We start from the raw sequence: 56,469 nt of genomic DNA, 5'->3' as shown, positions 1-56,469 counted from the left end.
GCTGGTGATCGCGCCGGTGAGGAAGCCGCGGCCGAGCGGGCTGTAGGCGACCAGGCCGATGCCGAGCTCGCGGAACAGCGGGAGCAGTTCGTCCTCGATGTCCCGGGTGAACAGGGAGTACTCGTACTGTCCGGCCGTGATCGGGTGGACGGCGTGGGCGCGGCGCACCACGTCGGGGGCGGCCTCGGAGATGCCGAGGTGGCTCACCTTGCCGGCGGCGACCAGTTCGGCCATGGCCCCCCAGGTGTCCTCGATCGGCACCGAGGGGTCGACGCGGTGCTGGTAGTACAGGTCGATGTGGTCGACGCCGAGCCGCTGGAGCGAGGCGTCGCAGGCCTTGCGCAGGTAGTCGGGGTGGCCGTTGACGCCGACGCGCGTGCCGTCGGGCCGGCGCTCGACGCCGAACTTGGTGGCGAGGACGACCTGGTCCCTGCGCCCGGCGATCGCGGCGCCGACCAGGCGCTCGTTGGTGAACGGGCCGTAGATGTCGGCGGTGTCAAGGAAGGTGACGCCGAGGTCCAGCGCCCGGTGGAGGGTCGCGGTGGACTCGCCGTCGTCGCCCTGCCCGTAGAACTCGCTCATTCCCATGCAGCCGAGTCCGAGAGCGGAGACGGTCAGGTCCCGGCCGAGGGTGCGCTGTTTCATGGCTGGTCCTCCTCGATGCTCTGGCGGTGGCGCCGGCCTCGGGGGTTGCCGGCGCCTCCCATAGTCGTTCCTGGACCACGCTCCAGGTCAAATCCCGTCCCTGTGACTTACTTTGTAAAGCGGGATGGCCGGGTCAATGAACCGAGAAGCCACCGTCGACGCAGATCGTCTGGCCGGTGATGTACTCGGCGGCGTCGCTCGCCAGCAGCACCGCGATGCCGGCGAAGTCGGACGGCTCGCCGTTGCGGCCCACCATAGAACGCGCGGCCAGGGCCTCCACCCGGCCGGGGATCGCCTGGGCGGGCTCGGTGAGAGGAGTGAGCACGAACCCGGGCACGACGGTGTTGCTGCGCACCCCGTGGGGTGACCACGCCTCGGCCTGCGAGCGGGTGAGCCCGGTGACGGCGGCCTTGCTGACCCCGTAGGCGCCGCTGTCGCCGAAGGCGCTGATCGACTGCTGGGAGCCGACGTTGATGATGCGCCCCCAGCCGCGCGCGGCCATGCGGGGGCCGAAGTGCTGGCCCAGGATGTAGGGGGCGGTGATGTTGAGGCGCATCGTCGCCTCGTAGTCCTCGGGGGTGAGCTCGTGCATGGGCCGGCGGATGTTGTTGGCGGCGACGTTGACCAGGATGTCGATCTCGCCGAAGAAGCCGGCGGCCTGGTCGCACACCCGGCGCACCTGGCCGGGGTCGCCGAGGTCGGCGGAAAGGACGGCGACCGGGACGCCGTGGCAGCGCAGGCGTTCGGCGGCGGCCTCCAGCTCGGGCCTGCGGCGGGCGACGATGACGACGGCGGCACCCGCGCGGCCGATCGCCTCGGCCATGGCCAGCCCGATGCCGGAGCTGCCGCCGGTGACCAGGGCCGTGCGGCCGGCCAGGGAGAACAGGGTTTGGAGGTGCCCGCCGGGCGCCGGGCGGGTGGTGTCGTCCCCAGTGTGCATGGGGCCCGAAGCTACCAGTGGCGGGCGGGCCGGCTCAGCAGGGGCCGTACAACTCGGCGGCGGCCGCCCGGAGCTTGGTCATCACCTCGTCCAGGCTGCGCAGCGTGGCGGTGTCCAGCCGGTCGAGCAGGCGCCGGTAGCCGGCCAGGCCGGCGTCGACGAGCTCCTCGGTCATGCGCCGTCCGGCGTCGGTGAGCTCGACGCGGCGGATGCGGCGGTCGGCGGGGTCCTCGCGGCGGGTGACCAGGCCCTGGGCGACGAGCCGGTCGACGATGCCGGTGACGGTGCCAAGACCGGTGCCGAGGGCGGCGGCGAGTTCCTGCCCGGAGGCCGAGCCGCTGCCGGACAGGATCAGGGCGACCTTGAGCTGCTGCATGGTGAGGTTGAGGGCCAGCAGCGGCAGCGAGCGGTCGTGGGAGAAGGCGCGTCCCAGGGCGTGCTGCGCCTCGCCGATCCGAGCGATCAGCTCTTCTCTGTCGTCCACTTTCACCTTCCGCGCGGGCCCGGTCAGGTTACCAGGAGTTCATGGCAGTGCTAAATATTCGTTCTACGCGAAGTGTTAGCATTGCCGGAAACTTTTGGCTTCTTCTCCCGCAACCGGAAGGTCCACGCCCATGACCGCTCTGGCCAGGCTCAGCCTCGCCAACCGCAGCCTCGTCATCCTGGTGGCGGTCGTGATCAGCGCGTTCGGTGCCTTCGCGATCCCCTCACTGAAGCAACAGCTGCTGCCCTCGCTGTCGTTCCCCGGGGCGTTCGTGGTGGCGCCGTACGCCGGCGCGGCTCCCGACATCGTCGAGGAGCAGGTCACCAAGCCGATCGAGAGCGGTTTCCAGGGCATCGCCGGCGTCACCGAGGTGACCTCCACCTCCCGTGAGGGGATGGCGCAGATCCAGGTGTCGTTCGAGTACGGCACCGACATCGAGGCGGCGGTGGCCAAGCTGCAGCAGGCGGTCGGCCGGCTGAGCGGGCGCCTGCCGGCCGGGGTGGAGCCGACCGTCGTGGCGGGCAACACCGACGACATCCCGGTGATGGTGCTCGCGGTGGGCGACGGCGGCGACCAGCGCGCCATGGCCGACAAGCTGGACCGCATCGCGGTGCCCGAGCTGCGGGGCCTCACCGGCGTGCGGGAGGTGTCGGTGACGGGGACGCGCGAGCGGACGGTCGTCATCACTCCCAACCTGCTCAGCATGGCGTTGCACGGGGTGTCTCCGCTGTCGATCCCCGAGGTGCTGCGGGCCAACGGCACGCCCATCCCGGCCGGCAGCCTCACCGAGGACGGCAAGACGCTCACCGTGCAGATCGGGCGGCGCATCTCCTCGGTGGAGGATCTGCGCGAGCTGTACCTGACCCCGCAGACGCCGGCGGCGCAGGCCCAGACCCCGGCCGCCGGGCAGGGCGGACCCGGCGGCGCCGGTGCCGCGGGCGGCGCCGGGGGACAGGCGGGCCCCGCCGGAGGACAGCGCGCCGGGACGAGCGGACCGGCGGGCACGGCGGGCGCCGCGGCGGCGCCCAAGCCCAAGCCGGTCAAGCTCGGCGAGGTGGCCACCGTCGAGGAGAAGCCGGCCGACGCCACCACCATCACCCGCACCAACGGCACGCCGAGCCTCGGCATGTCGCTGACCATGACCCCCGACGGCAACGCCGTGCGCATCTCCCACGACGTGCGCGCCAAGCTCCCCGGGCTCACCCGGGCGCTGGGCGACGCCGCCGCGATCACCGTGGTGTTCGACCAGGCCCCCTACGTGGAGCGCTCGATCGAGGACCTGTCCACCGAGGGCCTGCTCGGCCTGATCTTCGCGGTGCTGGTCATCCTGCTGTTCCTGCTGTCGCTGCGCTCGACGCTGGTCACCGCGGTGTCCATCCCGATGTCGGTGGTCATCGCGCTGATCGCGCTGTGGGCGGGGGACTACTCGCTGAACCTGCTCACCCTCGGCGCGCTGACCATCGCGATCGGCCGGGTGGTGGACGACTCGATCGTGGTGCTGGAGAACATCAAACGGCACCTGGGCTACGGCGAGCCCAAACGCGAGGCGGTGCTGGCCGCGGTGCGCGAGGTGAGCGGCGCGGTGACGGCCTCCACCCTGACCACGGTGGCGGTGTTCCTGCCGATCGCCTTCGTCGGCGGCATGATCGGCCAGCTTTTCGCCCCGTTCGCGATCACGGTGACGGTGGCGCTGCTGGCCTCGCTGCTGGTGTCGCTGACCGTCATCCCCGTCCTGGCGTACTGGTTCCTCAAGACGCCGCGCCTGTCGCCGCAGGAGGCGCTGCGGGTGCGGGCGGCGGCCGAGGCCAAGGAGCTGCGCAGCCCGCTGCAGCGCATGTACCTGCCGGTGCTGCGCTTCGCCACCCGCCACCGCCTGGTCACGCTCGTCGCCGGCCTGCTGGTGTTCGCCGGGACGCTGGGGCTGGCGCCGGGGCTGAAGACCAACTTCATCGACTCCTCGGGCAACGACACCGTCAACCTGACCCAGAAGATGCCGGCCGGCACCGACCTGGCCACCACCGACGCGGCGGCCAAGAAGGTCGAACGGGTGCTGTCCTCCATCGGCGAGGTCGCCTCCTACCAGGTCAACGTGGGGTCGGGCGGCACCTTCGCCGGCGGGGTGGGCGGCTCGGCCGACCGGGCGTCCTACTCGGTGACCGTCGCCGAGGGCGGCGACGCCGCCGCGCTGGAGAAGACGCTGCGCGACCGGCTGGCGGGGCTGAGCGGCGTGGGGGAGGTGACCGTCGGCGGACAGGGCGGCGGGTTCGCCTCCGACCGCGCCGAGGTGATCCTGCAGGGCCCCGACCTGGCGGCGCTGCGCTCGGGCGCCGACGCGGTGGCCTCGGCGATGCGCGGCATCGACGGGCTGCGCGATGTGTCCTCCAACCTGGAGGACAGCGCGCCGCGGGTGGAGGTCAAGGTCGACCGGCGCAAGGCGGCGGCCGCGGGCCTCACCGAGGCGGGCATCGGGCAGAGCGTCGCGCAGGCGTTCCGCGGCGCCACCATCGGCCGGCTCACCTTGGACGGCCGCACCAGCGACGTCATCCTGCGCGCCGGCACCGGGGCGCCCGACGATCTGGCCGCGGTGCGGGGGCTCCGCCTGCCCACGGCCGCGGGGATGGTGAAGCTGTCCAGCGTGGCGCAGGTGCGCCAGGTCGCCGGGCCGACGCAGATCACGCGCAAGGACGGCGACCGCACCGCTTCGGTGTCGGCCGCGGCCGAGGCCAGCGACCTGGGCGCCGTCACCGCCAAGATCACCGATCGGATGCGGTCGCTGACCCTGCCCGCCGGGGTCGCCTACAGCATCGGCGGGGTGAGCGCGGACCAGAACGAGGCGTTCTCCCAGCTCGGCCTGGCGATGCTGGCCGCCATCGCCATCGTCTTCATGATCATGGTGGCGACCTTCCGCAGCTTCGCCCAGCCGCTGATCCTGCTGGTGTCCATCCCGTTCGCGGCGACCGGCGCCATCGGCCTGCTGCGCCTCACCGGCACCCCGCTCGGCGTGCCGGCGCTGATCGGCATGCTCATGCTGATCGGCATCGTGGTGACCAACGCGATCGTGCTGATCGACCTGATCAACCAGTACCGCGAGCAGGGGCTGGGCGTGGTGGAGGCGGTCGTGGAGGGCGGCCGGCGGCGACTGCGGCCGATCCTGATGACCGCGATCGCCACGATCTGCGCGCTGACCCCGATGGCGGTGGGCCTGACCGGGTCGGGAGGGTTCATCTCCCAGCCCCTGGCCATCGTCGTGATCGGCGGCCTGGTGTCCTCCACCCTCCTCACCCTGGTCCTGGTGCCGACGCTGTACACGATCGTCGAGCGCACCAAGGAGCGTTTCTCGCGTCGCGGCGGCCGAGGCGCCCACGGCGCGCCCGAGGTCAAGGTCTACGACGCCGAGGCGCTGGCCGGCCGCTGACGGACGGTCCCGGCCCGGGCGGCCGTACACCCACTGCGGCCGTCCCCTGTGGCCGGTCGTGGTGGCCGGTCGTGGCGGGCGCGCCGGCCGAGGTGGACCTCACACTCCTACCGGGGACGCCGCGGCGTGGACCGAGGGGCCTACCGCAGGAGTGAGTCCGTCCACTCGGTCACCTGCCGGGCGATCGCGGGCAGCAGGGTGATGTGGTCGGCGCCGGGCACCGGCAGGAAGGTGACGTCGGTCCCGGCGGCGGACAGCTGCCGCACGGTCAGCTCGGTGAGGGCGAGCGGCACCCCGGCGTCGGCGGTGCCGTGCGCGATGTACACCGGCTTCGGGTAGCGGGCCGCGATGACCTCGTCGTCGGCGAGGGCGCGGGCCATCACCTCCGCCAGCGCCGCGGGGTCCTTGACCACCTCGCCGTTGGTGCGCCCGGCGGCGGCCCCGAGCATCTCCTGGACGCACGCCCGCCCGGCCAGGCGCACCAGCTCCAGCCCGGCGGGGGTGAACCAGTCGGAGGGCCGGAAACCGGGCTCGGTGAGCGCGAGGGTGTGCCCGGTGTAGGGCACGGTGAAGGGGAGTCGCGCGGCCGGGTCGCGGAAGGCCGGGCTCGCCAGTTGGACGCCCCACTGGGTGATCGGGGCCAGGGCGATGGTGCCGGCGTGCCGCAGCGTGGGCGCGTACCGGTGGGCCAGCGCCGCGGCGAACAGCGCGGCGTGCCCGCCCAGCGAGTACCCGGCCGCGACCCACGACCGGGAGACCGGGGCGATGTTCCGGGCGGCCCGCACGATGTCGATCATGTTGTACGCCTCGAACGCGCCGTCGACTCCGGGGCTTCGCGCCGGGGTGCCCAGGCCCTCGCCATCGGTGACCGCGACGGCGTACCCGGCGGCGACCAGCGCCTCCTGCACCGCCCGTTCCCACGGGCTCGGCCCGGTGCGGGACGGCGCGCACGCGTCGCCCAGGCCGTCGAAGCCGTGCCCGAAGGACACCACCGGCCAGCCGCCGGGCGGGGGGCGGCCCGGCGGCAGGGACAGGGTGCCGCCGACGACCGCGGGCCCGCCGTTCCAGGAGGTGGACAGGTACCGCAGCGACCACGACGGCCCGGCGCCGGCGAGCCGCGATGGCTCGGGCAGCGGCTCCAGCCGCACCGGGGTGCCCCGCCACTCCCCGCCGCCCTCCCGCGCCTCGGCCGCGTGCGCGGGTGCGGGTGTGGCTCCGGCGAGCAGCACGAGGGCCGAGGCGAGCGCGGTCAGTGTGCGGAGGATCGGCACGGCGGCTCCAGAGGTCGTACGGACCGGCTGGAGGTAGTCTCCCAAGCGGCGCGGGGGCGTCAAGGCGGGCGCCGCGTCCGGGGGTCGCGGCGGGCGAACCCACCGGACGCTGTCCGGCGGGACGGGCCGAATGCTGAAACTTCCATGGCCAGGGCCCCTCTGCTCGCCCGGCGCCACCTACGGCGTCGGCCCCGGGTCCCGGTGTGGCGCGGGCGGCTGGAGCGTGGGCGCCGCGTGCGGGGTGGGCCGGGCCATGCCATGGCAGGTTGCGCCGTTGTCGCATGTTCCGGGGTTCGGAGTGCCGGCGCGGTACCCGATCGTCGCCTGCTCAAGGGGCGTTTCGGGCGTCGCGGCGGCCGGGTGGCGCCCCGGGATGTGAGGGGTCCGCGGCGAGCGGGGCCTCGCCCGCCGGTGGCCGTCCCCGGGCCCTCTACACTGGGGCGACGTGACCAAGCCGCGTATTCCCAATGTCCTGGCCGCCCGCTACGCCTCGCCCGACCTGGCCCGCCTGTGGTCGCCCGAGCACAAAGTGGTGGCCGAGCGCCGCCTGTGGCTGGCCGTGCTGCGCGCCCAGGCCGAGCTCGGCGTCCCGGTGCCGGCGGGGGTGGCCGAGGACTACGAGGCGGTGGCCGGGAAGGTCGACCTGGACTCCATCGCCGAACGCGAGCGGCTGACCCGCCATGACGTCAAGGCCCGCATCGAGGAGTTCAACGCCCTGGCAGGGCACGAGCACGTGCACAAGGGCATGACCTCCCGCGACCTGACCGAGAACGTCGAGCAGCTGCAGATCCGCGACAGCCTGCTGCTGGTGCGCGACCGCTGCGTGGCGCTGCTGGCCCGCCTGGCCGAGCTGGCCGCCCAGCACTCCGGCCTGGTGATGGCCGGCCGCTCCCACAATGTGGCCGCGCAGGCCACCACGCTGGGCAAGCGGTTCGCCACGGCGGCCGACGAGCTGCTGGTGGCCCTGGCCCGGCTGGAGGAGCTCATCGCCCGCTACCCGCTGCGCGGCATCAAGGGCCCGGTCGGCACCGCGCAGGACATGCTGGACCTGCTGGGCGGGGACGCGGCCAAGCTGGCGGCCCTTGAGGAGCGGGTGGCCGGGCATCTGGGGTTCACCGCCGGGTTCACCAGCGTCGGCCAGGTCTATCCGCGCTCGCTGGACTACGAGGTGCTGACGGCGCTGGTGCAGCTGGCGGCGGCGCCCTCCAGCCTGGCCAAGACGATCCGGCTGATGGCCGGGCACGAGCTGGTCACCGAGGGGTTCAAGAAGGGCCAGGTGGGGTCCAGCGCCATGCCGCACAAGATGAACACCCGCTCGTGCGAGCGGGTCAACGGGCTGACCGTCGTGCTGCGCGGGTACGCCTCGATGGCGGGGGAGCTGGCCGGCGACCAGTGGAACGAGGGCGACGTCTCGTGCTCGGTGGTGCGCCGGGTGGCGCTGCCCGACGCGTTCTTCGCCTTCGACGGGCTGGTGGAGACCATGCTGACCGTGCTGGCGGAGTTCGGCGCGTTCCCGGCGGTGATCGGCGCCGAGCTGGAGCGCTACCTGCCGTTCCTGGCGACGACCAAGATGCTGATGGCCGCGGTGCGGGCCGGGGTGGGCCGCGAGAGCGCCCACGAGGTCATCAAGGAGCACGCGGTGGCCGCGGCGCTGGCGATGCGTGAGACCGGCTCGGCCAACCCGCTGCTCGACCGGCTCGCCGCCGACGAGCGGTTCCCGCTGGACCGCGCCGCGCTGGAGGCCCTGCTGGCCGATCCGGCGCCGTTCACCGGCGCCGCGGCGGCCCAGGTCGCGCAGGTGGTGGAGCGGGTCGCCGAGGTCACCGCCCGCCACCCGGAGGCCGCCGCCTACCGCCCCGGCGCCATCCTGTAACAGGCGAACACGGCTCCGCCCGCCCCTGGCCGTACCAGATGACTTACTTTGTAAAGCCGTCTGGCGTGAACAAAAACCACACCACCAACATCACACCCTTCTCACCGGTCGAAAGGGCCCCGCCGCGTGTCGCTCGCCGTGGGCTCCGCGCGGCGGCCGGTAAGGGGCGGATAACCGGTACCGGCGGTGGCGGAGCGTCTGCTAGGAACGCAGGCGTGATCACTGGAGAACGCGTGCGGATGCGCGCCCTGGAACCGTCGGACGCCGAGACGCTGTGGCGCTGGCACAACGACCCCGAGGTCATGCGATGGATGAGCGACGGCTACCCGCCCTCGCTGGCTCACCTGACCAAGGAGCTGAGCGAGCGCGCGGCCGACACCTTCGGGGACCTCACGCTGATCATCGAGACCCTGGAGGGGCGGACGATCGGCATCGTGGCGCTGCGGGAGGCCGAGCCGGAGGTCGGTGACGCCAGGCTGGACATCTATCTGGGGGAGAAGGACACCTGGGGCAAGGGGTATGCGACCGAGGCGATGCGGCTGATCTGCCGGTACGGGTTCGGGCAGATGCGGCTGCACCGGATCACGCTGACGGCGGTCGCGCAGAACACCGCCGCGCGCCGGGTCTACGAGAAGGTGGGGTTCGTGGAGGAGGGGCGGATGCGCGAGGCGTTCCGGCGGGACGGGGTGTGGCACGACAAGGTCGTGATGGGTCTGCTGGAGGGTGAGTTGCGCTGAGGGGCGTGCCGGGGGCGGCGGGTGCTGCGATGATCGTGGCCGACCGCGTGCCGCCGGCGCCCGCCGCCGGTGGCGTTCCGACTTCACGACGAGGGTGCTGCCATGACCGAGGAGCAGAGGTTAGGGCCGATCGACACCACGACGCCGCATTCGGCGAGGGTGTGGAACTACTGGCTGGGCGGCAAGGACAACTACCCCATCGACCGGCAGGTGGGTGACCAGGTTCGTCAGGTGTATCCGGGCATCGTGGAGGTCGCCCGGCATTCGCGGGCGTTTCTGGGCCGGGCGGTGCGTCATCTGGCCGGTGAGGCGGGCATCGCGCAGTTCCTGGACATCGGGACGGGGTTGCCGACGGTGGACAACACCCACGAGGTGGCCCAGCGGGTGAACCCGGCCAGCCGCGTCGTCTACGTCGACAACGACCCGCTGGTGCTGGTGCACGCGCGGGCTCTGCTCGCCGGCACGCCGGAGGGCGTGTGCGATTACGTGAACGCCGATGTCCGCGATCCGGATCGGATCTTGGCCGAGGCGGCTCGCACGCTGGACTTCACCCGGCCGATCGGGTTGATGATGCTGGGCATCTTGGGCAACGTGTGGGACGACGCGGAGGCGAGCGCCGTCCGCGACCGGCTGGTGGCGGCGCTGCCGCCGGGCAGTTATCTGGTCCTGGAGGACGGCACCGACGCGGTGGACCCCGAGGCGGCGGCCCAGGCGGAGAAGACCCGCGCCGAGGCGGGGGATCCGTACAAGCTGCGCACGCCGCGGCAGATCGCGGCGTTCTTCGAGGGGTTGCGGCTGCTGGAGCCGGGGGTGGTGTCGGTGTCGAGGTGGCGGCCGGAGCCCAGCGCGTGGGGGTTGCCGGAGGAGGTCACCGCGTTCTGCGGGGTCGCGGTCAAGCCGTAGGCGGCCGCTCGGCGTGCTCCAGCGGCTGCGGGGCCGCGTGGGAGGCAGGTCGCACGCGATCACACGGCTGAGGACGGGGCCGAGGAGTGCGGAGACGGGCCGGGGGCCGGGGGCCGCGTCATGGGCGAGCCGGCCGATCAGCCGCGTCCGGCCGTCCGGCCGGTTTCACGTGCGCGTCACCGGCGGGCTGGGCCACGGCCGGTCGATGGCCGCGAGGCAGGGGGGTGATGCGGGCGAGTTCGGCGGGCGGGGGTCCGGTGTGGACGACGCCCAGGCGGGAGGTGGCGCGGGTCAGCGCCACGTACAGGTCGTTGCGGCCCCGCGCCGATCCGGTCGCGATGGCGGCCGGGTCGGCGATGAGCACGGCGTCGAACTCCAGCCCTTTGGCCTGCCGGGCGCTGAGCACGACCGCCGGGCGGGTGAGGTCGGGACGGGGGCCGTAGCAGACGGCGGGTACCGTCTGGGCGATCGCGGCGCCCAGTTCGGCGATGCGCTGCGGGGGGACGATCACCGCCAGGCGTCCGCCCGCGGTCGTCTCTGCGGCGGCGAGTTCGGCCAGCACCTGGGGCAGTTCGGCCGGGGTGGTGCCCATCCGCCAGGGTGGCACGCCGGTGCTGCGTACCGACCGGGGTGGGGGTGTGGCGGGGCCGATGGCGGCCAGCAGGTCCTCGGTGGCCGCCATGATCTCGGCGGGGGTGCGGTAGTTGACCGATAGCCGTGCCAGGCGGAACCGGTGGCCGACGTGCGGGGCGAGGACCTGCTCCCAGCTTGAGGCGCCGGCCGGGTCGCCGGTCTGGGCCAGGTCGCCGACCACGGTCATCGATCGTCCGGGGCAGCGTCGCATCACCGTCCGCCAGGCCATCGGGGACAGTTCCTGCGCCTCGTCCACGATGAGGTGGCCGAAGGCCCAGGTGCGGTCGGCGCGTGCGCGTTCGGCGAGCGTGGAGGTCGTGGCGTGGCGGTGGCGCTCGGCCAGCGCGCCGGCGTCGATCAGGTCGGCGGCGCTCAGCCCGTGGTCCCCGCTGTCATCGCCACCGTCCCCGCCGTTGCCGCTGTTCCTGGCGGGGCGGTCGGCGCCGCCGGCGGTGATGTCGAGCACGCCTTGGGCGTAGGCGACCTGCCGGGCGTGTTCGCGGGCCGCCCGGGCCCGCGTGGCCTGGTCGTCTTCGCCGAGCAGGTCGGCCGCCTCGTCCAGGAGCGGCACATCGGCGGGGCTCCAGCCGCCGCCGGGGGCCCGGGCGAGTAGGGAGCGTTCGGCGGCGGTGAGGCCGGGGGCGGCGCGGCGCAGCCGGTCGGGGTCGGCGTACAGCCGGGCCAGCAGCCGCTGGGGGGTCAGCGCGGGCCACAGGGCCTGCACCGCGGCCTGGACGCCGGGGTCCTGGCGCAGTTCCCGTTCCAGGGCCGGCGCGTCGCGGGGGCCGAGCAGGTCTCCGGGGCCGGCGGGGCCGGCGGTGGGGTCGGCGGTGGGGTCGAAGACGCCGTCCATGGCCGCGAGGTCGGCGTCGATGGCGGCGCCGACGCCGGACTCGGCCAGCACGTCGGCGATGTCGGCTTCCAGGCGGTCGGCCAGGCGGCGGGTGGTCTCGGCCAGTTCGCGGGCCAGGTGGGCGGTGATCTCGCGGGCCAGGACCCGCCGGGCCTGGTTGTGCGGCAGGCCGGTGGCGCGGGCGCGTTCGGCGGCCCGCCCGCAGGTCGCGCCGTCCAGGTGCAGCGGTTCGCCTGCGGCCTCGACGGTGAGGCCTTCGGCGGGCGGGGTCTGGTGCTCGCGCACGGCGGCGGCCACCACGGCGGCCATCTCGGCTCTGCCTTTCAGCGCGGCCACGGCGGGGTCCTCCACGCGGTCGGCGCTCACGCCGGGGAACAGGTCCGCCACGGTGGCCGGCACCGCGCCGGTCTCGCCGAGGCCGGGCAGCACCTGCTCGATGTAGGTGAGGAAGGCGGCGCTGGGGCCGATGACGAGCACGCCGCCTGCGGCCAGGCGGGGCTGGGTGTAGAGCAGGTAGGCGGCGCGGTGCAGGGCGACGGCGGTCTTGCCGGTGCCCGGGCCGCCCTGGACGACCAGCACGCCGCGGTGGGGGGCGCGGATGACGGCGTCCTGTTCGGCTTGCAGGGTGGCCACGATGTCGTGCATGTGGCCGGTCCGTTCGGCGCCGAGGGCGGCCAGCAGCGCGGCCTGGCCCACCACGGGCAGGTCTTGGCCGTCGGCGGGCGGCCGGCCGAGGATCTCGTCGTCCAGGCCGACCACTTGCCGGTCGCGGGTGGCGATGTGGCGGCGTCGCCGCACTCCGTGGGGGGCGGTGGCGGTGGCGGTGTAGAAGGGGCGTGCGGCCGGGGCGCGCCAGTCGATCAGCGGCGGCCCGGTCCGGCCGGTGTCGTCGGTGTCGCCGGTGTCGTCGTGCTCCTGGCGCAGTCCGATGCGGCCGATGTAGCGGTGCTCGCCGTCGTCGAGGTCCAGCCGGCCGAAGCACAGGCCGTTCTCGGCGGCCTCCAGCCGGGCCAGCCGCCCGGCGTGGCGCTGGACGGCGGCGTCGCGTTCGGCGTTGGCCTGGGGGGTGCCGCCGCCCTCTCGTAACGCCGCGGCCAGGCGCGCCGCCGCCTGGCCGCGCAGCGCGTCGAGTCGTTCGTACAGTGTGCGCAGGTGGCGCTGTTCGCCGTCGATCTGCGCGCGCATGCTGTCGTCGTCGTGGGTCACCGGGTCCGCCCTGTTCGTCCGCTGTCCCTGGGGCGTGCCTGTGATGGGCCGCCGGGGGTCAGCCCAGGGTGCGGGACGAGAGGCGCCGAAGACCAGTCTTGTTCTTGCGCGCCGCATCAGCCGCCCGACGTTTCCGCAGCTCATGGCCTGGTAGTCGGAGAGCCCGCCCCAGCCGGACGGCGCTTCGGCCGGGCCGCCGGCATACGACGCGGGAGGCCTGGCGGCGTCGTTGGCGGCGTCCCGGGGGCGGGGAGAGGACGGTGGACGTGCGTGCCTGGAGATCGGTCGGTCAGGCGGGGGAGGGGGCGTCCGTGCTCTGACCGGGCGGCACGGTGGTGGTGTGCGGGGATGTGACCGTGGCGGTCGCGGGAGACGATGTGCCGCGGTGACTCCACAGCAGCGCTCCTGTGGCCGACATGGTGCCTGCGAGCAGCCAGGGAACCGGGCCGGGCGGCAGGACACCGATGAGCAGGCCGGTGAGGACGCCGGCCAGTTGCAAGGCCAGAGACTGGACCGACAGGGCGGTCGCGCGGCCCGCACGGGTGACACGGCGGTGCAGCAGGTCATTTTCGCTCGGTGCGGCGCAACCGCGCCCCAGGTACACCAGGGCGTAGCCGGTGACCGCGAGGATCGTCGCGGGCGCGGCGGTGGATGCCGCGGTGACGCCGAGCAGGAGCAGTCCGCAGGCGCTGGTCCCAAGACCTGCCAGGACGGCGCGTTCGCCGCCGCCGGTGAGGCGCGCGGCGAGCGGTGCGAGGTGGCTGCCGAGGCCCGAGCACAGAAAACCGGCGCAGGCGAGCGAGGCGAAGACCACCGCACCCGACTCCGACGCGCCGGTCAGGGCCGCGACACGTCCCGGCGAGAGCAGCTCGACGGCGGCCAGGGTGCCGCCGGCGGCTCCCGCGCTGAGCAGGACGCGGCGCACCAGCCCGTCACGTGCGCCCAGGCGCAGTCCGCCCGCGATGGTGACGGGGATGCCGCGCAGTACGCCGCGCACCGTGGCCGCCGGCCGAGGCTGCTCGCGCAGGGCCGTCAGGACGTACAGCACGAAGACGATCTCGATGGCGGCGGCCAGTAGCAGCGGGATGGACAGAGGAACGACCAGGTCCGAGGTCGCCTCTGTGAGCCATCTCCCCACCTGCGGGCCGGTCGTCAGCAGCCAGGGCAGGGCGCCGCCGAGCAGGGTGCCGGTGGCGAGCGCGGCCGAGGTCGCGGTCTTCCCCCGGGCCAGACCGGTGTGCAGGTCGGCGCCGGGGCCGGAATGCGCCTGGGCGAGGTCCACGTACCAGGCCTCGGCGGGCCCGCTGGACAGGGCGCGGCCGGCGCCCATGAGCACCATGCCACAGGTGAGGACCCAGGGTGCGACGCCCAGGCCCACGACCATGAGAGCGGCCAGATTCAGCAGCCCGGCGGCGGCCAGGACGGTGCGGCGGCCAAGGACGTCCGACAGCCCTCCTGTGGGCAGCTCCAGCCCGGCGGCGGTGAAGGAGTGCGCGGCGAACAGGCCCGCGATGGCCGCCAGGGACAGACCGCGTTCGGTGAACAGCAGGATCAGGGGCGCGATGGTCAGACCGGCCGCGAGCCAGAAGAGGCCGCAGGCTGTGACGTAGCGGCGGCGGGCGGCGCGCATGTCCAGCGGCTCGGTCATGACGCGTCGTCCTGCGGGCACGATGGGAGGGGGGTGCCGGGATCGGTGGTGGGATCGTAGGGCGCGAGAGGCAGTCCGGCGATGAGGAAGACGATCTGCGCGGCGCGGGGGTCGTCGGCGTCGCGGCCGGTCAGTTCCGCCACCTTCCGATCGACCACCTGCCGCAGCTCGGTGAGAGACTCGGGGGTCAGCCGGAGCAGCAGGTCTGTCATGTCGGATGGTTCGAGCCACTCTTGGCCGAGTCGCCCGGCGGCGATGTCGGCCTCATGCCGGGCGAGGGACGCTTGCAGGTGTTCGATCTGCCGCCTGCGCGCGAAGCCGACGAAGGCGCGGCTTTGCGGGGCGGTGTCCATCGCGGTGTTGCTCCACGACGTCGCCGAGTGCACCGCCCGCCAGCGGCGCTCTCGCCTGTCGCGGTGCTCGGCTTCGGCGACGAACGCGTATCTCGCCAGAACCCGCAGGTGGTAGCTGGTGGAGGAGGAGGTCTGCCCGGTCCTGACGGCGAGTTCGCTCGCTGTGGCGGGCCCGTCTTGCCGCAGCAATCCCAGCAGCCGGATGCGCAGGGGGTGCGTGAGCGCCTTCAGCGCGGCGGCATCCTGCTCAGGGTCCAGAACGCGCTTGTGCTGTTCGCCTGCCATGGCTGAAGAGTAGATCTATGGACCGTCTTTCCCAAAGTATTTATGCAAAAATTGTTTGGGAAAGTGTTGTAGTGGGGTGCGGAGACGGGGCAGGGGAGTGGCGGAGTTCGGCCGCCGGGGTTGCGGGTGCTCGGGAGCGGTCGCGCCACGGGGGCGACCGGCTCGATGCGGGACCGGCGAGCGGTGCCTGTCGTGGTTTCGTGGACAGCGTGAGTGCCACTGGCCTGATGTCCGTTTTGACTTACTTTGTAAGGGGGTACGGGTGGAGCGAGCCACATAGATCAACTCCCAAAACCTCTCAACCAGGCAACAGAGCCGGGGCAGAGGGGTGCGAGGAAAACCAGGTGAAGCGGAGCGGTCCGCGAGGCACAGTTGTTGAGTGATGTCCGATTACGCTGCTGGTTTCGTGCCGGGTCTGCCCCTGTCACGCGCGTTCTATACAGAAGTCGTCCACCCCCTCATCGGCCAGGTGCCGCACGGCGCCGCGCTGATCGGCCCGGGCTCGGAGGTGCTGGCCTTCGACACCGAACGCTCGGCCGACCACGACTGGGGGCCGCGGGTGCTGGTGTTCGTCCGGCCCGGGTGCGAGGCCGGTCTGTCGGAGCGGCTCGGCGCCGCGCTGCCCGAGCGGTTCCGCGGCTACCCGACCGTTTTCGGGTCCGACCGCAACCCGCCCCGGCATGGGGTGGTGGTCACCGTGTTCGAGCAATGGGCGCGCTCGCGGCTCGGGTTCGATCCACGCGGCCCGATCGGCACGGCCGACTGGCTCGGGGTGTCCTGGCAGCGGCTGGCCGAGATGACCAGCGGCGAGGTGTTCCACGACGGGCTGGGCGAGCTGGAGGCCGCCCGGGCCAACCTGCGCTGGTACCCCCAGCAGGTGTGGCGGTACGTGCTGGCCTGTCAGTGGCGGCGGGTCGCAGAGCTGGAGAGCTTCCCCGGGCGGTGCGGCGAGGTCGGCGACGACCTGGGGTCACTGCTGGTCACCGCCCGCCTGGTCGAGGAGCTGATGCGGCTGTGCCTGCTGATGCGCCGCCGCTACCCGCCCTACGCCAAGTGGCTGGGCAGCGCGTTCGCCCGTCTGGGCGGGTCGGCGGAGCTGGGGGAGATGTTCGCCGCGGCGCTGGCGGCGCGCGGCTGGCGGGAGCGCGAGGGGCACCTGTGCCGCGCCTACGAACGGGTGGCCGCGCTGCACAACCGTCTCGGGCTGACCGAACCGTTGCAGGCGTCGGTGCGGGAGTTCCACGACCGGCCGTTCCGGGTGATCGGCGCCGGCCGCTTCGCCGACGCGCTGCTGGGCACGGTGGACCCCGCGCTGCGGGCCTCGCGCGCCGACGGGTCGGTGGACCAGTTCTGCGACAGCGTGCAGGTGCTGGGCGACAGCACCCGTTCTGTGGCCGTCGTCCGCGCGCTGCGCGACCCGGCCGGCACCTGAACCCATGTCTCACACCGGCGGTGTGCGCGGTGCCGCTTTGCGCTCGTGCCGGCGGCGCATCATCGCGGGTCTCGTCTCTGAGGGACTGGATGAGTTCCAGCGTCTCCCGTCGCTATCTCTGCTCCGGAGTCAGGACGTGTGGGGTCCGGTCTCCGATCCAGGCCGCTTCGAGGATCGCGGTCAGGCTGGCGGTGTCGGTGGGGCCTGGATGGTTCTGGATCAGGCGGGTGACGCCACCGGCCATCTCCGCGAAGCGCGGGAGGTCGGCGCGTGCCACGCCGATGTCCGCCAAGGTGGCAGGGATGCCGATGTCGGCGAGGAGCCCGTCGAGCCAGGTGAGGAACGTCTCCGCGGCCTCGGCATCCGAGGCGCCGGTCACCTCGAGCCCGCACACCCGGGCGAGGGTGGCCAACCGGTCGCCGATGGCGTCCTTGGCCGCGTCCAGCGCGTAGGGCAGCAGAAGTCCGACGCCCAGGCCGTGCGGTGTGTGGGTGGCCGCGCCGATGGGGTACTGGAGGGCGTGCGGAGCCCCGTTGCCCGCGTGGGAGAACGCGAGTCCGGCCAGCATGGACCCGTAGGACATGTCCGCGCGCGCGTCCTTGTCGCCTCCGTCCCTGACGACACGGGGCAGGCTGCGGGCGATCCGCTCCGCGGCCAGCAGCGCGTAGTGGTCGGTGATCGGGTTGCGGCCGAGGAAGACCTGCTCCACCGGGTCGCGCGGTCCGTGGGGGCGGGGTCGCGCGGTGTAGCTCTCCACCGCGTGGCAGAACGCGTCGATGCCGGAGTGGGCGGTGACGGTCGCAGGGCAGGTGTAGGTGAGCTCGGGGTCGACGATGGCGAAGTCGGGCACGATGTGGACGCTGGAGACCCCCACCTTCAGCTCGCGGTCCGGGTCGGTCAGCACCGAGACGGGCGTGAGTTCGGAGCCGGTGCCTGACGTCGTCGGGACCGCGACGAGAGGGATCGTCGGCCCCGGCACCTTCGACTCGCCGTAGAAGTCGCGCGGCGTCCCACCGTGGCGCCGGATGACGCCGACGATTTTGGCCAGGTCGATCACCGTGCCACCCCCGATGGCGAGGATCACGTCGGCGTTCACCTCTGCGGCGACCGAGACGGCCAGGGCGACATCGGTGAGTGGCACGTCCGGAGTCGCGTCGGCGAACACCCCGGCGACGTCGGCCTTCTCCCGCACGGCGGCCACGATCTCGGCCACGCCCGGCTGGCCCAGAAGAACCCGGTCGGTCACGATGAGGACGCGCGAGCCGCACTCGGCCACCACTCGCGGGATGTTCTGCGCGACCCCTTCTCCCACTATCAGCTGGCGTGGTCCGCGGACGGTCTGGAGCATGTCGGTGCCTCTCTGGAACGTTGGCGGTGAGTTGCCGGGCGGACGTCGAGGTCGCCTGCGAGACCGGGACGGCGCAGGCCGGTCAGGGTAGGTCGATCGCCGCGTAGGTGACGTCGAGGTACTCGAGGATGCCCTCGTGCGACCCCTCCTTGCCGATCCCGGACTGCTTCACGCCTCCGAAGGGAGCCGACGGGTCGGAGATCAGGCCACGGTTGATGCCGAGCATCCCCGTCTCCAGTCCCTCGGTGAACCGCAGCGCCCGCTGGAGGTCACGGGTGAAGACGTATCCGACCAGGCCGTGCTCGGTGTCGTTGGCCTTCGCGATCACCTCCTCGTCGGAGGTGAAGGAGATGATCGGCGCCACCGGGCCGAAGATCTCCGCCTGCAGCATCCGCGCGTCTTCGGGCACGTCGGCCAGGACCGTGGGCGGGTAGAAGTGGCCCGGCCCGTCCGGACGCTCGCCGCCCACCAGGACGCGGGCGCCGCGGTCGACCGCGTCGGCGACGAGCTCGTCGATCTTGGTGACCGAGGCCTCGTCGATCAGCGCACCGACGTCCACGCCGTCGTCGAGGCCGTGGCCCACCGAGAGCGCGCCCATCCGCTCGGCGAAGCGCGCCGTGAACTCCTCGCGCACCGGCTCCTCGACGTAGATCCGGTTGGCCGCGATGCAGGACTCCCCGATGTTGCGCATCTTGGCCACCATGGCACCGTCGATCGCGACGTCCAGGTCCGCGTCGGCACACACGATCAAGGCCGCGTTGCCGCCCAGTTCCATGGAGGTGCGCAGCACGTTGTCCGCCGCCTGTCGTAGCAGCACGCGCCCGACTTCGGTGGACCCGGTGAAGGAGAGCTTGCGGGTCCGGCGGTCGGCCAGCAGTGCTGAGACCACCTCGCCGGCACGCTCGGTCGTCACGATGTTGACGACGCCCGGGGGAACGCCGACCTCCTCCATGATGCGGGCCAGGAGCAGCATGGTGAGTGGGGTCTGGGATGCCGGCTTGGTGATCGTCGTGCAGCCCGCCGCCAGCGCGGGAGCGATCTTGCGGGCGCCCATGGCCAACGGAAAGTTCCAGGGCGTCACAAAGACGCACGGTCCGACCGGCTTCGGGACGGTGAGGATGCGATATCCACCTGCGGGAGCGGTGTTGTAGCGCCCCTCGACGCGCACCGCCTCCTCGGCGAACCAGCGGAAGAACTCGGCGCCGTAGGCCACCTCTGCCCGAGCCTCGGCGAGCGGTTTGCCCATCTCGAGCGTTATCAGCCGGGCGACCTGCTCGGATCGCTCGGTCAGTGCCCGGTACGTGGCGGTCAACAGCTCTGACCGTTTCCGCGGCGGGGTCGCCGCCCACTGCGCCATCGCCTTGCTCGCCGCGTCCAGAGCGGCGAGCCCGTCAGCGACGTCGGCGTCCGCCACCTCGGCGATGGTCTTGCCGGTGGCCGGGTCCTCGACGGCGAAGGTGGCTCCGCCGGCGGCGTCGCGCCAGGCGTCGCCGATCCGCAGCCGCCGGTGCTCGGGGGCCAGGACGTTCATCGGGTCACTCATCGCGTCGCCTCCTGTGATGTTCTCGGTGATGTCCAGCGTGACCTCGGCGATCGCGCCACGCGCGGTGACGAACGGGTCACACGACCTCGTCGGGGTCGCCGAGCGGGTCGGACGTGGCCCCGGCTAACGTGGCCCCGGCCGCGGGGCGACGCCCCGCGCCACCGATCGCCGTCTCGGGCCATGGCCGCTTCGGCGCCGTCAGGGCCGTGCTCACCGGTGACCATCCGCGAAGGCTCGATCGCCGCGTGCGGGCGCACGGTGACGTCGCCGCCCCGCGCGGTTACCTCCCGGCCTGCGACAGCGCCAGCCCGGTGCCCGCGTCGAACAGGTGCGCACGGTCCAGGTCGACCGTGACGTGCAGCCGCTCGCCCGGCGTACCGGTGAGGGTGGGTCGTGCCTTGACCTTGAGGATCTGTGTCCCGACTCGGACGTCGACCACCGTCCGGTCACCGAGCGGCTCGAGGCCGTAGAGCTCGCCCGGCAACGACGCGTTCCCGCGCCGCTCGACGGACAGGTCCTCCGCGCGCAGGCCCAGCAGCAGCGGTCGACCGTCCTCGGCGGTGGTCCAGCGGGGCCGCGGCAGCGTCCAGCCTTCCGCCCCGACCAGACGATCTCCCTCGGCGTGGCAGGCGAGCAGGCTGATCTGCGGGCTGCCGACGAAGCCTGCGACCCACTGGTTGGCCGGCCGCTCGTACACCTCGGTCGGTGTTCCGACCTGTTGCACCTTCCCCTCCTTCAGGACCGCGACCTGGTCGGCCATGGACAGGGCCTCGACCTGGTCGTTGGTCACGTAGACGAAGGTCGCTCCGAGGCTGCGGTGGATGCGGGTGAGCTCGGTGCGCATCTCGACGCGGAGCTTGAGGTCGAGGTTGGTCAGCGGCTCGTCCATGAGGAACGCGCGCGGGCTACGGACCAGCGCCCGGGCCAGGGCGACACGCTGCATCTCACCGCCCGACAGCTGCGCGGGACGGCGCTGCAGCAGGCGTTCGATGTGCAGCAGGCTCGACATCCGCTCGACGGCGGCGGCGATCTCGCTGGAGGAACAGCGGCGTGCCCGCAGCGGCGAAGCGATGTTCTCGTAGGCCGTGTGCCGCGGGTAGAGGGCGTAGTTCTGGAAGACCATGGCCAGGTCGCGTGCGGCCGGGGAGTCACCGGTGGCGTCTTTGCCGTCCAGGTGCACCGACCCGGCGTCGAGCTTCTCAAGGCCGGCGATCGCCCGCAGGGTCGTCGTCTTGCCCGCCCCGGAGGGGCCGAGCACGACGAAGAACGATCCGTCCGGCACCTCCAGCGTCACCCCGTCCAGGGCCTGGACCTTACCGAAGGACTTGCTCAGCCCGTGCGCTGCCACGGTTCCCATCAGGCCACCAGCTCTTCCGTGCTCACGTCGTAGACCGCCGGGGTCGCGCCGGTGTGCCGCAGCCCGACCGATGCGTCCGCGGCGAAACGGAGGGTCGGGGGCATCCGGACCCGTACGTCGCGCGAGCCGCCGTGGTCGACCACGTAGATGATCTCGTCGCCCAGCCACTCCGCCGAGACCACGCGGGCCGGGACCGAACCTTCCGCCCCTGGTTCTGTGACTTCCAGCGCCTCCGGCCGGACGCCCGCGACCAGGCTACGGTCGCGCGGCAGGCCTGGCGGTGGCGTGAGATCCAGTCCGCCCTTGGCGCGCAGCTTCCCGTCGGCCACCTCCACCTCGATCAGGTTCATCGGCGGGGAGCCGATGAACGCGGCGCAGAAAAGACTCGCCGGGCGGTCGTAGACCTCCAGCGGCGTGCCGATCTGCTCGACGCGGCCCTTGTTGAGGATGGCGATTCTGTGACCGAGCGACATCGCCTCGACCTGGTCGTGGGTGACGTAGACCATCGTCGTCCCCAGTTCCCCCTGCAGGTGCTTGATCTCCGTGCGCATGTCCGCCCTCAGCTCCGCGTCCAGATTGGTGAGCGGTTCGTCCATGAGGAATGCGCGCGGTCGCCGCACCAGGGCGCGGGCGAGCGCGACGCGCTGCTGCTCCCCGCCGGACAGCCGGCGCGGCCGCCGGTCCAGGAGCGGACCGAGCCGCATCAGCCGGGCGGCCTCCTCGACCCGCTCGCGCACCTCCGCCTTGGGCAGTCCCTCGGCCCGCAGGGGGAACGCCAGGTTGTCGCGGGTTCGCAGATGCGGGTAGAGAGCGTAGAACTGGAACACCATGGCGATGTCGCGCTCGGCGGGCGGCAGGTCGTTGACCAGCGTGTCGCCGATGCGGATGTCGCCCGTCGTCTGCCTCTCCAGGCCGGCTATGGCCCGCAGCGTGGTCGTCTTGCCGCACCCCGAAGGGCCGAGCATCACGAACAGCTCGCCGTCGCCGATGGACAGGTCCACGTGCTCGACCGCGACCGTCCCGTCCGGGTAGCGCTTGTGCAGGGCGGTCACCTCGATGCCCGCCATCAGCGTCGCACCGCCCCGAGCGTCACACCGGCGACCAGGTGCTTGCGCACCAGGTAGGCGAAGACGAGCACCGGCAGGGCGAACACCACGGAGGCGGCGGCCACCAGGCCCCAGTCCACGGTGGTGCCACCGATGAGGCCGGCGATGGCGGGTGGGGCCGTGCGCACGTTGTCGCTGGAGGTGAGGAAGATGGCGAACACGAACTCGTTCCACGAGAAGATGAGGGCGAACACCGCCGTCGCGGCGATGCCGGGCAGGAGCAGGGGAAGGGTGAATCGCCGGAACGCCTGCAGGCGGGTGTAGCCGTCGAGCATGGCGGCGTCCTCGTACTCCGCGGGCACCTCGTCGACGAACCCCTTCATCATCCAGATCGTGAAGGGGACGTTGAACGCGGCGTAGATGAGGATCAGGCCGAGCTGGGTGTTGATGAGCCCGGCTTGGCGGTACATGAGGAAGATCGGGATCACGACCACCACGGGCGGCATGAACCGGGTGGACAGGATGAAGAACAGCTGGTCCTTCTTGGCCTTCACGGCGAAGCGTGAGTAGGCCCAGGCCGCCGGGACCCCCAGCACGGTGGCCAGCGCCGTGGAGACCCCGGCGACCACGACGGAGTTGAGGAAGGAGACCGACAAGGGCGAACGACCGCCGCCGGAGGCGACGAACACGTCCTTGAAATGGTCCAGAGTGACCTTGAAGTCGAAGAACTTGGCCGGGATGGCGTAGACGTCCCGGTTCTCCTTGATGGAGGTCTCGATCATCCACAGCACCGGGAAGAGCATCACGACGGCCAGCACGGCCAGCAGCGCGACCTCCAGCACGGCGCGGCCCCGGCCGCCGAAGCGGCGCGCGGGGGGCGTGTGATCCCGGGCAGGACCTGTGGACACGGCCTCGTCGACGGAGACGGCCATCAGTCCTCCTTGAGCTTGTTCAAGTAGCGCAGGTAGAGCTGCGTGAGGACGATCACGACCAGGACCATGAGGATCCCGTACGCCGAGGCGGTTCCGGTGTTGAAGCCCAGGAACGCGACCTTGTAGACGTGGAACGACAACGTCTCGGTGGAGACCCCCGGACCTCCGCTGGTGAGGATGTAGACGAGGTCGAACAGCCGGAAGGCCTCGATGGCCCTGAACAACACGGCGATGAGGAGCAGCGGCCACACCAGCGGAAGAGTGATGGTGCGGAACCGGAACCACTCCGACGCCCGGTCGATCGAGGCGGCCTCGTACAGGTACTTGGGAACCGCGGTGAGGCCCGCGAGTGCGATGAGCATGATGAACGGCGTCCATTGCCAGGTGTCGACCACGATCAGGGAGATCAGTGCCGTCCGCTGCCGGGTGAGCCACTCCACCTGCCCCAGGCCGAGCGAGCCGAGCATGCTGTTGACCACGCCGAACTGCGCGTCGAGCATGAACCGCCAGAACAGCCCGACCACGACCGGCGACAGCATCATCGGAACCAGGAACAGAGTGGTCAGCACTCCTCGCCCGTGCGTGCGCCGTGAGATCAGGTAGGCGATGGCGAAACCGAGCACCGTCTGCAGGGCGACCGCGCCGACCACGTAGATCAACGTCGTCAGGGCCCTCAGGTGGACCTGCGCCGAAGCAAGGACCGCGGTGTAGTTCTCGAACCAGATGAAATGGGCCGGCCCCCCGCGGGTGGCCGAGTAGTCGGTGAACGACAGGTACAACGCCCACAGCAACGGGAACACCGACATCGCCAGCAACAGCAGCAGCGCGGGGGAGATGAAGGCCACGGCGAGCCCGCGGTCGCTCAACCGGCGGGACCGGCCCGGTGCAGGCGGCGTCGCGGACGCCACCTGCCCGGGGCGGTCGGTCGTCAGAGGGGCGGGGTCACTCACAGTCCGCCGCCGCCCTTGCCCTTGCCGGAGTCGAGCACGCCCTGCTGCCCCTTGGCGATGTCGTCGAGCGCCTCCTTCGGCTTCTTCGCGCCGTTGAGAGCCGCGTTCACGTTGGTGTTCTCAATGTCGACCAGGCGCGCGTACTCAGGCACATTCCACATGTCCCGCATCCGCGGCACCGAGTCGGCGTACACCTTGTTGAACGGCCCGGCGTTGAGGAACTCGGGCGAGGCCAGGGCGTCGGTACGCGACGGCACGCCACCGGCCGCGGCCCACTTCTTCTGGATGTCGGCCTGCTCGAACCACTTCATGAAGTTCAGGGCCTCGGCCTGGTTCGCCTCGGGGGAGTAGGCCGACACGTGCATCCCCATGCCGCCGAGAGGCACCAGGTTGGTCTTCTGGGTCGGCAGGGTGGCGAAACCCAGCTTGTCGAGGATCTGCTCCCGCGTGGTGCCGAGCGTCGACTGCTTGGGGTCGAGCAGGCCGCCGCTCGCGGCGATCCAGTTGAACGCGATGCACGCCTTGCCCTGGGCGACCGCCGCGTTCACCTCGTCGATGAACCAGTTGCCGGAGCCCTTGGCGGTCAGCGGCTTCATCTTGTTGACCAGGACGTCCATCGCCTCCTGGCCCGCGGGGTCGTTGAGGACGCCGTCGATCTTACGCGTCTTGGGGTCCCAGAGGTTGCCGCCGTAGACGCCGTTGACCGTGTTGTAGGTCACGGCCGCGGCGTCGGAGCCGTTGGCCTGGTGGAAGGCCAGGCCGCTGATGCCAGGGTTCTCCGTCTGGCACTTCTGGGCGGCTGAGATCATCTCGTCCCAGGTCTGCGGCGGCTTGTCGCCGATCAGGTCCTTGCGGTAGATCATCGTCCAGGTGTCGCCGAGCAGCGGCAGTCCGTACATGCTGGCGTTCTCGTCGCGCTTGCCGGTCTCCGCCTGGGGGAACTGGCCGTAGGCCGCCAGCAGGTACGGGTTGTAGGCGTTGACGTCGATGTTCTTCTTGACGAAGTCGGTGATGTCGAGGATGTTGCCGTTCGTCACGGCCTCGCCGATGTGCTGCGAGTCCAGGATCGGGATGTCGAAGTCGGTCTTGTGCGCCGCGAACTGGGTGAACATCGCGTCGTGCCAGTTCGCGTTCGGCACGGTGTTGACCTTGACGGTCACATTCGGCCGATCCTTTTTGTACTCGGCGTTCGCGAAGGCTTCCAGCGCGTGGGCGGGGGGCCAGTCGAACCAGATGAAGCTGAGGGTCAGCGGGTCCTTGGTGAGCTCGGGGATGGTCGCCGGCGCCTTGGGGGCGCTCGCCTTCGCGCCGTCGTCCGAGCCGCCGCCGCAAGCCGCCACGGTCGTGGCCAGCAACATGGCCGCCGTCGCCAGCTGCACCTTTCGACCGGGAATGGACAGTCGTCCTATTCGCTGGGGATACCGCACCTTCTTGCCTGCTTTCTGGGGGGGTGTCTGGGGCCTTGCTGCGTGCTTCGCCGAGCGGTTGCCGGGTTGTTCAGGCGTGTCGCCGGCCGTCGCGGGCCGGCCCGCGGACCGGCGTCACGAGTACGCCGCGACGTGATGGGGCTTCAAGCGGTCGAGAGGTCCTTCGGTCCTCGTGCGGCCCGGTGGCGAACCGAGTAGGACGTCGAGCATGCTCATGGGAGCTCCAACCGATCGAAGCGGAGCGATGGCGGGCGGTTCCCCGATGGGTGAAGGATGGCCGGCATCCGTCACGTTTCCTATACGATCCGAGTGGGGGCAGCATCCCGCAGCGTTGCGACCGATGTCAACAGGTCCCCCGAAGACGCAGGAAAGGACCTCACGTCACGATGGACGACGAAGCGATGATCGCGCGGCGCCGTGGGGCCATGACGGGCGGAAAGCCGCCGGGAAGATCTCGCGGCCGGCTCGCCGACGAGGTGTACGACACGCTGCTCGGACAGCTGATGTCGCTACGGATCGAGCCCGGCTCCCGCGTCACGATCGACGTCCTGGCGCGAGAGCTGGGGGTCTCGCAGACGCCGATCCGAGACGCTCTGAACCGCATGGAGGCCGAGGGCCTGGTCGTGCGCGTGCCCCATGCCGGCTATCGCATTCCCCCCCAGATCACCCGTCACCGATTCGAGGACATGCTCGAGGTCCGCCTGCTCCTGGAGCCGGCGGCGGCGCGCAGATCCGCCGAACGCGCGTCCTCGGGGCAGGTGGCCGGTCTGCGGCGCATGCTGGAGGAGATGGCGGAGCTGGAGGGGGGCGACGGGGCCATGGCCTATGGCGCCTTCGGGCTGCGCGACGCCGCTTTCCACGACCTCGTCGCCCTGAGCGCGGAGAACCAGGTCATCCGCGAAGCGCTCGCACGCCTGCACACCCACGTGCACCTGTTCCGGCTTCTCCACGACACCCAGGTCACCCACCTGGCCATGGCCGAGCACGAAGAGGTCCTGGCCGCGATCGCCGCGCGTGACCCCGACGCCGCCGCCTACGCCATGCGCCGGCACATCCTGCTGTCCGGCGAGCGGTTCCGGCGATTGTTCGACGAGGCCAAGGACGCGGACGGAATGGCGGTGGAGGCTTGACGGGCGGCCTGGGCCGAGGAATGCTAACCCAATCGGATCGGATTGGATCGGATTGGATCCACCTCACCCGCCCCCAGATGTGAGGAGAAGCAGGTGCCCAGAGCACTGCTCCTGACCGGCGACGCCGCCGAGGAGCTCGACACCATGTACCCCTACTATCGCGTGCAGGAGGGCGGCTGGGACGTTGACGTCTCGTCACGGACGATGCGTGACGTGCAGCTGGTCATCCACGAGTTCGACCCCAACTCCGACGCCTACGTGGAGAAGAACGGCCGCAAGCTGCCGGTCGACGTGCCCTGGGCCGAGGTCGACGTCGAGCGCTATGACGCCCTCATCATCCCCGGAGGACGCGCCCCCGAGTGGATCCGCGTCGACGCCGACGTCAGGCGCATCACCGAGCACTTCTTCGCGCGCAACCTCCCCATCGCGCTGGTGTGCCACGGCGCCCAGGTGCCGGCCGTGTACGGGCTGCTGAAGGGCCGAAAGACGGCGTGCTTCCCGCCCATCACCGGTGACATGGAGAACGCTGGCGCGACGGTCATCGACGCTCCCGACGTCGTGGACGGCAACCTCGTCTCCTGCCGGGGGTGGCCCGACATGCCGCAGTTCGGCAGGGCGATGATGGAGGTCTTCTCCAAGTCCATCAACTCCGCATCGGCATGAGCACACCGGAGCCGTCTCGGTGACGGCACTTCGGACCGTCACCGTCGACGGCTCTCCCGTCCACGTCCTGGAGAGCGGCACCGGGCCCGCGGTGCTGATGCTGCACGGCTCCGGACCCGGTACGACCGGATCCGGCGCCTGGGCGGCGACGGCACAGGCACTCGGCACGTCCTGGCACCTGGTGGCTCCCGACCAGGCGGGATTCGGCCGTACACCGATCCCCGCGGGCTCCAGGGGCGGGCTGCGGCTGTGGACGGAGCAGGCCGCGGGCCTGATGGACGCTCTCGGCGCCGAGCACTACGCCGTGGTGGGCCACTCCATGGGCGGTGCCGTGGCGCTGGCGTTGGCGGCCGCGCGTCCACAGCAGGTCACCCGTGTCGTGGCGGTCTCGACGATGGGCGCCCCCGGGGCGCCGCTGTCCGCCGAGCTCGACGCGATCTGGGCCGCCCCCGCCGGCCCGCACGGGGCACGAGACATGTTGAGTCGCCTCGTCCTGGACCAAGCGCTCGTCACCGAATCGGCCATCGCCGCCCGTGCGGACGCGATGCGAGCGGGGGCGGCCGCGTTCGCGTCGTTGTTCCCTCCACCCAGGGCACGCTGGGCCGACGAGCTCACCCTCCCGGCGCGAACCCTGGCAGGGATCCGCGCGCCCGTGCTGCTCGTCCACGGCGCCGAGGACCGAGTCACCCCGCTCAGCACCGCAGCCCTGCCCCTGCTCGAACACCTGCCCGATGTCCGTCTGCACGTGCTCGGCCGATGCGGGCACGTGCCGGCGCTGGAGCACCCGCACGACTTCAGGCGACTCCTGACATGCTTCCTCGGCCCGGAACAAGGTCACTGATCGCCGCGACAGATCCGCAGCCCGTGCTCAAGCAGATCAGCATAGGGACGTGACCGGGGCCGACCCCGACGGGCCGACCCCTCAGGGGATCACCAGCGGTGGTGGACCAGCGGGCGGATCAACTCGTCGTACACCGACGCCACGGCGGCATGGGTCGGCTCCGACAGCGGCGCCAGCCGCGCGGCGGCGGCGTTGGCCGCGGCCTGCCGCTCATTGCGGGCGCCGGGGATCACCACGCTGACCGCCGGGTGGTCGATGATCCAGCGCAGCGCGAACTGGGCCGTCGTCATCCCCTCGGGGACCAGCGGCTTGAGCCGCTCCACCGCCGCCAGACCCGTGGCGTAGTCCACGCCCGAGAAGGTCTCCCCGACGTCGAAGGACTCCCCGTGCCGGTTGAAGGCCCGGTGGTCGTCAGGGCCGAAACTGGTGTGCTCGTCGTAGCGGCCCGACAGCAGGCCGCTGGCCAGCGGCACCCGCGCGATGATGCCCACCCCGGCCTCGGCCGCCGCCGGAAGCACCTGCTCCAGCGGCTTGAGCCGGAAGGCGTTGAAGATGATCTGCACGCTGGCCACACCCGGCCGCGCGATCGCGGTCAGCGCCTCCTGGCAGGTCTCCACGCTCACCCCGTAGGCGGCGATCCTGCCCTCCTGCACCAGGGTGTCCAGCGCGTCGTACACCGCCTGATCGCTGAAGACCGGGGTCGGCGGGCAGTGCAGCTGCACCAGGTCGATGGTGTCGACGCCGAGGTTCTGCCGCGACCGGTCGTTCCAGGCCCGGAAATTGTCCAGCGTGTACGCCGACGGCACCTGCGCCACCCGGCGGCCCATCTTGGTGGCCACCGTCAGCCCCGGCCGCTCCTTGAGCAACCGGCCGACGATCTGCTCGCTGCGCCCGTCACCGTACACATCGGCCGTGTCGATGAACGTCACCCCCGCCTCGACGGCGGCGTGCAGCGTCGCCAGCGCGTCGTCCTCGCCCACCTCACCCCAGTCGGCGCCCAGCTGCCACGCCCCCAGGCCGACGACCCCGACCTGCCTGCCCGTTCTTCCCAATTCACGCTTTTGCACAGCCCGATCGTACGGGCCCGCACCCGCCCCCGAGGACGGCGGGTGACCAACGCGGTCAGCCGCCCGCCGCACGCCCCCGCAGCAGCGGATGCGCCCGCATCGCCACCTCCAGCTCCCCGGGCAGCTCGTCACGGTAGCGGCCCAGCGTCGCCAGGTCGCTGTGCCCCAGCACCCGGCGCACCGCGTCCATGTCGACCGCGTCGGCCAGCAGATGCGTCGCGGTCGTGTGCCGCAGCCCGTGCGGGGTCACCGAACGCCGCTGCGCCGGGTCGACCCGCCGCTGCACCCGGTCGATCACCGCCTGCACATCACCCCGCGCCAGCCGCCGCCCCCGCCACGACAGCAGCAACGCCTTCTCGGCCGTGGCCGGCCGGGCGGCCGCCAGGTAGACCTCCAGCACCTCGGCGACATCGCCCGGCAACGGCACATCACGCGTCTTGCCGCCCTTGCCGAAGATGCGCCAGTAACGCACCCCGTCATTGGTGTAGAAATCCTCGACATTGGCACGCACCAGCTCAGACACCCGCGGGCCCAGCGTCGACAGCAGCAGCACGATCAACGCGTCACGCACCTCGGTGCGCTGGTCACGCCGCCCGCCCCGCGGCTCGGCCACCGCCTGCTCACGCGCCGCGCCCACCAGCCCCTGCGCCTGCTCACGGGTCAGCGCCCGGCGCTCGGCGCGCAGCCCGCCGCGTTCCTTGGCCGTGACGGTGGCCGTGGTCATCGGATTGACCTGCACCCAGCCCGACAGGGTCGCGTGCTTGAAGAACGCCGACACCGACCGGCGGAACCGCGACTGCGAAGAGGGACTCTGCGCCGCGCCGGCGGGGGAGGAGCGCCGCCCGTCGGGCTTGCGCGCGAACGCCAGCAGCACCGCGTCGACATCCTCACCGGTCAGATCGTCCAGCACACGCCCGGCCCCCGCCAGCTCGGCGAAGGTGGCCACGTCACGGCCGTACACCTCGGCCGTCGCCGGGGACAGCGCCCCGGTGACCGTCTTGGCGCGCACCAGCTCCACATAGCGGTCGACGCACTCCTCCACGGTGAGGCGCTTGAGCTTCACAGGCCGCATCGATCAGTCCTTCCGGAGGGCAACCACGGGCACCGTACCGGCCCCCACCGACAATTGCGCTCGCCCGCGCTCGCCGAACGCGATCACACCATCGCCCACCGGCCCGATCTTCCACCCACGCGAGCACTTCGCCGCCAGGGACGAACCAGAGCCGGGCGGCGCAAAACCACATGACAGCCGGCCGGCACCCCCGCCATGATGACCGCGATCACCACATCCACCCGAGGCAAGGAGCCCCGCCATGGCACGCCGCACCATCACCACCGGCCTGCTCCCGCCGCCCGGATACGCCCACGCCGCCGTCGTCGAAGCGGGGGAGAGGCTCGCCTTCATGGCCGGAGCCGTCCCCCTGGACGCCACCGGCGCCCTGGTCGGCGAGGGCGATCCCGCCGCCCAGACCCGCCAGGTCCTGGCCAACCTCGCCACCGCCCTGCACGACGTCGGCACCGGCCTGCGGCACGTCATCGCCAGCACCGTCTACGTCGCCACCACCCGCCATCAGGACCTGCCGGAGGTGTGGGAGGTCGTGCGCGCCAGCGCACTGTCCGACGGCCCGCACACCTCCACACTGCTCGGCGTCTCCTTCCTCGGCTACACCGGCCAGCTCGTCGAGATCACCGCCACCGCCGTCATCCCCTGACCGGCCCCGCCGCTCACGCGCCGACCCGCCCGCCGCCGTCATCGGGGACGGCGGCCACCCGGCCCCCGGGAACGCCCTGTCACCGCGCCACCGGATCGCGTGGCCCGGACAGCTCGGCCAGCGCGTCGACCCGCGTGGGCCTCCACCCCAGCTCCCGCCGCGCCCTGGCCCCGGTCATCCGCTGGTCCAGCGCGAACGCCTCGGCGATCGGCCCCATCCGCTCCACCGCCCCGGCCAAACCGATCGACTCCGTCCGCCCCCCGAGCCCCGCCCCGCGGCTCAACGCCCGCGTGACCTCCGCCAACGGCACGTTCTGGCCGCTCACCCCCGCGTACACCGCACCCGCCGGCGCACCGAGCGCCAGCACGTACAGCTCGGCGACGTCGTCCACATGCACCAGCGCCCAATGATTGGCCCCGTCCCCGATGCACGGCACCGCACCCGCCTCGAGCCCCGGCTCCACGAAGAACCCCTGCGTCAGCCCGCCACCCCGGCCGTACACCAGACCCGGCATCACCACCACCGGACGCCCCCCGCACCGCGCCCTGGCCAGCACCCGCCTCTCGTTCTCCGGCCGCCACGCCGTGATCGCCGGCGGACGCAGCGGCGCCTCCTCACCGACCACCCCATCGGTGTCCCCGTACACCCACACCCCGCCGGTGTGCACATACGGCCGCCCCCCGGCGCCGTCCAGCAGCGCCTCGGCCGCCGCCAGGTCCACCCGCGCGGTGTCCCCGGCGTAGTCCGCCCCCAGATGGATCACCCCGTCCGCCTCGGCCGCCGCCTCGCGCAGCACCTCAAGGTCGCCCAGAGCGCCCCGCACCGGCCGCGCCCCGAGCTCCGCGACGACCGACGCCGAACGCTCGCCGCGCGCCAGCGCCGCCACCCGCACGCCACGCCGCCGCAGCGCCGCGATCGTGACCCGGCCGATGTATCCCGACCCGCCGGTGATGAACACCTTCATCGTTCCCAGATCCCTTCCAACCGCGGCGGGAACCCCCGCCGCGATCCACCATCACCCGGGGACCGATCGTGCGTCCAACACCTTCTCCAGCACCGGTGATGCCCACCGGGCATCACCCCCCCACGGTCACCCGCCCACCCCGGCCACGTCGCGGACCAGGGGAGAAGGGGACCAGAGGACAGGCAGGACCAGAGAGGGGGACCGGGGGACAGGCAGGACCGCGCGCAGCCCGCACCACCCGGCCCGGCCTACGCTGAGGACACTCCCGCGACACCGCCGGCAGACCACGCCGGCCCCCGGCCAGGAGGGTGCGATGGACATCGACCTGCGCAAACTGCGCTACTTCGTCGCCGTGGCCGAAGAACTCCACTTCGGACGCGCCGCCGAACGCCTCTACATCACCCAGCCCGTCCTGTCCCGGCAGATCCGCGCCCTCGAGCAAGACCTCGGCACCACCCTGTTCGCCAGGAACCGGCGATCCACCGAACTCACCCCCACCGGCCAGGTGCTCCTGGAAGAAGCCCGCCCCCTGCTGGCCTCGGCCACCGCGCTGACCCGCCGCCTCACCCGCGCCGCCCACGGCGCCCCCGCCTTCACCATCGCCTTCATGCCCGGCACCACCGTGACCGCCGCCGTGCGCGCCCTCACCGCCCGCCACCCCGGCCTGACCGTCAACCTGATGCGCACCACCTGGGACGACCAGACCGACGTCCTCCACGACGGCCGAGCCGACGCCGGCCTCGTGCGCATGCCCGTCGAACAACGCGGCCTGCGCCTGGTGCCCCTCTACACCGAGCCACGCGTCGCCGTCGTCTCCACCGAACACCGCCTGGCGGGCAAGACCACGATCAAGGTGGCCGACCTCGCCGGCGAACCCATGCTCCAACACCCCGACGCCGTCCCCGAATGGCGCGACCTGCCCGGCCGTCTCACCGGCCACCCCGCGACCCCACGCCCGGTGTTCCACAGCGTGGAGGAGAAACTCGAACACGTCGCCGCCTGCCACGGCGTCATCGTGCTGCCGCTGTCGGTCGCCGCCTACTACACCCGCCCCGACGTCACCCACGTGCCCGTCGATGACATCCCGCCCAACCAGGTGTGCCTGGCCTGGAGCCGCACCCGCCGATCACCCCTGGTGCAGGAGTTCGCCGACATCGCCGCCGACCACTTCACCACCGGCCCGCGCGCACCGCACCCCGTCTGACCCCGCCCCGCCCCCGGCTGCCGGCCGGCGTCGTCCTACGGGCCCGGATCCGGCCGCAGCCTGTCCAGCACCCCGTACGCCGGATTGCCCCGCGCCGCCGCCCGCACCTCCCGCGCCGTCGATGCCACATACGCCTGCCCGGTCACGATCGACGAATGGCCCAGCAACTCCATCAACTCGTGCGCCGAAGCACCCCGCTCGGCCAGCCGGGTAGCGAACTCGTGCCGCAGCGCGTGCACCAGCGTCCCCCGCTGCACCCGATCATGAACACCGGCGTACCGGTAACACTGACGCACCAGATACTGCAGGCCACCGCGCCGCAACGGCTCGTTTCCGGTGTCGACCAGCAACGCCGCCGACCGGGGGAGCGCTGCCGGCCCGAACCGCCGCGACCGGCTCGCCAGATACTCCTCGATCAGCCGCTCGATCGGCGGCTCGATCGGCAGCGACCGGGTCTTGCCGCCCTTGCCCACCACCTGGATCCGGCGATCACCCGCGGACCCGCCCACCGACCCCAGCGTCAGCCCCAGCAACTCCGCCGAACGCATCCCGGTCACCAGGGCCAGCGCCAGCACCACCAGGTCGCGCTCCACCCACGGATCGCGGGCCTTGCGCGCCCCGGCCGCCACCTGCTCCAGCAGCGTCTGCGACGCCGTCCCATCGCCCAGCAACGGCTTGGGCGCCTTGGCCGGCTGCTTGGGACGGGGGACCGCCGCCATCGGATTGCCCTCCAGCATCCCCTCGGCGACGCAGAACGTCAGGAACTGGTTCCACGCGCTCCACGCGCGGTTGACGCTCGCCGCCGAACGCGGACCGGCGAACTCGGCGAACGCGCCCCGCACCAGGCGGCCGCTCAGGCGGCGCACCTCCAGATCGGCCACCGGCACACCGGCCAGCTCCGCCGCCGCGGCGGCCACCGACCGCAGGTCGCGCTCGTACCCGGCGACCGTGTGCGGGGAGAGCTTCTTGGTGCGCAGCGAGGAGACGAACTCCGCCGCGGCTTCGGGCAGGCGCATCAGCACCAGCGGATCGCGGTCATCCACGGCTTTCACCCTCCGGAAAGCGGCGACCTCCTCGGACGCGGCGCACGTGGCTGCGATTATGCATCAAACCCGCACAAGTGGCCCGCCGACACGCCGGACCGGCCGCTGGGACCCGGCGCCCGCCGGGCCGGCGGGCGTTCACCGGCGCGTGAGGGGCCGGTGACCTGCGACGTCGTCGCGTGCGTAGAGGTGACGCCGGGGACCGCCGACGTCAGGGGCCGCGGCGGGAGAGCACGGAAGAGGCGTTCCCGCGAAGTGATGCATAAGTGCGATTATGCATCAAATAGCGATGAGGGCGCCGCCGAGAGGGTTTCCGGGCGGGCATGTTCGCGGTGTTCCGTGACGGCGTTCCCGTGAAGGTCGCCGCACGCGCCGCCGGCCAGGGCTCGCGCATGGTCTGGCCGCCGCGTGCCGCACGTATCGCGTGCCGCATGCACGGCGGGTTTCCGCCCGGCGGCGCCGGCGCATCGCCGCGCATGGCGGGTGTTCGCGCAACGTGACGATCGGGCGCACCTGCGGGACGATCATCCGTGAAACGATCTTGTGGGGTGGCGGCCTCGAGGCCGCCCGCTGCGGCATGTCCCGCACCGGCGCGCACGCGACGCGCGGCACGCCGTTCGGGCACGCGGACGATCCGGACGGCGGTCCAGCGGCGGCCGGCACCACTCAGCCCTCCACCCGCCCTTCTACGCCGAGATGTCTGATACCAGACAGAAGCTCAATTCTGTCTGGTATCAGACATAGGGCTTAGAAGTGCCCATAACCGTCCCATTCCCCCCTTCGAGATATCGCGCTGAGCCGTCGCCGTTCGATCGAACTTCACGTGCGGACGAGCCGCCGGCCGGTGTTCCGCGAATGGAGTACGGGACGCCTTGGAGATCGTCTCAGTGGGCGCCCCTCCCCCGGCCGCGCATGCGCTGTGGTGATCATCGAGGACGCCCTTGCGAGGGCTCGCCGGGGTGCGCGGACACGGCTGCGGTCGCCCAGCGGTGCCGGACGCGCGCGCCCGTCCCCCCGCGCAATGAAGGGGGCCGCCTGCGGAGCTGCGGAGCAGCGGAAGGGACAAGGAGGAATGCCCACTCCTTGCATTTCCAAGCTATAGCGCATGGGGGGCCTTGCCACAAGGCCCCGGTCGTGCCGCACAATCACCCCTCGACGCCGGAACACACCGAAACGGGGGGTCGTGGAATGCGGGTCGTATTGGAGACCTACGGGTCACGCGGGGACGTCGAGCCGATGACGGCGCTGGCGCTGCGGCTGAAGGCTCACGGCGCCGACGTGCGGGTGTGCGCGCCGCCGGACTTCGCGGAACTGCTGGACGGCATCGACGTGCCGCTGACCCCGCTCGGCTGGCCGATCCGCGCGCTGGCGACCGGGGCGGTTCCCGGGATGGCGCAGCCGCGTCTGTCCGACATCGCCGCCGAGCTGACCGCCATGGCCTATGAGGCGGTCGCGGGGGTGGCGGAGGGGTGCGCCGCGGTGGTGGCCACCGGGTCGTTCCCGGCGGTGGCCGGTGCGCGGGCGGCGGCCGAGAAGCTGGGCGTGCCCTACGTGTTCGCCTCCTTCTCCCCCAGTTACCTGCCGTCGCCGCATCATGCGCCTCGTCCCTGGCCGGGTCAGGTGGTACCGGCGGAGGTGACCGGCAACCGGGCGCTGTGGGATCTCAACGCCGCGCACATGGACGCGATGTTCGGTGAGACGATCAACGCTCACCGGGCCTCGGTCGGGCTGGCGCCGGTCGACGGCGTCCGTGATCATGTCTTCACTCGCCGCCCGTTCCTGGCGGCCGACCCGGTCCTTGGTCCGTGGCAGGAGACCTCGGAGCTGGAGGTGGCGCAGACCGGTGCGTGGATCCGGCCGGACGGGCGCCCGCTCCCGGCTGATCTGGAGGCGTTTCTCGCGGCCGGCGCGGAGCCGGTGTACGTGGGTTTCGGGAGCATGCTCGTGCGGGGGGCGAGCGCGCGGGAGGTCTCGCGGGCCGTCATCGACGCGGTGCGGTCGCAGGGCCGTCGCGTGGTGCTGGGGAGCGGCTGGGCCGATCTGGCGTTGGTCGATGATCGGGACGACTGTTTCGTGGTGGGCGAGGTGAACCAGCAGGAGTTGTTCGGCCGGGTGGCGGCGGTCGTGCACCATGGCGGTGCGGGTACCACGGTGACGGCGGCCCGTGCCGGGGCGCCGCAGGTGATCGTGCCGCAGGTGGCCGACCAGCCGTACTGGGCGGGGCGGGTGACCGAGCTGGGCATCGGGACGGGGCACGAGGGTCCGACGCCGGGGGTCGGGTCGCTGTCGGCCGCGCTGGAGGTGGCCCTTGCCGCTGAGACCGTTGCCCGTGCGGCCGTTGTGGCCGAGACGGTGCGCGTGGACGGGGCTGAGGTGGCCGCCGGGCTTGTGCTGGACATGGCCGTCGAGGCCGGCGAGGGCGGGTCTGCGGGCTGATCCCCGGCGGCGGCCCGCGTGGACGGCGGCCGTGCCCGTCCGCGGGGGCCGGTCATCTGTTGGTGGGGGTTGTTCGCCGCGTGGCGGTGTCGTGGTCTGGGGTGCGGTGTTCAGGATGGGTGAGGCAGCAGGCCGGCGATCACGGTGATGCCTTCGGTGATGTCGCCGGGGGCGGTGGCGGCGTATCCAAGGACCAGGCCCGGGGGGCCGGGGCGGTGGCGGTGCCATGACAGGGGCTGGACCTTGACTCCGCGTTCCAGGCAGGCCGCGGCGAGGGCGGTGTCGCTGACGTCCTCGGGGAAGGTGATCATGAGGTGCAGGCCGGCGGCGGCGCCGTGCACGGTGGCCTGCGGCAGGTGGGCGGTGATGGCGTCGATCATGGCGTCGCGGCGGCGGCGGTGTCGTCTGCGGATGTAGCGGAGTTGGCGTTCCATCTCCCCCGAGGCCATGACGTGGGCCAGGACGAGCTGGGTGAGGACGGCGTTGCCGAGGTCGGCGTTGCGTTTGGCGGTGATGAGGGCGTCGCGGTGCTCGGGCGGGGCGAGCAGCCATCCGACGCGCAGGGCGGGTGCGAGGAGCTTGGAGACGCTGCCGGCGTAGAAGACGTGGTCGCCGAGCATCGATCGCAGGGCGGGGACGGGCGGGCGGTCGTAGCGGTGTTCGGCGTCGTAGTCGTCTTCGATGATCAGGCCGCCGTCGGCGGCCCAGCGCATGAGGTCGCGGCGCCGGTGGCCGGACAGGACGACGCCGGTCGGGAACTGGTGGGCGGGGGTGAGCAGGACGGCGGGTGCGGTGGTGGCGGTGAGGTCGGTGACGCGCAGGCCGTCGGCGTCGACGGGGATGGGTGGGGTGGTGAGGCCCCAGTTGCGTAGTTGCTGGGCGGCGCCGAGGGATCCGGGGTCTTCGACGGCGATCTGGTCGATGCCGCGGTCGCGGAGGGTCTGGGCGATGAGGGCGAGGGCTTGGGCGACGCCGGCGACGATGAGGACGTGGGCGGGGTCGGTTCTGATGCCGCGGTTGCGGGCGAGCCAGTTGGCGACGGCCAGGCGCAGGGCGGAGGTGCCGCGGGGGTCTCCGTAGCCGAGTTGGGTGGCCGACAGGCCGGCCAGGATGGTGCGTTCGGCGCGGAGCCAGGCGGTGCGGGGGAAGGCGGCGAGGTCGGGGACGCCGGGTGACAGGTCGATGCGGGCGGGGGCGGCGCGCAGGGCGTCGAAGACGGTCTGGCCGGGTGTGGTGTCGAACAGGCCGGTGGGGTGGCCGTGGTGGTGGGGGCCGGTGGGTGGGGTGGATGGGGTGGGTGGGCGGGGTGCGGTGATGGGGGCGGCGACGACGACGGTTCCGGCTCGTCCTCGTCCGGCGATGTGGCCGTCGTCGATGAGGCGTTGGTAGGCGGCGGTGATCAGGCCGCGGGAGACGCGCAGTTCGGTGGCCAGGACGCGGGTGGCGGGCAGGCGGGTGCCGATGGGCAGGCGGCCGTCGGAGATGGCGTGCCGTAGTTGGGTGGCGAGCCATTCGGAGCGGCCGCGTGGGGGTGCGTCGGTGATGGTGAGTTGCAGGAAGTCCGAGCCGTGCAGGTCGTGCAGGTCGTGCGGGTCCTGCGGCAGGGGCTGGTGGGGTGGCTGGTGGGGTGGCTGGTGGGGTGGCTGGTGGGGTGGCGGGTCGCCTGAGGGCGGGGTTGTGGACCGGTTGCCGGTGGCGGGGGTGGTCCTGTTCATCGGGCCATTGTGCCGTGGCGTGGTGGGCGTATCGGCGAGGCGGCCGGCCCGTGCGTGCGCACCGCCGGGCGGCGGGGGGATCGTGACCGTCGAGGCCGCGCGCTCGGCCGTGGCGTTGTCGCGGGCGGGGAGGTCATCGGGTCCACAGGGACTCCTGGACGGCGTGGACCACGGTCATCAGCTCGGGGGTGGCGCGGTCGGGCGGCCAGGCCAGGCCGTAGGTCAGGCGCAGCCGTCCGGCGGCCAGGGGGACGAAGCCGATGTCGGGCCGCCGGATGGAGGAGGCCACCAGGTGGGGTACCGGCAGCAGGCCGGCGCCGGCGGCCACCTGGTCGAGCAGGGCGGCGAAGTCGTCGATCTCCTCCCCCACGATGTGGTGCTGGTGGGGGCCGTGCAGGGCGGCGGCCAGTTGCGCCCACATGCCGCCGCGCGGCCGGTGGGCGGGCATGAGGATCTTGTGGGAGGTGAGTTGGGCGGGGCGGAGGGCGGGGGCGGCGGCCAGGGGGTCGCCGGCCGGTACGGCCAGGTGGGCGACGGCGACGCTGAAGCGGGCGCCGGTGGTGTAGCCGGTGGGGAACGGCGCGCCGACCACGGCGGCCGACGCCTCGCCCGCGGCCAGGGCCGCCATGGCGGCGCGGCGGCCGGCGGGGCGCAGTTGGAGTTGTACGGCGGGGCGGCGGCGGGCCAGTCGCCGGGCGGCTTGGGCGACCAGGGGGCCGGCCGGGGGTGCGTAGGCCAGGGTGATGAGCGTCCGGGGTGGCGCGGCTTGGCGGGCCGCCTCGGCGCGCAGGGCGGAGGCGGTCTCCAGCAGCGCTTCGGCGTAGGGCAGCAGGGCCGTGCCGGCCGGTGACAGGCGCACGTCGCGGCTGGTGCGTTCGAACAGTCGCACGCCGAGCGCCCGTTCGGCCCTGCCGATGGCCTGGCTGATCGCCGGTTGGGACAGTCCGAGGTCGGTGGCGGCACGCGAGAAGCTGAGGGTCTGGGCCACGCGGGCGAAGCAGCCGATCTCGCGCAGCGTCGGTGCCGGTTCCACCGCCCCAGTATGGCCGCCGTGCGTGCGCGGGGTGGTCAGGGCGGGGGAACCGTCGTTCAGGGCTGCTGGACGGTGATGGCGGCGCGGTGGCAGCGGGGTGTGTCGATCTCGTCGAGCAGCGCGATGGCGAAGTCGGCATAGGTGATCCGGCCGGCGGGGTCGGCGTGCTCGGTGATCCGGTAGTGGCCGGTGGGGGTGCCGTGGTGGTCGAAGTCGCCGGTCGGGGCGACGTAGGCCCAGTCGAGGTCGCTGTTTCGCAGTTCGTGGAGGCCGGCGGCGTGGCCGAGGTAGAAGGAGCGGTACTCGTTGGGGTAGCCGGGTTGGTCCATGAGCGGGGCGCCGGAGGCTCCGGGCAGGATGGAGGCCAGGCCGACGACCACCAGGCGGCGCACGCCGGTGTGGGCGGCCGCCGTGGTCAGGGCGCGGGTGGCGGTGGTGAAGAAGTCGTGGGCGGGGGCCGCCAGGTCCACTGCGGCGCTGATGGCGGCGTCGTGCCCGGCGGCGGCGCGTTCGACGCTCGCCTGGTCGGTGACGTCGCCCGCCACCAGGTGTGCCTGGCGCTGGTCGGGGTGACTGTGCAGGTCGGGGTGGCCGTGCAGGTCGGGGTGGCCGTGCGGGTCGCGCACGACGGCGGTGACGTGGTGGCCTCGGCGGGTGGCCTCGGCGACGGCCCGCCGTCCGGCCCGGCCGCCCGCTCCGAAGATCACGATGTTCATGGGATGCGCCCTTTCACCGGGGCCGGGCGGTTGTGCCCGGCCGGTTCGTGGACGCTATCGGGGGGCCCGGTTTCCTCGGGGATACCGGTTATCGTGGGGCCATGAGGCAACCTCTGCCCGCCGACATGTTCGACGAGCTGTGCCCGTCGTCGCTGAATCCGATCCGGTTCGGGTTCGGCGACAAGTGGGCGGCGCTGGTGATCCGCTGTCTGCAGGACGGGCCGCGCCGGTTCTCGGAGCTGCGCGTGCCGCTCGGCCGGGTCACCGCCAAGGGTTTGACGCGGTCGCTGCGGTCGTTGGAGCGGGGTGGCCTGGTCCGGCGCACCGTTGTCGCCGGGGCGGGGTCGCGTGTGGAGTACGAGCTGACGCCGCTGGGCCGCAGCATGCTGGCGCCGATGGCGGTGGCGTGCGCGTGGGCCGAGGATCACTGGGATGAGCTGCTGGAGGCGCGCGAGTCCCATGACGCCGCTTCTCTGGACCGGGCCGGCTGATCTCGCTTTCCAGGGTGGGTGTGGCCGTCCTTGGGGCGGCCGGATCACGCCGGTAAGGGATCACGCCTGTGACGGTCAGGCCGGGGTGTACGCCAGTTCGAGGATTGCGGACGGGAAGGCCGTGCTCTTCACCAAGCGCAGGTTCACGGCCTGATCCAGCTCGGGGAACAGCGGTGCGCCCTTGCCGGTGACGGCGGGCGGCACCCACAGCCGGTACTCGTCGACCACGCCGAGATTGATCAGGGAGTGCATGAACTCGGTGCCGCCGGCGGCGACGAGGTCCTTGCCGGGCTCGGCCTTGAGCTTGGCGATCTCCTCGGCGGTGTCACCGCCGGCGATCGAAGTTGCGACTCCGGCGACGCGGACGGCAGGGGCGCGGTCAGGTCGCGCTGGTCGCGCGGGTGCGGTGGCCGGACCAGGCCTGGCTGAGCTGGACGAGGCTGATCCCGAACATCAGCGCGCCGAGCGGGACGTGCAGGGTTTTCAGGTGCGCGATGCCGAGCGCCACCTGCGCCAGCGTGAGGCCGAGGAATCCGGCCGTCTGCAGGATGGGCCGGGGTGAGCCGCCGCCGGGCCGCCAGGCCAGGATCGTGCCGGCCACGTTGATGACCCCCACGGTGAACATGGTGTACGCCCCGGCGCTGTGGAAGGTGTGCCCGCCGGGCAAGGACAGCAACAGCCCGGCGGTGATCGTCTGGACGAAGAGGACCAGCGTTTGCAGGGTGATCGCGACACGCACGAACATGGGTGGCTCCTTGACGGCTGCGGACGGGTGAGACGACGGCGACCGGCGCGCGCGATGGTGTCTCAATGGCCCGACGACACAACCCCCGGGAATGTGAGGTGCCGCCACGCCGCGGGGTTAGGTCCGCGGGGTTAGGTCCGTCGTGGCGGCGGGATCGGCACCGCCGGGGCGGGAGGAGCCGGTGGTACCGGCCGGCGAGCCGGGCGACCCGGCTGGGCCATGACCTCGATCACGCCGGAACTTCGGGATACGTGACCAGCAGCCGAGGCGGTCCGCGATCAGATCGATAAGGCCCATGAATAGGGTCCTTCGGAGTGCTTCGGGTCTTCACCGGGCGAATCTCCCAGGCGACGCGGGCGTGCCGACCCTCCCCCACCATCCGGGCCGACGGCCGACGCATCCACAAGATCTATAAGTGTTGTCGATTGATCTGGCCGCGCCAGGGGTGGGGTGGGCAGGATGCCGGAGGTCGTGCCGGACTCGTGAACCAGGAGCCACCAATGACAGCCCCCTTCCCCGCCTCCACCGTGCTCGGGTATCCCCGCATCGGCCCGGACCGGGAGCTCAAACGCGCCCTGGAGGCGTACTGGCGGCAGGACATCGGCCTGCGGGAGCTGCGCGCCACGGGCGCGGGCCTGCGCGAGCGGACCTGGATGCGCCTGGCCGAGCTCGGCCTGGCCGCCCTGCCCTCCAACACCTTCTCCTTCTACGACCACGTCCTGGACACCGCGATCATGGTCGACGCGGTGCCCGGCCGCCACCGTCGCCCGCAGGCCGAGGACACCGCCTTCGCCATGGCGCGCGGCGACGAGCACGCCACCCCGCTGCGCATGACCAAGTGGTTCGACACCAACTACCACTACATCGTCCCGGAGATCGGCCCGGACACCGTCTTTCGCGCCGTGTGCGACAAGCCGGTGGCCGAGGTCCGCCAGGCCCGCGCTCTGGGCCTCACCACCCGGCCCGTCCTGCTCGGCCCGGTCACCTTCCTGCTGCTGTCGCAGCCCGGGCCCGGCGCCCCGGCCGGGTTCCGCCCGCTGGAGCGCCTGCGGGACCTGCTGGAGGTCTACGAGCGGGTGCTGTCGGCGCTGGCGGCCGAAGGCGTCCCATGGGTGCAGCTGGACGAACCGGCGCTGGTGGCCGACCGCACCCCCGCCGAACTGGCCGCCACCGGGGAGGCCTACCGGCGGCTCGGCGCCCTCACCGGCCGTCCCGCGCTGCTGGTCGCCTCCGCCTACGGAGAGCTCGGCGCGGCGCTGCCCGTCCTGGCCGGCACCCCGGTCGAGGCGATCGGCCTGGACCTGGTGCGCGGAGCCGCCGACCTGGACGCCGCGCTGCGGACGCCCGGACTGGCCGCCAAGACCGTGGTGGCCGGAGTGGTCGGCGGGCGCGAGGTGTGGCGCACCGACCAGCGGCGGGCCCTTTCCACCCTGCTGGCCCTGCGCCCCGCCGCCGCCCGGGTCGTGGTCTCCACGTCCTGCTCGCTGCTGCACCTGCCCTACGACGTCGAACGGGAGGACGGGCTGGACCCCCGGCTGCGCGCCCGCCTGGCCTTCGCCGAGCAGAAGGTCGCCGAGGTGGTCGAACTCGCCGGGCGCCTGGCCGGCGTCCCCGCCGGCTCCCCCGCTCCCGACCGGCACGATCCCGCGTCCCGGCAGGCCGCGGCCGACCCCTCCCCCGTCCCTGCGGCGCCCGCCCGCAGCCCCTACCCGGTGCGCGCGGCGGCCCAGCAGGCCCACCTGGGACTGCCGCCGCTGGCGACCACGACCATCGGCTCCTTCCCCCAGACCGGCGAGCTGCGCGCGGCCCGCGCCGCGCTGGCCGCCGGGCGCCTGAGCGTCGAGGACTACGAGGAGCGGGTGCGGCGGGAGATCCGCCAGGTGATCGGGCTGCAGGAGCGGCTCGGCCTGGACGTGCTGGTGCACGGGGAGCCCGAACGCAACGACATGGTGCAGTACTTCGCCGAGCACCTGGAGGGGTTCGCCGTCACCCGGCACGGCTGGGTCCAGTCCTACGGCTCGCGCTGCACGCGCCCGCCCATCTTGCACGGCGACGTGCGCCGTCCCGAGCCGATCACCGTGCGCTGGACCCGCTACGCCCAGTCGCTGACCACCCGGCCGGTCAAGGGCATGCTCACCGGCCCGGTCACCATCGCCGCCTGGTCGTTCGTCCGCGAGGACCTGCCGCTGGCCCGGGTGGTCGCCCAGATCGCCGACGCCGTCCGCCAGGAGGTGGCCGACCTGGAGGCCGCCGGCACCGCCGTCATCCAGGTCGACGAGCCCGCCCTGCGCGAGTTGATGCCGCTGCGCGCCGCCGGGCAGGCCGCCTACCTCGCGTGGGCCGTCGGCGCCTACCGGCGGGCGACCGGCGGCGCCGGTGACCGCACCCAGATCCACACCCACCTGTGCTACTCCGACGCCGGGCAGATCCTGCAGGCGATCGACGCGCTGGACGCCGACGTCACCACCGTGGAGTCGGCCCGCTCCCACGGGCGGCTGCTCGCCGAACCGGCCGTGGCCGCCTTCGCCCGCGGCCTGGGGCCGGGGGTGTACGACATCCACTCTCCGCGGGTGCCGGACGCCGCGGAGGTGGCCGGTGGGATCGAGGCGGCGCTGCGCGCGCTGCCGGCCGCCGAGGTGTGGGTCAATCCCGACTGCGGGCTGAAGACCCGCACCTACCGGCAGGTGGAGTCCGCGCTGGCCGCCATGGTCGAGGCCGCCCGCCAGGTCCGCGCCGCCGTCGTGCCGCTCTCGCGGGCGGGGGCCGGCGCGACGGCGGCCGGTCGGTCCGGGGCGGCTGCCCGGCCGTCTGCGGCGGGGGCCGGCGCCGAGCGCCGCTGACAGAGCCGGTGGCCGCGCGTGCGATCTGACCGGGCCGGGTGGTCGTGCGCGCCGGCGTCCCGGTCCCCCGTGTGGGCAGGGTTCGACCGGAGGTGAGGGGACCCGGCGGCCGGCCCTGCGAACGGGCGGGCGGGTGGGCCTGCCAGGCGGGGTGCCGGCGTTGGGCCTGCCAGGCGGGTGCCGGCGTCCGGCAGGACAGGTCGGTCGCCGGTCAGTCGCCGGTGGGAGTCAGGGCGCGCTGCATCAGCACGGTGTCGATCCAGCGGCCGTGCTTGCGGCCGACCTCCTTCAGCACCCCCGCCCGGGTGAACCCGAACGCCTCGTGCAGCGCGATCGAGCCGGGGTCGCCGGTGTCGGCGATGACGGCCACCATCTGGCGGGCGCCCGCCCGGGCGCACCCGGACAGCAGCGGACCCATCAGCGCCCGGCCGAGCCCTCGCCCGGTGCGGCCGGGGGCCAGGTAGATGCTGTCCTCGACGGTGTGCCGGTAGGCGGGCTTGGGCCGGAACGGCCCGGCGTAGGCGTACCCGGCCACCGTCCCGTCCAGCTCGGCCACCAGGAACGGCAGCGCGCGCCCGGCCAGGTCGTCCAGGCGCCGCCGCCAGTCCTCAAGACCCGGCGGCGTCTCCTCGAAGGTGGCGACGCCGCCCAGGACGTAGTGGGTGTAGATGGCCGCGACGGCCGGAAGGTCGCCGGGCGTCGCCGCCCGGATCGTCGCGTGTACCTCGGGCACGGCGCTCCCGCTCCTCACTTGACCGGACATCACAAACATGACCGATATAGCAGACGCGCGCTGGCCGGCCCGCACGCTCCACGACCGAAGGGCGCTTCGAAGAAGCGGAAGAGGATCGGGTGGCAAGGCGACGTCCCACCCCCGCACCGTCTTGTCGTGGCCGGCGCCGGCCAGGCGTTCGCCGTCCGGGCTGAACGCCACCGCGTACATCGTGTAAACCGTGTTGGTGTGGCCGGTGAGGGGGGCGCCACGGTGAGCGGGGCGCGTTGAGCCTTGCCTCGTGCACCCGCCTGCGGTGTGTCAGGGCCGGACCACCTCCCCGGGCGGACCGCCGCCTGGCCGCAGGGCTCAGGCCGCCGACCGGAGCCCGGCGGGACGACGCCGGAGGGTGGGGTCGAGCAATGCCGGGGGCCTGTACTCCTGGTCGAGCGCGCTGACCTCGGTTCCCGGCGGGACGATCTTGTCGATCCGGTCGAGGATGTCGTCGGACGGCTCGACGTCGGCCCCGGCCAGAAGGTCGTCGAGGTGTTCCATGGTGCGCGGGCCGAGGAGCGCGGCGGTGACGCCCGGGTGGGCGATGGCGAACGCCATGGCCAGGTGGGTCATGGGCAGGCCGGCCTCCTCGGCGAGCGGGATGAGCTGTTCGACGACGTCGATGCGGCGCTCGTCGGTGAGGTGGCGGGAGAACTGGACGCGTTTGAGGTCGTTCTCACCGCCCTTGCGCACCCGGCCGGTCAGCAGGCCCTGGCCGAATGGACCCCACACCATGACGCCCATGCCGTACTCCTGCGCCAGCGGCAGGACCTCCCGTTCGATGCCGCGGTTCAGGATCGAGTACGGCGGCTGCTCGGTGCGGAACCGCTGCAGGCCGGCGCGTTCGGCGGCCCACTGCGCCTGGACGATCACCGAGGCGGGCGTCGTCGAGGAACCGATCACGCGCACCTTGCCGGCCCTGACGAGGTCGGTCAGAACGGAAAGGGTCTCCTCCAGGTCGGTGTCCGGGTCAGGCCGCTGGAGCTGATAGATGTCGATGTAGTCGGTGCCGAGCCGGCGCAGGGAGTTCTCGACGGCGGTGGTGATCCAGCGGCGGGAGGCACCCTGCTGGTTGACGCCCTCGCCCATGGGCATGCCGACCTTGGTGGCCAGGACCACCTCGTCGCGGCGGCCCTCGAGGGCCTTTCCGACGATGTCCTCGGAGTCGGCGTAGCGGTCGGCGGTATCGATGAGGTTGATCCCGGCGTCGATCGCCTTGTGGATGATCCGGACCGACTCGTCCGGGTCGTTGCCCATCTGGCCGGCGAACATCAACGTGCCGAGTGCGTAGGGGCTGACCTTGATCCCGCTCCGCCCGAGGTTGCGATACTTCATGAACGTGCTCCTTCGGTCCCGACCGGCGAGTGGGTCCCCCCGCCGGCCACCGCCCGCCGGCCGGTACATCCACCTTCCGCGGACCCGCGGGCATCAACCAGTACCCGCCGCAGCCAGTGGACCCGGAGTACCACGACGGGGACGCGGCCGATTGCCCATACTGGGGAGATGACCGGATCCACGGATCTTGGCAGGTCCTTGCACGCCTGGCGGGATCGCACGAAACCGGCCGAGGCCGGTCTGCCGGACGACGGACGCCGGCGCGCGCCGGGACTACGGCGTGAGGAGCTCGCCCTGCTCACCGGCTTGTCCGTCGACTACATCGTGCGGCTCGAACAGAGCAGGTCGACGAATCCGTCCCCCCAAGTACTGTCCGCGCTGGCTCGGGCGTTGCGGCTGACGACGGCGGAGCGTGAGCACCTCTTCGTGCTCGCCGGTCAGGCGGTGCCGGGCCCCGGGCAGATTTCCGACCATGTGCCGGCAGGCGTCCAGCGCCTGCTGGATCGGCTGACCGGCACACCGCTGAGCGTGTACGACGCCGCTTGGAACCTCATCACGTGGAACCGGCTGTGGGCCGCGCTGTTCGGCGACCCGCCCGCGTCACGCGGCTTCGGGAGGAATGCGGTGTGGTGGTCCTTCGTGGAACCTCCCGCCGGATACCCCCAGGCGGTGAGCAGGGAGACGGGTCACCGCGCCGCCTTCATGTCCGACCTGAGAGCGGCGTCGGCTCGCTATCCGAAGGATGCCGGACTGGCCGCACTGATCGATGAGCTCCTTGCCCGGAGCGGTGACTTCGCGGCGCTGTGGGGCTCCGGCGTGGTAGGTGTGCACGAGCCCCTGACCAAGACGGTCCGGCACGCGAGCGTCGGCGAACTCACCCTCGACTGCGACATCCTCGCGGCGCTCGGCACCGATCTGCGGATCATGGCCTTCACCGTGGCGGAGGGTGGCCAGACCGCCGAGCGGCTGCGGCTCCTGGAGGTCGTCGGCGTCCAGGGCTGACGGGCGTCGTCGCGTCCGGGCCTGATGGGCGCCGGAACGGACACATGATCGGAGAGCGTCGCCACCGGCAGGTTCGTCGGGACCGATGCCTCTACACGGCCGACAGCAGGCGGGCTAACGATCGACCGCTTCGTGGCGCGACAAGGTGTCGGCGTCCTGGGCGTCGGCCTCCCCCGCGAAATCGGTGATCTTCGACGGCGTGGGTTGTTCACCAGACCGCGACCAACCCCAAGCGGAGGGTCACATCGTCGGATGAACGAGCCCTCTGAGCAGCGCCTCAACGCTCCACTATCCCTTTCTCCCGTACTTGGTCCGCTCCCCGGGGTGGGGGTGGCGGGCATCGTGCGCCAGGGCGGTGGTCAGGTCGGCGAGGTGCCGGGAGACCGGGCCCAGGGTGAGCAGCCCGCTGCCCGCGCCGGCCGACTCGGCCGCCGCCGGGGTGAGTTCGGCGATGGCGCGGCGCATCAACGGCCGATCACCCACGGCGGCGGCCGCGCGTGCGACCAGGCACCACAGGGCCTCGAACAGCAGGTCGCGGGGCGGGTCGGGCATCTCGCGCAACGCCGCGGCGGCCTCCTGGCGCCGGCCCTCGGCCACCAGGACCACCGGACGGGCCCAGGGAGCGTACGGGCCCCAGTCGGCGCGTTCGCCGGCGGCCACAGGCGGCAACCCATGCCGCACGCGCAGGCACAGAAGCGCCAGCGGCAGCAGTCCCCGCTCCAGCCCCGGCATCCCCGCGCCCTCCAGCCGGGTGGCGGCCCGCAGGTAGGCCGCCTCCACCTCGGCCACCGGCGCCTGCCCGGTCACATCCAGGCGCAGCGCCCGGTACCACTCGGTGAACACGCCCAGCAGGGGCAGCTCGTGGCGTTCGGCCAGGCGGTCCGCGGCGCGAGCGTGGGCGTCGGCCGCCGCGAAGTCGGCGAGCGCGCACCGGGCCTGCAGGCGGATGAGGTGCCCGAGCACCTCGTAGGTGACCAGGCCGTGCCGGGCCGCCAGGGTGACCAGTTCGGCGCCGATCTCGTCGCGGCGCGGTGCCAGCCCCGCACGCGCGAAACTCTGCATGAACGCGCCGTTGAGCGCGAAGGCCAGCAGGGCGGGATCGTCCAGACGGCGGGCGATCCGCTCGGCCTGGCGCGCGGCCTCGGGGCCCCGCGCCGCGCGGGTGCCGCGTGACTCCAGCGCGATCGTGGCCAGCAGACGGGCCCGGGCCGCCTCGTGCGCTCCCGGCGGCAGGGCGGCCAGCGTGCGCTCGGCCGCCGCCACGACCCGCGCCGCCTGCGGCGGGTCGTCCAGACGGGTCCAGATGGCCGGGACGTCGTAGGCGCCTATGACCCGGGCGGTCAGCTCGGGGTCGCCCAGTTCCTCCGCCGCCGTCACGGCGGCCACCCGGTGCCTGCGGGCGGCCTGGAGGCCGCCGCCTCCGGTGACCGCGAGGCTGCGCAGCAGGCCCACCGTCGACTCCAGGCGGGCCCGGGCACCGGAGGGCACGGCGCGGTCGTACACCGCGGCCGTCCGCGCCCACACCTCCGCCGCCGAACCGGACACTCCCGGGGGATCGGGCGGCTCGGCCGCCCCGCCGGTCATCGCATCGGTCATCGCGATCGCATCGGACGCCGCGTCAGGTGCCGCATCGAGGACCGGATCGGTGATCGCCGCAGGCGCCGCGCCGGGGACCGCGTCCAAGGGCTCGTCCGGGGCCGAGGGCGGCTCTTGCGGCGAACCGGGCGCTGGAGGCCGCGCCACGTCCAGGGCAGGTGGTGGTGCGGGAGTGAGGTGGTCGGCCTGGTGGAGGATGTCGGCTTCGAGCCGGCGGAGCGCGGGGCCCGGGTCCACGCCGAGTTGCTCGACCAGCAGTGTGCGAGCCCGCCGCAGGACGGCCAGGGCGTCGCCTTGCCGGCCGGCGCGGTACAGCGCCAGGGCCAGCAGGCGCCAGGCGTCCTCGCGCCAGGGGTGCTCGGTCACGTGGGCGTCCAGATCGGGCACCGCCTCGGCGGCCGGCCCCAGCGCCAGACGGGTCTCGGCCTGGCGTTCCACGGCGTGCAGCCGCAGCTCGGCCAGGCGGGCACGCTCGGCGCGGGCCCAGTGCTCGGCGGTGAAGTCGGCGTAGGCGGGGCCACGCCACCAGCCGAGCGCCTCCTCCAGCCGGACCAGAGCCTGCGCGGGGGGCAGCGTGGCGGCGGCGGCCACCGCCTGTTCGAAGCGCCAGGCGTCCACCGAACCGGGATCGGCGCGCAGCGCGTACCCCGGGCCCTCGGTGACCAGCAGCCGGGAGGGCGCGCGGGGCGGGCGTTCGGGCTCAAGGGCGCGGCGCAACGCGGCGACGAACGTGCGCACGGCGCCGACCGCGCCCGCGGGCGGGTCCTCCCACAGGTCGTCGACCAGATGGGTGATCGGGACGACGCGGCGGCGGGCGACGACCAGCCGGGCCAGCACCGCGCGGTGCCGGGGACCCTTCAGGGCGATCGCGGACCCAGCGCCGTCCCAGGCCGTCACCGGCCCGAGCACCCCGAACACGACCCGCACCTGCCGACCGTCCTTCCTTGGACATCCACCAGGCCTGGAATCTCCCGTCCTTCCAGGCGTCCGGCCCCCTGCGGGGTATCGCCCCTGGCCACGGTAGCGCGCTGACCGGATGCTCATCCGGGCCCGGCACGCTGGTCGGTGCCGGTCCCCCGGGGTGCGATCAGCCGAACGGGGTCCATCCCTGCGCGGATCGACCGGCACCCGTTCCACCCGGCGGCGGCCATCGCCCTCGCGGACCGATCGGCGACGGGCCGATCGGCGGCCGCCGCGTGGACACGGCGTCCACCGCTCACCCCGACCGGCACCGGTCGTCAACAGAAAAGGACTCGATCATGACCCCTGTCATCTCCGGTTTCGACTACCAGCGCGTCCCCGTCGCCGACGGCGTCCATCTCAACGTCGCCGTCGGCGGCTCGGGCAGTCCCGTCGTGCTGCTGCACGGCTTCCCGCAGACCCACCTGATGTGGCGGCACGTCGCCGCCGACCTGGCGGCCGGCCACACCGTGATCTGTCCCGACCTGCGAGGTTACGGCGCCAGCGACAAGCCCGCCGAGACCGGCCCGGCCGTCTACGCCAAGCGCACCATGGCCGCCGACGTCGTCGCCCTGGCCCGCGCGCTCGGTCACGAGCGTTTCGCGCTGGCCGGGCACGACCGCGGGGCGTTGGTCGCCTTCCGCGCCGGGCTCGACCACCCTCAGGCGATCACCCACCTGGCCTGCCTGGACGTGCTGCCGACCTTGGACATGTGGGAGGCGATGCACGGCGTCGGCGCCGCCGTCGGCTTCCACCTCTATCTGATGTCCCAGCCGCCCGGCCTGCCGGAGCGGATGATCGCCGGTGCCGCGGACGCGTTCTTCGGCCACTTTCTCGACATCTGGGCCGGCGACCCGGGGGCGATCCCGGCCGAGGTCCGCGCGGCCTACCTGGAGGCGTCCCGGGGCGCCGTCGACTCGATCGTGGCCGACTACCGCGCCTCCGCCGGCATCGATGTCGTCCACGACCAGGCCGATCGGGACGCCGGTCACCGGCTGGGGATGCCGGTCGCCGTGCTTCAGCAGGACTGGGGGGCCGCGCTGGGGTTCGACGCGGCGGCCCTGTGGAGCGCCTGGGCCGCCGACCTGCGGCACAGCACGGTCGGCTGGGGCCACTTCATGGCCGAGGAGGCCCCCGCCGGCGTCGCCGGGGCGCTGCGCGATCTGCTGTCGCGCTGACCGGCGGGACCGGTTCGCGCGCGCGGCGGCGGAGACGGGGGCGGGACGGCGGTGCCCGGCCGGTCAGCCGGTGAAGTCGGCCACGTGGTCGCCCACCCAGGTGGCGAAGGGGCGAGGGGTGTGGCCGGTGAGTCGTTCGACGGCGTCGGTGAGGGGGACGGGACGGCCGTCGTGGGAGCGCCAGAAGTCGACCAGGGCGTCGGCGTAGGGGCCGGGGATGTGCTCGGACATCTCACGCTTCCACTCTTGGGGACTGACGTGCGCGATCGTGGCGGACCGGCCGGTGATCGCGCCGATCACGTCGAGTTGCCGGCGGAAGGTGAGCGACTGCGGGCCGGTCAGGTGGAAGTGCCCGCCCCGGTGGCGCGGGTCGGTGAGCACCGTGCGGGCGGCCTCGGCCAAATCGCGTTCGTGCAGAGGGTCGGTGTGGGCGTCGGGGTAGGGCAGGCTGACCGGGCGGCCGGCCCTGATGGGCCAGGACCACGCGGCGGCGTTGGAGGCGAACGAGCCCGGGCGCAGGAGCGTGGTGGCGATCGGCGCGGCCAGCAGGGCGGTCTCCACGTCCAGGTGCGCCCTCGCCAGCGGGTCGCCGGCGGCGCCCGCTCCGAGGACCGAGGCGGAGGACAGCAGGACGATGTGCTGGACGCCGGCGGTGACGGCGGCGTCGACGAACTCGCCGATGCGGGCGGCCTCGGCGTACAGGAAGACCGCGCCGACGCCGGACAGTGCAGCGGGGAAGGTCGCCGGATCCCGCAGGTCGCAGGCGATGGCCGGGACTCCGGCGGGGACCCGCAGCCGTTCGGGGGCGCGGGAGGCGACGCGCACGGGGTGCCCGCCGGCGTGCAGCAGGGCCAGCAGGTGGGTGGCGACCGCGCCGCGGCCGCCGGTGAGAAGGATCGGGCAGGTGTTCTCGGACATGACGAAGCACGCTCTCTCGTGAGAGATCAGACGGCCCGTCAAAGGGGAGCCGCCGTGCCGGCCGGATGTCCCGACACGCCCGCGAACGGGCGCCGCACCTTACGCGGCAGAACCTACCACGCCCCGCCCCTCGCCACCCGGGGCCGGCCCGGCGGCCGCCTGTGCATGCGGGAGGTGCTCTCTGGGTCAAGGTGCTGTGGGAACCGCCGCGGCGGTCGCCGAGATGATGGACCACGGCACACTACCTGCTGTGCGTTCCTCTGCGTTGATCTCTGTGACCCCTCTCCTGCCGGTGGTCCTGATCGCCCTGGTCGTGACGGGCGCCCTGGCGGCCCGGCTCGGCCGGCTCGGACATGGACGAGCGGTCCTCACCGCCTGCCTGCGGGCGGCCGCCCAACTCGGCGCGGTATCGGTGCTGATCGCCTGGGTGGTCGCCTCCTTCACGGCCGCGGCGGGGTTCGTCGCGCTCATGTACGGTGTGGCCGCATTCACCGCGGGCCGGCGCATCACTCGCGGCCGGAAGGCATGGTGGGCGGCGGTGCCGATCGCGGCGGGCGCCGCGCCGGTGCTGTCGATGCTCGCCGCGAGCGGAACGATCTCCATGGACGGCATCGTGGTGATCCCGATCGCGGGGATCGTGCTGGGTGGCTGTCTGACCGCCACCTCCCTCGCCGGACGCCGAGCCGTGGAGGAGCTGGTCCAGCGAAGGGGAGAAGTGGAGGCGGCGCTGGCGCTGGGCTTCCTCCCCAGGGAGGCGGCGGTGGAGATCTGCCGCCCGGCGGCGGCCCAGGCGCTGCTACCCGCGCTGGATCAGACCCGGACCGTGGGGCTGGTCACTCTTCCTGGCGCCTTCGTGGGGATGCTGCTCGGTGGGGCGAGCCCGGTCCAGGCCGGAGTCGTGCAACTCGTTGTCCTGGTGGCTCTGCTGGCCGCCGAGGCGGTGGCGATCCTGGTGACCACCGAGATGGTCGCGCGTGGGTGCTTTACGTGAGCCACCCCGCCTCTCGCGTCCTCGGCCGGCGGTCGGCGACACCGATTGGGTTGAGGATTCTCTGGCCGCGCACCGCCTGGGGATCCCCGTCGACGGGGCACGCCGGGTCGCCGAGGCCCTGCGCCGGCACCGGATTTTCGCCGCCATCCTGGTCGCGACCGCCGTCTCAGGCGGACCGGCGCCGGCCGAGGCGATCGCCGACGGACCCGGCCCGCCTTCGTCACCTCGCCCGGTCACCGGGGCGGGTGAGGACCGCCATCCGGCCGATCCACCGGTCGATGTCGTCCCGCAGCGCGATGACGGCCGAGGTTCCCGCGCCGGCGGCCAGTACCGAACCGATGACGTCGGTGGGGTAATGGACACCCAGATACATGCGTGCGAGTGCCTGCACGGCCACAAGGACGACGCCGGCGGAGACGACCAGGCGGAAAAGGCGGGTGCCCGCCGTGAGGAAGCCCGCGGCTATGACCAGCGACAGCGTCAGGGCGACGTGGCCACTGGGGAAACCGTCATGGCCGATCTCGTGGAGAAGGCTGCCCGCCATCGGCGGGCGGGGCCGGGCTATCACCTGTTTGAAGATCTCGCAGGTGGTCCAGCCGGCTGTGATCATCACGGTGACGAGGACGGCCGTCCGTACGCGTCCGGCCAAGGCGAGCGCCGCGGCGAGCAGCACGATGATCAAAACACCCGCCACGGGGCCGAAGGCCAGGTCCAGGCCGCGGGCAACGGCCGTGAGGGCGGGTGCGCGTAGCGCCTCCACGGCCTGGTCGACGCGGAGATCGTTCCGCGTGACGGCCGGTGTCCTGGCGGCGGTCCCGAGCAGGCCGGTCGCCACGAGGAAAAGCCCGGGAAGGCGGAGACGCTTCAGGATCACGGAATTCCTTGTCACAGGTCATACGGGACGACGTGCCGGAGAGTGACGAGCGGAACCGAACAGCGCGGCGGCAGGTCGTCAAACCGTGTTCACCTCGTCGTCCGGTGTCGCGGCGAGCTCTGCCAGCAGTCGCTCCCACACAGGACGGACGGCCTCGACGTCGTAGCGCCGCGCCTTCTGCACTGCTTGGGCGCCCATCTCACGACGCAACCGGTCATCGGCCATCAGCGTGTCCATCGCCGCGGCCAGCGCCCGAGGGTCATCAGGGCACGCGAGCAGGCCGTCCCTTCCGTGGGTGATGATCTCGCGTGGGCCGACCGGGCAGTCGAAGCTGACGACTGGCAGGCCGTGGCTCATCGCCTCGACGATCACCATGCCGAAGCCCTCGTGGCGGGAGCTGAGCACGAAGATCGACGCTGCGGCGAGTTCGTCCTCCAGGTGCCCTGTGGGGCCCATGAGATGGACGCGGTCCCGCACGGGACTGCGTTCGATCTGCCGCCGGATCGCCTCACGGTTCTTGCCACCGCCGAAGATCTTCAGGTTCCAGTCCGGCTGTGACGGTGCCACCAGCTCGAACGCTTCGATCAGCAGGTCAAAGCCCTTGGACCTGACCAGGCGGCCGGCCGCGACGATGACCTTTTCTTCGCCGGAGGTCCGAGCCGCGCCGGCGACCGGCAGCCCGTTGGGAATCCGCGCGACGCGGGTCGCCGCGGGGCCGAGCGCCGCCCGGTAGGCACGCTCGTCGGCCTCGGTGAGCACGGTGACGGCGTCCAGGCGCGGATACCAGCGGCGGATCTCGCGGGCGAGCTCGGGCTTGTGGCGCGCGTGGTGCAGGTGTTCCTGGCCGACGCGGACCACCGTGGCCGGGGCGTACCTGGCCGACAGCAGATTCAGGGCGGGACGAGTGGTGACCAGCACACCGTCCCGCAGGGACCGCAGGTAGCACGTCAAACGCAGGTCCGTCAGCACATTGAAGCGGTCATAGCGGACCTCCTGCACCGGGACCAGGCGGCTGCGCAGCCGTCGCGCCGGCGCCTCGGCCCGCCGCCGCCAGCCCGGGGTCTGGAGCATGTCCACCAGTGCGCGAAGGCGGACGCGGGGGTCGATCGCGAAGGCAGGCGTCGCCCGCTCGCGCCACACGCTCACGATCTCCACGTCGTGGTGCGACGCCAGCGCGTTGGCCATGTTGACCACCGTCCGGTTCGTGCCGCCGACCGCGTACGCGTTCATCAGCAGGTACCGGATCCTCATGCTTCGGCGTCGCGCCTCGTCAGCGACAGGTAGACGACCAGGCCGAGGATCGTGAGCAGGAACAGCCCGCTGGTCGCGACGGTCCCGAGACCCAGACCACCGTCGTCGGAGGACTGCGACAGGTAGTCGCCGATGGAGGCGCCGAGCGGGCGGGTGAGGATGTAGGCGATCCAGAACGTCACGATCGTGGTCGTCTTGAGGCCGTAGCGGGCGAACGCGACGATCGCGATCAGGCCGCCGAAAACGGCCGCCGACATCAGGTAGCCGATGCCGAGCTGCTCGGCGACCAGGTCGCCGGCGGCGGTGCCAAGGGCGAAGGTCAGCAGGATCGCCACCCAGTAGAACGCCTCACGCCGCCAGGTGTGGATCGTGTGGATGGACAGCGTGCGCTCGACCGCGTACCAGATCGCGAAGGCGGCGGCGAGGGCGACGCCGAAGACGATCGTGGTCGTCTCAAGGGGAACGCCCAGATCGTCGGTGAGGTTGTCGGTCAGCAGCGTGCCCACGATGCTGATCAGGACGACGGCCGGCCAGTAGAGGGCGGGAACATACGCACGTGCCCGGAACTGAAAGATCAGCGTGACGATCAACAGGGCGCCCATGACGGCGGTGGTGTTGGTGAGACCCAGCCCGAGATCGTCGTTCAGGAAGTCGGCGGCGGTCTCCCCCACGGTCGTGCACAGCACCTTGATGATCCAGAAGTAGATCGTGACCGCTGGGACCTTGTTGAGGATCGAGCGGCCGTACGACCTCGCGCGCCGCCCTGTGGTGGTCATCATGGCGGACAGGCTCACACGGGGCACCTGAAAACAACCTGACTACGTGCGCGATCAGGCTGCTCGGTGCCCGGTGTGCCCTACTCTGGGGCGCGGCGGCCCCTAGGAGGAGGTGGTGTGGTGGCCCCCAGCGTCGCCATCGTCGAGGACGACGCGGCTCTGCGGACGGGACTGCGCCGCGGACTGCGGGAAGACGGTTTCGAGGTGTCCTTCGCGCTGGCGGGCGGGACCGAGCTCCTGCAGTGCCTGGGCGACGTCGTGCCCGATGTGTTCGTCATCGACATCGGCTTACCCGACGTCGACGGCCGCGACCTGTGCCTGGCCCTGCGGGCACGCGGTGTTCACTCTCCCGTACTCCTGCTCACCGCCCGCGGTGGGATCACCGACCGGCTGTCCGGCTTCCACGCCGGCGCCGACGACTACCTGCCCAAGCCATTTCATTTCGAGGAGCTGGTTCTGCGGCTGAGAGCGCTGCTCCGGCGGACGGCCAGGACGAGCGCCCCTCCGCCCGCCCTGCACCTGGACCCCGCCGCCCACGAGGTACGGTACGGCGAGACCGGGGTGGTGCTCACCCCGACGGAGTTCCGCCTACTCGCCGCCCTACTGGCGCGCCGCGGCGAGGTGGTGCGGCGGCACGCCCTGATCGCGGCCGCCTGGCCGACGGGCTCCATCGTCCACGCCAACACCCTCGACTCCTACCTGGTGCGCATCCGCCGGAAACTCGCCGAGATCGGACAACCCTCGGCGATCATCACGGTCCGCGGCGTGGGCTACACGGCCACGTGATCCGCCGCAAACTGGTCGCCGCGGCGACCGTCACCCTCGCCGTGGCGCTGCTGACTCTGACGGCCGGACTGTACGTGGTGCTGTCCTGGCGGCTGGAGAGCGACGCCGACAACGTGCTACGCGACCGCGCCGCCGCGGCAGCGTCCACCGTGACC

Annotated in this window: 49 protein-coding genes and 1 pseudogene (2 of these 50 running past the window's edge); 19 read left to right on the top strand and 31 right to left on the bottom strand. The window is 72.5% G+C overall.

What is annotated here, in order from left to right:
* The 3 genes from ACFQSB_RS21710 to ACFQSB_RS21700 form a co-directional block, all read right to left on the bottom strand.
* A protein-coding gene (locus ACFQSB_RS21710; protein ID WP_380828690.1) for an aldo/keto reductase crosses the window boundary here: on the bottom strand, window positions 1-645 show its 5' portion. The gene continues 339 nt to the left of window position 1, outside the view; 645 of the gene's 984 nt are visible here — the first part of the coding sequence; it begins with the start codon at window positions 643-645; the stop codon falls past the left edge of the window.
* 133 nt (window positions 646-778) lie between these two features.
* Window positions 779-1,585, bottom strand: a complete 807-nt coding sequence (locus tag ACFQSB_RS21705) for an SDR family NAD(P)-dependent oxidoreductase (RefSeq protein WP_380828688.1) — start codon at window positions 1,583-1,585, stop codon at window positions 779-781.
* Window positions 1,586-1,619: 34 nt separating this feature from the next.
* Entirely contained in the window at window positions 1,620-2,069 is a 450-nt protein-coding gene (locus ACFQSB_RS21700; protein WP_354849317.1) for a MarR family winged helix-turn-helix transcriptional regulator, read from the bottom strand.
* A gap of 130 nt (window positions 2,070-2,199) precedes the next feature.
* Between ACFQSB_RS21700 and ACFQSB_RS21695 the strand changes: the two genes are divergently transcribed.
* The gene (locus tag ACFQSB_RS21695) at window positions 2,200-5,484 is read left to right on the top strand and encodes an efflux RND transporter permease subunit (RefSeq protein WP_380828686.1); all 3,285 of its coding nucleotides are present in this window, start codon (window positions 2,200-2,202) and stop codon (window positions 5,482-5,484) included.
* A gap of 140 nt (window positions 5,485-5,624) precedes the next feature.
* On the opposite strand, the gene ACFQSB_RS21690 is transcribed toward ACFQSB_RS21695, so the two are convergent.
* Complete coding sequence (locus ACFQSB_RS21690; RefSeq protein ID WP_380828684.1) at window positions 5,625-6,755, bottom strand: lipase family protein; 1,131 nt, start codon at window positions 6,753-6,755, stop codon at window positions 5,625-5,627.
* Window positions 6,756-7,200: 445 nt separating this feature from the next.
* On the opposite strand from ACFQSB_RS21690, the gene purB reads away from it, so the two are divergent.
* The 3 genes from purB to ACFQSB_RS21675 all read left to right on the top strand — a co-directional run bounded on the left by purB (window position 7,201) and on the right by ACFQSB_RS21675 (window position 10,268).
* Window positions 7,201-8,628: an adenylosuccinate lyase gene (gene purB, locus ACFQSB_RS21685; RefSeq protein WP_380828683.1), complete on the top strand. Its 1,428-nt coding sequence runs from the start codon at window positions 7,201-7,203 to the stop codon at window positions 8,626-8,628.
* A gap of 215 nt (window positions 8,629-8,843) precedes the next feature.
* Window positions 8,844-9,365, top strand: coding sequence for a GNAT family N-acetyltransferase (locus tag ACFQSB_RS21680; protein WP_380828682.1), 522 nt, complete (start codon window positions 8,844-8,846; stop codon window positions 9,363-9,365).
* A gap of 102 nt (window positions 9,366-9,467) precedes the next feature.
* On the top strand, window positions 9,468-10,268 hold the full coding sequence (locus ACFQSB_RS21675; protein WP_380828681.1) for an SAM-dependent methyltransferase: 801 nt from the start codon (window positions 9,468-9,470) through the stop codon (window positions 10,266-10,268).
* A 118-nt stretch (window positions 10,269-10,386) separates the two neighbouring features.
* Here ACFQSB_RS21675 and ACFQSB_RS21670 read toward each other — a convergent pair whose 3' ends face one another.
* The 3 genes from ACFQSB_RS21670 to ACFQSB_RS21660 all read right to left on the bottom strand — a co-directional run bounded on the left by ACFQSB_RS21670 (window position 10,387) and on the right by ACFQSB_RS21660 (window position 15,246).
* On the bottom strand, window positions 10,387-12,960 hold the full coding sequence (locus ACFQSB_RS21670) for a HelD family protein (RefSeq protein ID WP_380828680.1): 2,574 nt from the start codon (window positions 12,958-12,960) through the stop codon (window positions 10,387-10,389).
* Window positions 12,961-13,249: 289 nt separating this feature from the next.
* A complete protein-coding gene (locus tag ACFQSB_RS21665) occupies window positions 13,250-14,608 on the bottom strand; it encodes an MFS transporter (protein ID WP_380828678.1) in 1,359 nt (452 codons plus the stop codon).
* Window positions 14,605-15,246, bottom strand: coding sequence for a helix-turn-helix domain-containing protein (locus tag ACFQSB_RS21660; RefSeq protein WP_380828677.1), 642 nt, complete (start codon window positions 15,244-15,246; stop codon window positions 14,605-14,607). Before ACFQSB_RS21660 ends, ACFQSB_RS21665 begins: the two co-directional genes overlap by 4 nt.
* 382 nt (window positions 15,247-15,628) lie before the next feature.
* On the opposite strand from ACFQSB_RS21660, the gene ACFQSB_RS21655 reads away from it, so the two are divergent.
* Window positions 15,629-16,678 carry a DUF4037 domain-containing protein gene (locus ACFQSB_RS21655; RefSeq protein WP_380828770.1) on the top strand — a complete coding sequence of 350 codons (1,050 nt, stop codon included), beginning with the start codon at window positions 15,629-15,631 and terminating at the stop codon, window positions 16,676-16,678.
* Window positions 16,679-16,790: 112 nt separating this feature from the next.
* Here ACFQSB_RS21655 and ACFQSB_RS21650 read toward each other — a convergent pair whose 3' ends face one another.
* The 7 genes from ACFQSB_RS21650 to ACFQSB_RS21620 form a co-directional block, all read right to left on the bottom strand.
* On the bottom strand, window positions 16,791-18,026 hold the full coding sequence (locus tag ACFQSB_RS21650) for an iron-containing alcohol dehydrogenase (RefSeq protein ID WP_380828676.1): 1,236 nt from the start codon (window positions 18,024-18,026) through the stop codon (window positions 16,791-16,793).
* Window positions 18,027-18,108: 82 nt separating this feature from the next.
* A complete protein-coding gene (locus tag ACFQSB_RS21645; protein ID WP_380828675.1) occupies window positions 18,109-19,569 on the bottom strand; it encodes an NAD-dependent succinate-semialdehyde dehydrogenase in 1,461 nt (486 codons plus the stop codon).
* A gap of 280 nt (window positions 19,570-19,849) precedes the next feature.
* On the bottom strand, window positions 19,850-20,926 hold the full coding sequence (locus tag ACFQSB_RS21640; protein WP_380828674.1) for an ABC transporter ATP-binding protein: 1,077 nt from the start codon (window positions 20,924-20,926) through the stop codon (window positions 19,850-19,852).
* Entirely contained in the window at window positions 20,926-21,993 is a 1,068-nt protein-coding gene (locus ACFQSB_RS21635) for an ABC transporter ATP-binding protein (protein ID WP_380828673.1), read from the bottom strand. The genes ACFQSB_RS21640 and ACFQSB_RS21635 overlap by 1 nt, the downstream gene beginning before the upstream one ends.
* The gene (locus ACFQSB_RS21630) at window positions 21,993-22,904 is read right to left on the bottom strand and encodes a carbohydrate ABC transporter permease (RefSeq protein WP_354926302.1); all 912 of its coding nucleotides are present in this window, start codon (window positions 22,902-22,904) and stop codon (window positions 21,993-21,995) included. The genes ACFQSB_RS21635 and ACFQSB_RS21630 overlap by 1 nt, the downstream gene beginning before the upstream one ends.
* Window positions 22,904-23,770, bottom strand: coding sequence for a carbohydrate ABC transporter permease (locus ACFQSB_RS21625; protein WP_354926304.1), 867 nt, complete (start codon window positions 23,768-23,770; stop codon window positions 22,904-22,906). The genes ACFQSB_RS21630 and ACFQSB_RS21625 overlap by 1 nt, the downstream gene beginning before the upstream one ends.
* Before the next feature lie 80 nt (window positions 23,771-23,850).
* Window positions 23,851-25,233 carry an extracellular solute-binding protein gene (locus tag ACFQSB_RS21620; protein ID WP_380828671.1) on the bottom strand — a complete coding sequence of 461 codons (1,383 nt, stop codon included), beginning with the start codon at window positions 25,231-25,233 and terminating at the stop codon, window positions 23,851-23,853.
* Window positions 25,234-25,667: 434 nt separating this feature from the next.
* On the opposite strand from ACFQSB_RS21620, the gene ACFQSB_RS21615 reads away from it, so the two are divergent.
* From ACFQSB_RS21615 to ACFQSB_RS21605, 3 genes are all read left to right on the top strand, one after another.
* The gene (locus ACFQSB_RS21615; RefSeq protein WP_354926308.1) at window positions 25,668-26,411 is read left to right on the top strand and encodes a GntR family transcriptional regulator; all 744 of its coding nucleotides are present in this window, start codon (window positions 25,668-25,670) and stop codon (window positions 26,409-26,411) included.
* Between the two features lie 93 nt (window positions 26,412-26,504).
* Complete coding sequence (locus ACFQSB_RS21610; protein WP_138666282.1) at window positions 26,505-27,074, top strand: DJ-1/PfpI family protein; 570 nt, start codon at window positions 26,505-26,507, stop codon at window positions 27,072-27,074.
* Between the two features lie 19 nt (window positions 27,075-27,093).
* Window positions 27,094-27,915, top strand: a complete 822-nt coding sequence (locus ACFQSB_RS21605; RefSeq protein WP_380828669.1) for an alpha/beta fold hydrolase — start codon at window positions 27,094-27,096, stop codon at window positions 27,913-27,915.
* An 89-nt stretch (window positions 27,916-28,004) separates the two neighbouring features.
* Here the strand turns inward: ACFQSB_RS21605 and ACFQSB_RS21600 are convergent, their stop codons facing one another.
* Window positions 28,005-28,982, bottom strand: a complete 978-nt coding sequence (locus ACFQSB_RS21600) for an aldo/keto reductase (protein ID WP_354849372.1) — start codon at window positions 28,980-28,982, stop codon at window positions 28,005-28,007.
* Between the two features lie 55 nt (window positions 28,983-29,037).
* Entirely contained in the window at window positions 29,038-30,054 is a 1,017-nt protein-coding gene (locus ACFQSB_RS21595; protein WP_354849375.1) for a tyrosine-type recombinase/integrase, read from the bottom strand.
* Window positions 30,055-30,295: 241 nt separating this feature from the next.
* Here ACFQSB_RS21595 and ACFQSB_RS21590 point away from each other — a divergent pair, with 241 nt between their 5' ends.
* A complete protein-coding gene (locus ACFQSB_RS21590; protein WP_380828666.1) occupies window positions 30,296-30,694 on the top strand; it encodes a RidA family protein in 399 nt (132 codons plus the stop codon).
* 79 nt (window positions 30,695-30,773) lie between these two features.
* Here the strand turns inward: ACFQSB_RS21590 and ACFQSB_RS21585 are convergent, their stop codons facing one another.
* Window positions 30,774-31,658 (bottom strand): NAD-dependent epimerase/dehydratase family protein, encoded by an 885-nt coding sequence (locus tag ACFQSB_RS21585; RefSeq protein WP_380828665.1) that lies wholly within the window; start codon window positions 31,656-31,658, stop codon window positions 30,774-30,776.
* A 313-nt stretch (window positions 31,659-31,971) separates the two neighbouring features.
* Here ACFQSB_RS21585 and ACFQSB_RS21580 point away from each other — a divergent pair, with 313 nt between their 5' ends.
* Window positions 31,972-32,862 carry a LysR family transcriptional regulator gene (locus tag ACFQSB_RS21580; protein ID WP_380828664.1) on the top strand — a complete coding sequence of 297 codons (891 nt, stop codon included), beginning with the start codon at window positions 31,972-31,974 and terminating at the stop codon, window positions 32,860-32,862.
* A 35-nt stretch (window positions 32,863-32,897) separates the two neighbouring features.
* Here the strand turns inward: ACFQSB_RS21580 and ACFQSB_RS21575 are convergent, their stop codons facing one another.
* A complete protein-coding gene (locus tag ACFQSB_RS21575; RefSeq protein ID WP_380828768.1) occupies window positions 32,898-33,878 on the bottom strand; it encodes a tyrosine-type recombinase/integrase in 981 nt (326 codons plus the stop codon).
* 350 nt (window positions 33,879-34,228) lie between these two features.
* On the opposite strand from ACFQSB_RS21575, the gene ACFQSB_RS21570 reads away from it, so the two are divergent.
* Window positions 34,229-34,405, top strand: a complete 177-nt coding sequence (locus ACFQSB_RS21570) for a hypothetical protein (RefSeq protein WP_380828662.1) — start codon at window positions 34,229-34,231, stop codon at window positions 34,403-34,405.
* Between the two features lie 688 nt (window positions 34,406-35,093).
* The gene (locus ACFQSB_RS21565; protein WP_380828661.1) at window positions 35,094-36,341 is read left to right on the top strand and encodes a glycosyltransferase; all 1,248 of its coding nucleotides are present in this window, start codon (window positions 35,094-35,096) and stop codon (window positions 36,339-36,341) included.
* 110 nt (window positions 36,342-36,451) lie between these two features.
* Here ACFQSB_RS21565 and pdxR read toward each other — a convergent pair whose 3' ends face one another.
* From pdxR to ACFQSB_RS21550, 3 genes are all read right to left on the bottom strand, one after another.
* Entirely contained in the window at window positions 36,452-38,056 is a 1,605-nt protein-coding gene (gene pdxR / locus ACFQSB_RS21560; RefSeq protein WP_380828660.1) for a MocR-like pyridoxine biosynthesis transcription factor PdxR, read from the bottom strand.
* Between the two features lie 133 nt (window positions 38,057-38,189).
* Window positions 38,190-39,089, bottom strand: coding sequence for a LysR family transcriptional regulator (locus tag ACFQSB_RS21555; protein ID WP_380828658.1), 900 nt, complete (start codon window positions 39,087-39,089; stop codon window positions 38,190-38,192).
* Window positions 39,090-39,145: 56 nt separating this feature from the next.
* A complete protein-coding gene (locus ACFQSB_RS21550) occupies window positions 39,146-39,805 on the bottom strand; it encodes an NAD(P)-dependent oxidoreductase (protein WP_380828657.1) in 660 nt (219 codons plus the stop codon).
* Window positions 39,806-39,906: 101 nt separating this feature from the next.
* Here ACFQSB_RS21550 and ACFQSB_RS21545 point away from each other — a divergent pair, with 101 nt between their 5' ends.
* A complete protein-coding gene (locus tag ACFQSB_RS21545; protein WP_380828656.1) occupies window positions 39,907-40,296 on the top strand; it encodes a winged helix-turn-helix transcriptional regulator in 390 nt (129 codons plus the stop codon).
* A gap of 75 nt (window positions 40,297-40,371) precedes the next feature.
* Here ACFQSB_RS21545 and ACFQSB_RS21540 read toward each other — a convergent pair whose 3' ends face one another.
* Together ACFQSB_RS21540 and ACFQSB_RS21535 are read right to left on the bottom strand one after the other, a co-directional pair.
* On the bottom strand, window positions 40,372-40,635 hold the full coding sequence (locus ACFQSB_RS21540) for a dihydrofolate reductase family protein (protein WP_380828767.1): 264 nt from the start codon (window positions 40,633-40,635) through the stop codon (window positions 40,372-40,374).
* A 40-nt stretch (window positions 40,636-40,675) separates the two neighbouring features.
* Window positions 40,676-41,041, bottom strand: coding sequence for a hypothetical protein (locus tag ACFQSB_RS21535; RefSeq protein ID WP_380828655.1), 366 nt, complete (start codon window positions 41,039-41,041; stop codon window positions 40,676-40,678).
* 500 nt (window positions 41,042-41,541) lie between these two features.
* Here ACFQSB_RS21535 and metE point away from each other — a divergent pair, with 500 nt between their 5' ends.
* Entirely contained in the window at window positions 41,542-43,881 is a 2,340-nt protein-coding gene (metE, locus tag ACFQSB_RS21530) for a 5-methyltetrahydropteroyltriglutamate--homocysteine S-methyltransferase (protein WP_380828653.1), read from the top strand.
* Between the two features lie 211 nt (window positions 43,882-44,092).
* On the opposite strand, the gene ACFQSB_RS21525 is transcribed toward metE, so the two are convergent.
* From ACFQSB_RS21525 to ACFQSB_RS21515, 3 genes and pseudogenes are all read right to left on the bottom strand, one after another.
* Entirely contained in the window at window positions 44,093-44,614 is a 522-nt protein-coding gene (locus ACFQSB_RS21525) for a GNAT family N-acetyltransferase (RefSeq protein ID WP_380828651.1), read from the bottom strand.
* 144 nt (window positions 44,615-44,758) lie between these two features.
* Window positions 44,759-44,842 (bottom strand): annotated as a pseudogene (locus tag ACFQSB_RS21520) (hypothetical protein); the annotation flags it as partial.
* A gap of 120 nt (window positions 44,843-44,962) precedes the next feature.
* On the bottom strand, window positions 44,963-45,982 hold the full coding sequence (locus ACFQSB_RS21515; RefSeq protein WP_380828649.1) for an aldo/keto reductase: 1,020 nt from the start codon (window positions 45,980-45,982) through the stop codon (window positions 44,963-44,965).
* A 168-nt stretch (window positions 45,983-46,150) separates the two neighbouring features.
* Here ACFQSB_RS21515 and ACFQSB_RS21510 point away from each other — a divergent pair, with 168 nt between their 5' ends.
* Window positions 46,151-46,984 (top strand): helix-turn-helix domain-containing protein, encoded by an 834-nt coding sequence (locus tag ACFQSB_RS21510; protein WP_380828648.1) that lies wholly within the window; start codon window positions 46,151-46,153, stop codon window positions 46,982-46,984.
* 288 nt (window positions 46,985-47,272) lie between these two features.
* Here the strand turns inward: ACFQSB_RS21510 and ACFQSB_RS21505 are convergent, their stop codons facing one another.
* Complete coding sequence (locus tag ACFQSB_RS21505; protein ID WP_380828647.1) at window positions 47,273-49,507, bottom strand: BTAD domain-containing putative transcriptional regulator; 2,235 nt, start codon at window positions 49,505-49,507, stop codon at window positions 47,273-47,275.
* Between the two features lie 332 nt (window positions 49,508-49,839).
* Here ACFQSB_RS21505 and ACFQSB_RS21500 point away from each other — a divergent pair, with 332 nt between their 5' ends.
* Entirely contained in the window at window positions 49,840-50,718 is an 879-nt protein-coding gene (locus ACFQSB_RS21500; RefSeq protein ID WP_380828645.1) for an alpha/beta fold hydrolase, read from the top strand.
* A 63-nt stretch (window positions 50,719-50,781) separates the two neighbouring features.
* Here the strand turns inward: ACFQSB_RS21500 and ACFQSB_RS21495 are convergent, their stop codons facing one another.
* Window positions 50,782-51,636 (bottom strand): SDR family oxidoreductase, encoded by an 855-nt coding sequence (locus ACFQSB_RS21495; RefSeq protein ID WP_380828644.1) that lies wholly within the window; start codon window positions 51,634-51,636, stop codon window positions 50,782-50,784.
* A gap of 274 nt (window positions 51,637-51,910) precedes the next feature.
* On the opposite strand from ACFQSB_RS21495, the gene ACFQSB_RS21490 reads away from it, so the two are divergent.
* Window positions 51,911-52,627: an ABC transporter permease gene (locus ACFQSB_RS21490; protein WP_380828642.1), complete on the top strand. Its 717-nt coding sequence runs from the start codon at window positions 51,911-51,913 to the stop codon at window positions 52,625-52,627.
* Window positions 52,628-52,847: 220 nt separating this feature from the next.
* Here the strand turns inward: ACFQSB_RS21490 and ACFQSB_RS21485 are convergent, their stop codons facing one another.
* From ACFQSB_RS21485 to ACFQSB_RS21475, 3 genes are all read right to left on the bottom strand, one after another.
* On the bottom strand, window positions 52,848-53,501 hold the full coding sequence (locus ACFQSB_RS21485; RefSeq protein ID WP_380828640.1) for a phosphatase PAP2 family protein: 654 nt from the start codon (window positions 53,499-53,501) through the stop codon (window positions 52,848-52,850).
* 78 nt (window positions 53,502-53,579) lie between these two features.
* Window positions 53,580-54,752 carry a glycosyltransferase family 4 protein gene (locus ACFQSB_RS21480; RefSeq protein ID WP_380828639.1) on the bottom strand — a complete coding sequence of 391 codons (1,173 nt, stop codon included), beginning with the start codon at window positions 54,750-54,752 and terminating at the stop codon, window positions 53,580-53,582.
* Window positions 54,749-55,531 (bottom strand): COG4705 family protein, encoded by a 783-nt coding sequence (locus tag ACFQSB_RS21475; protein WP_380828637.1) that lies wholly within the window; start codon window positions 55,529-55,531, stop codon window positions 54,749-54,751. The genes ACFQSB_RS21480 and ACFQSB_RS21475 overlap by 4 nt, the downstream gene beginning before the upstream one ends.
* 114 nt (window positions 55,532-55,645) lie before the next feature.
* Between ACFQSB_RS21475 and ACFQSB_RS21470 the strand changes: the two genes are divergently transcribed.
* Entirely contained in the window at window positions 55,646-56,314 is a 669-nt protein-coding gene (locus ACFQSB_RS21470; RefSeq protein ID WP_380828635.1) for a response regulator transcription factor, read from the top strand.
* Window positions 56,311-56,469, top strand: the beginning of a protein-coding gene (locus ACFQSB_RS21465; RefSeq protein ID WP_380828633.1) for an ATP-binding protein. Its footprint extends 1,152 nt past the window's final position; only the first 159 of its 1,311 coding nucleotides appear in the window; the start codon lies at window positions 56,311-56,313; its stop codon lies beyond the right edge, outside the window. The genes ACFQSB_RS21470 and ACFQSB_RS21465 overlap by 4 nt, the downstream gene beginning before the upstream one ends.

It is taken from the genome of Sphaerisporangium rhizosphaerae (assembly GCF_042665155.1).
In the GTDB taxonomy this organism is placed as follows: Bacteria; Actinomycetota; Actinomycetes; order Streptosporangiales; family Streptosporangiaceae; genus Sphaerisporangium; species Sphaerisporangium rhizosphaerae.
Note: the sequence above shows the minus strand (reverse complement) of the source record. Positions and strands in the feature narration are given on the sequence as shown.

Excerpts from the sequence above, each read along its gene's own strand:
- ACFQSB_RS21705 (WP_380828688.1), bottom strand. The coding sequence starts at position 1,585 with ATGCACACTGGGGACGACACCACCCGCCCGGCGCCCGGCGGGCACCTC.
- ACFQSB_RS21695 (WP_380828686.1), top strand. The coding sequence starts at position 2,200 with ATGACCGCTCTGGCCAGGCTCAGCCTCGCCAACCGCAGCCTCGTCATC.
- ACFQSB_RS21675 (WP_380828681.1), top strand. The coding sequence starts at position 9,468 with ATGACCGAGGAGCAGAGGTTAGGGCCGATCGACACCACGACGCCGCAT.
- ACFQSB_RS21665 (WP_380828678.1), bottom strand. The coding sequence starts at position 14,608 with ATGACCGAGCCGCTGGACATGCGCGCCGCCCGCCGCCGCTACGTCACA.
- ACFQSB_RS21660 (WP_380828677.1), bottom strand. The coding sequence starts at position 15,246 with ATGGCAGGCGAACAGCACAAGCGCGTTCTGGACCCTGAGCAGGATGCC.
- ACFQSB_RS21655 (WP_380828770.1), top strand. The coding sequence starts at position 15,629 with ATGTCCGATTACGCTGCTGGTTTCGTGCCGGGTCTGCCCCTGTCACGC.
- ACFQSB_RS21650 (WP_380828676.1), bottom strand. The coding sequence starts at position 18,026 with ATGCTCCAGACCGTCCGCGGACCACGCCAGCTGATAGTGGGAGAAGGG.
- ACFQSB_RS21645 (WP_380828675.1), bottom strand. The coding sequence starts at position 19,569 with ATGAGTGACCCGATGAACGTCCTGGCCCCCGAGCACCGGCGGCTGCGG.
- ACFQSB_RS21640 (WP_380828674.1), bottom strand. The coding sequence starts at position 20,926 with ATGGGAACCGTGGCAGCGCACGGGCTGAGCAAGTCCTTCGGTAAGGTC.
- ACFQSB_RS21635 (WP_380828673.1), bottom strand. The coding sequence starts at position 21,993 with ATGGCGGGCATCGAGGTGACCGCCCTGCACAAGCGCTACCCGGACGGG.
- ACFQSB_RS21630 (WP_354926302.1), bottom strand. The coding sequence starts at position 22,904 with ATGGCCGTCTCCGTCGACGAGGCCGTGTCCACAGGTCCTGCCCGGGAT.
- ACFQSB_RS21615 (WP_354926308.1), top strand. The coding sequence starts at position 25,668 with ATGGACGACGAAGCGATGATCGCGCGGCGCCGTGGGGCCATGACGGGC.
- ACFQSB_RS21595 (WP_354849375.1), bottom strand. The coding sequence starts at position 30,054 with ATGCGGCCTGTGAAGCTCAAGCGCCTCACCGTGGAGGAGTGCGTCGAC.
- ACFQSB_RS21590 (WP_380828666.1), top strand. The coding sequence starts at position 30,296 with ATGGCACGCCGCACCATCACCACCGGCCTGCTCCCGCCGCCCGGATAC.
- ACFQSB_RS21585 (WP_380828665.1), bottom strand. The coding sequence starts at position 31,658 with ATGAAGGTGTTCATCACCGGCGGGTCGGGATACATCGGCCGGGTCACG.
- ACFQSB_RS21580 (WP_380828664.1), top strand. The coding sequence starts at position 31,972 with ATGGACATCGACCTGCGCAAACTGCGCTACTTCGTCGCCGTGGCCGAA.
- ACFQSB_RS21575 (WP_380828768.1), bottom strand. The coding sequence starts at position 33,878 with ATGCGCCTGCCCGAAGCCGCGGCGGAGTTCGTCTCCTCGCTGCGCACC.
- ACFQSB_RS21570 (WP_380828662.1), top strand. The coding sequence starts at position 34,229 with ATGTTCGCGGTGTTCCGTGACGGCGTTCCCGTGAAGGTCGCCGCACGC.
- ACFQSB_RS21565 (WP_380828661.1), top strand. The coding sequence starts at position 35,094 with ATGCGGGTCGTATTGGAGACCTACGGGTCACGCGGGGACGTCGAGCCG.
- pdxR (WP_380828660.1), bottom strand. The coding sequence starts at position 38,056 with ATGAACAGGACCACCCCCGCCACCGGCAACCGGTCCACAACCCCGCCC.
- ACFQSB_RS21550 (WP_380828657.1), bottom strand. The coding sequence starts at position 39,805 with ATGAACATCGTGATCTTCGGAGCGGGCGGCCGGGCCGGACGGCGGGCC.
- ACFQSB_RS21545 (WP_380828656.1), top strand. The coding sequence starts at position 39,907 with ATGAGGCAACCTCTGCCCGCCGACATGTTCGACGAGCTGTGCCCGTCG.
- ACFQSB_RS21535 (WP_380828655.1), bottom strand. The coding sequence starts at position 41,041 with ATGTTCGTGCGTGTCGCGATCACCCTGCAAACGCTGGTCCTCTTCGTC.
- metE (WP_380828653.1), top strand. The coding sequence starts at position 41,542 with ATGACAGCCCCCTTCCCCGCCTCCACCGTGCTCGGGTATCCCCGCATC.
- ACFQSB_RS21515 (WP_380828649.1), bottom strand. The coding sequence starts at position 45,982 with ATGAAGTATCGCAACCTCGGGCGGAGCGGGATCAAGGTCAGCCCCTAC.
- ACFQSB_RS21510 (WP_380828648.1), top strand. The coding sequence starts at position 46,151 with ATGACCGGATCCACGGATCTTGGCAGGTCCTTGCACGCCTGGCGGGAT.
- ACFQSB_RS21500 (WP_380828645.1), top strand. The coding sequence starts at position 49,840 with ATGACCCCTGTCATCTCCGGTTTCGACTACCAGCGCGTCCCCGTCGCC.
- ACFQSB_RS21495 (WP_380828644.1), bottom strand. The coding sequence starts at position 51,636 with ATGTCCGAGAACACCTGCCCGATCCTTCTCACCGGCGGCCGCGGCGCG.
- ACFQSB_RS21480 (WP_380828639.1), bottom strand. The coding sequence starts at position 54,752 with ATGAGGATCCGGTACCTGCTGATGAACGCGTACGCGGTCGGCGGCACG.
- ACFQSB_RS21475 (WP_380828637.1), bottom strand. The coding sequence starts at position 55,531 with ATGATGACCACCACAGGGCGGCGCGCGAGGTCGTACGGCCGCTCGATC.